55 protein-coding genes, 1 tRNA gene and 4 pseudogenes (2 of these 60 running past the window's edge) are annotated in these 55,556 nt (G+C 61.1%); 32 read left to right on the top strand and 28 right to left on the bottom strand.

Annotated features, from left to right (window positions below; translation table 11 throughout):
• From ABOC32_RS13300 to ABOC32_RS13290, 3 genes are all read right to left on the bottom strand, one after another.
• A protein-coding gene (locus ABOC32_RS13300; RefSeq protein WP_023047279.1) for an ABC transporter permease crosses the window boundary here: on the bottom strand, positions 1-223 show its 5' end (the start). Its footprint begins 815 nt before the window's first position; the window shows 223 of its 1,038 coding nt (coding positions 1-223); it begins with the start codon at positions 221-223; its stop codon lies beyond the left edge, outside the window.
• A 66-nt stretch (positions 224-289) separates the two neighbouring features.
• On the bottom strand, positions 290-1,900 hold the full coding sequence (locus ABOC32_RS13295; RefSeq protein ID WP_426811342.1) for an ABC transporter substrate-binding protein: 1,611 nt from the start codon (positions 1,898-1,900) through the stop codon (positions 290-292).
• 69 nt (positions 1,901-1,969) lie between these two features.
• Entirely contained in the window at positions 1,970-3,124 is a 1,155-nt protein-coding gene (locus ABOC32_RS13290; RefSeq protein WP_426811341.1) for a mandelate racemase family protein, read from the bottom strand.
• 339 nt (positions 3,125-3,463) lie between these two features.
• On the opposite strand from ABOC32_RS13290, the gene ABOC32_RS13285 reads away from it, so the two are divergent.
• The 3 genes from ABOC32_RS13285 to ABOC32_RS13275 all read left to right on the top strand — a co-directional run bounded on the left by ABOC32_RS13285 (position 3,464) and on the right by ABOC32_RS13275 (position 6,002).
• Positions 3,464-4,189, top strand: coding sequence for an oligogalacturonate-specific porin KdgM family protein (locus ABOC32_RS13285; RefSeq protein ID WP_043199517.1), 726 nt, complete (start codon positions 3,464-3,466; stop codon positions 4,187-4,189).
• A gap of 74 nt (positions 4,190-4,263) precedes the next feature.
• A complete protein-coding gene (locus ABOC32_RS13280) occupies positions 4,264-5,082 on the top strand; it encodes an NAD-dependent epimerase/dehydratase family protein (RefSeq protein WP_234226985.1) in 819 nt (272 codons plus the stop codon).
• Between the two features lie 26 nt (positions 5,083-5,108).
• Positions 5,109-6,002, top strand: coding sequence for an SMP-30/gluconolactonase/LRE family protein (locus ABOC32_RS13275; protein WP_426811340.1), 894 nt, complete (start codon positions 5,109-5,111; stop codon positions 6,000-6,002).
• A gap of 36 nt (positions 6,003-6,038) precedes the next feature.
• Here the strand turns inward: ABOC32_RS13275 and ABOC32_RS13270 are convergent, their stop codons facing one another.
• Complete coding sequence (locus ABOC32_RS13270) at positions 6,039-7,193, bottom strand: MFS transporter (protein ID WP_426811339.1); 1,155 nt, start codon at positions 7,191-7,193, stop codon at positions 6,039-6,041.
• 283 nt (positions 7,194-7,476) lie between these two features.
• Here ABOC32_RS13270 and ABOC32_RS13265 point away from each other — a divergent pair, with 283 nt between their 5' ends.
• From ABOC32_RS13265 to ABOC32_RS13255, 3 genes are all read left to right on the top strand, one after another.
• Positions 7,477-8,694 (top strand): amidohydrolase family protein, encoded by a 1,218-nt coding sequence (locus ABOC32_RS13265; protein ID WP_426811338.1) that lies wholly within the window; start codon positions 7,477-7,479, stop codon positions 8,692-8,694.
• 230 nt (positions 8,695-8,924) lie between these two features.
• Complete coding sequence (locus ABOC32_RS13260) at positions 8,925-9,140, top strand: hypothetical protein (RefSeq protein ID WP_426811337.1); 216 nt, start codon at positions 8,925-8,927, stop codon at positions 9,138-9,140.
• A gap of 9 nt (positions 9,141-9,149) precedes the next feature.
• On the top strand, positions 9,150-9,467 hold the full coding sequence (locus ABOC32_RS13255) for a hypothetical protein (protein WP_426811336.1): 318 nt from the start codon (positions 9,150-9,152) through the stop codon (positions 9,465-9,467).
• A 130-nt stretch (positions 9,468-9,597) separates the two neighbouring features.
• Here the strand turns inward: ABOC32_RS13255 and ABOC32_RS13250 are convergent, their stop codons facing one another.
• The 4 genes from ABOC32_RS13250 to ABOC32_RS13235 all read right to left on the bottom strand — a co-directional run bounded on the left by ABOC32_RS13250 (position 9,598) and on the right by ABOC32_RS13235 (position 13,466).
• On the bottom strand, positions 9,598-10,476 hold the full coding sequence (locus tag ABOC32_RS13250) for a LysR substrate-binding domain-containing protein (RefSeq protein ID WP_426811335.1): 879 nt from the start codon (positions 10,474-10,476) through the stop codon (positions 9,598-9,600).
• 133 nt (positions 10,477-10,609) lie between these two features.
• Positions 10,610-11,059 (bottom strand): GNAT family N-acetyltransferase, encoded by a 450-nt coding sequence (locus tag ABOC32_RS13245; RefSeq protein ID WP_426811334.1) that lies wholly within the window; start codon positions 11,057-11,059, stop codon positions 10,610-10,612.
• 35 nt (positions 11,060-11,094) lie between these two features.
• Positions 11,095-11,274, bottom strand: a complete 180-nt coding sequence (locus tag ABOC32_RS13240; protein WP_426811333.1) for a hypothetical protein — start codon at positions 11,272-11,274, stop codon at positions 11,095-11,097.
• Between the two features lie 17 nt (positions 11,275-11,291).
• Positions 11,292-13,466: a methyl-accepting chemotaxis protein gene (locus ABOC32_RS13235; protein WP_426811332.1), complete on the bottom strand. Its 2,175-nt coding sequence runs from the start codon at positions 13,464-13,466 to the stop codon at positions 11,292-11,294.
• 388 nt (positions 13,467-13,854) lie between these two features.
• Between ABOC32_RS13235 and ABOC32_RS13230 the strand changes: the two genes are divergently transcribed.
• From ABOC32_RS13230 to ABOC32_RS13215, 4 genes are all read left to right on the top strand, one after another.
• A complete protein-coding gene (locus ABOC32_RS13230; RefSeq protein WP_010954768.1) occupies positions 13,855-14,550 on the top strand; it encodes a 3-oxoacid CoA-transferase subunit A in 696 nt (231 codons plus the stop codon).
• An 8-nt stretch (positions 14,551-14,558) separates the two neighbouring features.
• Positions 14,559-15,200, top strand: a complete 642-nt coding sequence (locus ABOC32_RS13225) for a 3-oxoacid CoA-transferase subunit B (protein ID WP_426811331.1) — start codon at positions 14,559-14,561, stop codon at positions 15,198-15,200.
• A gap of 577 nt (positions 15,201-15,777) precedes the next feature.
• Positions 15,778-16,020: a hypothetical protein gene (locus tag ABOC32_RS13220; protein WP_043199501.1), complete on the top strand. Its 243-nt coding sequence runs from the start codon at positions 15,778-15,780 to the stop codon at positions 16,018-16,020.
• Between the two features lie 83 nt (positions 16,021-16,103).
• Positions 16,104-16,373 carry a DUF3077 domain-containing protein gene (locus ABOC32_RS13215; protein WP_264359994.1) on the top strand — a complete coding sequence of 90 codons (270 nt, stop codon included), beginning with the start codon at positions 16,104-16,106 and terminating at the stop codon, positions 16,371-16,373.
• A 32-nt stretch (positions 16,374-16,405) separates the two neighbouring features.
• Here the strand turns inward: ABOC32_RS13215 and arfB are convergent, their stop codons facing one another.
• Complete coding sequence (gene arfB / locus ABOC32_RS13210) at positions 16,406-16,819, bottom strand: alternative ribosome rescue aminoacyl-tRNA hydrolase ArfB (protein ID WP_234226978.1); 414 nt, start codon at positions 16,817-16,819, stop codon at positions 16,406-16,408.
• A gap of 188 nt (positions 16,820-17,007) precedes the next feature.
• Between arfB and ABOC32_RS13205 the strand changes: the two genes are divergently transcribed.
• A complete protein-coding gene (locus ABOC32_RS13205; RefSeq protein WP_426811330.1) occupies positions 17,008-19,098 on the top strand; it encodes a TonB-dependent siderophore receptor in 2,091 nt (696 codons plus the stop codon).
• A 64-nt stretch (positions 19,099-19,162) separates the two neighbouring features.
• Here ABOC32_RS13205 and nikR read toward each other — a convergent pair whose 3' ends face one another.
• On the bottom strand, positions 19,163-19,597 hold the full coding sequence (gene nikR / locus ABOC32_RS13200; protein WP_426811329.1) for a nickel-responsive transcriptional regulator NikR: 435 nt from the start codon (positions 19,595-19,597) through the stop codon (positions 19,163-19,165).
• Between the two features lie 195 nt (positions 19,598-19,792).
• Here nikR and nikA point away from each other — a divergent pair, with 195 nt between their 5' ends.
• Genes nikA through nikE form a run of 5 tightly spaced genes read left to right on the top strand, consistent with a single transcriptional unit; the run spans position 19,793 to position 24,627 of the window.
• Positions 19,793-21,259, top strand: a complete 1,467-nt coding sequence (gene nikA, locus ABOC32_RS13195; protein WP_426811328.1) for a nickel ABC transporter substrate-binding protein — start codon at positions 19,793-19,795, stop codon at positions 21,257-21,259.
• Between the two features lies 1 nt (position 21,260).
• The gene (gene nikB, locus ABOC32_RS13190) at positions 21,261-22,202 is read left to right on the top strand and encodes a nickel ABC transporter permease subunit NikB (RefSeq protein WP_426811327.1); all 942 of its coding nucleotides are present in this window, start codon (positions 21,261-21,263) and stop codon (positions 22,200-22,202) included.
• Positions 22,199-23,044 carry a nickel ABC transporter permease subunit NikC gene (gene nikC, locus ABOC32_RS13185; protein ID WP_426811326.1) on the top strand — a complete coding sequence of 282 codons (846 nt, stop codon included), beginning with the start codon at positions 22,199-22,201 and terminating at the stop codon, positions 23,042-23,044. The genes nikB and nikC overlap by 4 nt, the downstream gene beginning before the upstream one ends.
• Positions 23,045-23,815, top strand: a complete 771-nt coding sequence (gene nikD, locus ABOC32_RS13180; RefSeq protein WP_426811325.1) for a nickel import ATP-binding protein NikD — start codon at positions 23,045-23,047, stop codon at positions 23,813-23,815.
• Entirely contained in the window at positions 23,812-24,627 is an 816-nt protein-coding gene (gene nikE / locus ABOC32_RS13175; RefSeq protein ID WP_426811324.1) for a nickel import ATP-binding protein NikE, read from the top strand. The genes nikD and nikE overlap by 4 nt, the downstream gene beginning before the upstream one ends.
• Before the next feature lie 14 nt (positions 24,628-24,641).
• Here nikE and ABOC32_RS13170 read toward each other — a convergent pair whose 3' ends face one another.
• Positions 24,642-25,094 carry a four-helix bundle copper-binding protein gene (locus tag ABOC32_RS13170; protein WP_426811323.1) on the bottom strand — a complete coding sequence of 151 codons (453 nt, stop codon included), beginning with the start codon at positions 25,092-25,094 and terminating at the stop codon, positions 24,642-24,644.
• Positions 25,095-25,186: 92 nt separating this feature from the next.
• Here ABOC32_RS13170 and ABOC32_RS13165 point away from each other — a divergent pair.
• From ABOC32_RS13165 to ABOC32_RS13155, 3 genes and pseudogenes are all read left to right on the top strand, one after another.
• Positions 25,187-25,300: pseudogene (locus tag ABOC32_RS13165) on the top strand (3-oxoadipate CoA-transferase); the annotation flags it as partial.
• Between the two features lie 383 nt (positions 25,301-25,683).
• Complete coding sequence (locus tag ABOC32_RS13160) at positions 25,684-25,926, top strand: hypothetical protein (RefSeq protein WP_426811322.1); 243 nt, start codon at positions 25,684-25,686, stop codon at positions 25,924-25,926.
• A gap of 83 nt (positions 25,927-26,009) precedes the next feature.
• Complete coding sequence (locus ABOC32_RS13155) at positions 26,010-26,279, top strand: DUF3077 domain-containing protein (RefSeq protein ID WP_426811321.1); 270 nt, start codon at positions 26,010-26,012, stop codon at positions 26,277-26,279.
• 9 nt (positions 26,280-26,288) lie between these two features.
• On the opposite strand, the pseudogene ABOC32_RS13150 reads toward ABOC32_RS13155, so the two are convergent.
• A pseudogene (locus ABOC32_RS13150) lies at positions 26,289-26,474 on the bottom strand (hypothetical protein); the annotation flags it as partial.
• Between the two features lie 287 nt (positions 26,475-26,761).
• Here ABOC32_RS13150 and ABOC32_RS13145 point away from each other — a divergent pair.
• The gene (locus tag ABOC32_RS13145; protein WP_426811320.1) at positions 26,762-27,766 is read left to right on the top strand and encodes a hypothetical protein; all 1,005 of its coding nucleotides are present in this window, start codon (positions 26,762-26,764) and stop codon (positions 27,764-27,766) included.
• Between the two features lie 172 nt (positions 27,767-27,938).
• Here the strand turns inward: ABOC32_RS13145 and ABOC32_RS13140 are convergent, their stop codons facing one another.
• The 8 genes and pseudogenes from ABOC32_RS13140 to ABOC32_RS13105 form a co-directional block, all read right to left on the bottom strand.
• Positions 27,939-28,199 (bottom strand): DUF6429 family protein, encoded by a 261-nt coding sequence (locus ABOC32_RS13140; RefSeq protein ID WP_085665094.1) that lies wholly within the window; start codon positions 28,197-28,199, stop codon positions 27,939-27,941.
• A 67-nt stretch (positions 28,200-28,266) separates the two neighbouring features.
• The gene (gene tnpC, locus ABOC32_RS13135; RefSeq protein WP_426811598.1) at positions 28,267-29,673 is read right to left on the bottom strand and encodes an IS66 family transposase; all 1,407 of its coding nucleotides are present in this window, start codon (positions 29,671-29,673) and stop codon (positions 28,267-28,269) included.
• Positions 29,674-29,739: 66 nt separating this feature from the next.
• Positions 29,740-30,048 (bottom strand): annotated as a pseudogene (gene tnpB, locus ABOC32_RS13130) (IS66 family insertion sequence element accessory protein TnpB); the annotation flags it as partial.
• 88 nt (positions 30,049-30,136) lie between these two features.
• Positions 30,137-30,274, bottom strand: a pseudogene (locus tag ABOC32_RS13125) (IS3 family transposase); the annotation flags it as partial.
• 3 nt (positions 30,275-30,277) lie between these two features.
• Complete coding sequence (locus ABOC32_RS13120) at positions 30,278-31,540, bottom strand: YiiX/YebB-like N1pC/P60 family cysteine hydrolase (RefSeq protein WP_426811319.1); 1,263 nt, start codon at positions 31,538-31,540, stop codon at positions 30,278-30,280.
• A 91-nt stretch (positions 31,541-31,631) separates the two neighbouring features.
• The gene (locus ABOC32_RS13115) at positions 31,632-33,062 is read right to left on the bottom strand and encodes a UvrD-helicase domain-containing protein (protein ID WP_426811318.1); all 1,431 of its coding nucleotides are present in this window, start codon (positions 33,060-33,062) and stop codon (positions 31,632-31,634) included.
• Complete coding sequence (locus ABOC32_RS13110) at positions 33,055-34,761, bottom strand: ATP-dependent nuclease (RefSeq protein ID WP_426811317.1); 1,707 nt, start codon at positions 34,759-34,761, stop codon at positions 33,055-33,057. The genes ABOC32_RS13115 and ABOC32_RS13110 overlap by 8 nt, the downstream gene beginning before the upstream one ends.
• Before the next feature lie 1,347 nt (positions 34,762-36,108).
• Positions 36,109-36,196, bottom strand: a tRNA-Ser gene (locus ABOC32_RS13105).
• A gap of 134 nt (positions 36,197-36,330) precedes the next feature.
• Here ABOC32_RS13105 and ABOC32_RS13100 point away from each other — a divergent pair.
• The 8 genes from ABOC32_RS13100 to ABOC32_RS13065 all read left to right on the top strand — a co-directional run bounded on the left by ABOC32_RS13100 (position 36,331) and on the right by ABOC32_RS13065 (position 42,419).
• The gene (locus ABOC32_RS13100) at positions 36,331-37,002 is read left to right on the top strand and encodes a Bax inhibitor-1/YccA family protein (RefSeq protein WP_033696755.1); all 672 of its coding nucleotides are present in this window, start codon (positions 36,331-36,333) and stop codon (positions 37,000-37,002) included.
• Positions 37,003-37,437: 435 nt separating this feature from the next.
• Positions 37,438-38,817: a nucleobase:cation symporter-2 family protein gene (locus tag ABOC32_RS13095; RefSeq protein WP_426811316.1), complete on the top strand. Its 1,380-nt coding sequence runs from the start codon at positions 37,438-37,440 to the stop codon at positions 38,815-38,817.
• A 166-nt stretch (positions 38,818-38,983) separates the two neighbouring features.
• Entirely contained in the window at positions 38,984-39,376 is a 393-nt protein-coding gene (gene tusD, locus ABOC32_RS13090; RefSeq protein WP_426811315.1) for a sulfurtransferase complex subunit TusD, read from the top strand.
• Position 39,377: 1 nt separating this feature from the next.
• Complete coding sequence (gene tusC / locus ABOC32_RS13085; RefSeq protein ID WP_426811314.1) at positions 39,378-39,737, top strand: sulfurtransferase complex subunit TusC; 360 nt, start codon at positions 39,378-39,380, stop codon at positions 39,735-39,737.
• Positions 39,737-40,033, top strand: a complete 297-nt coding sequence (gene tusB, locus ABOC32_RS13080; RefSeq protein ID WP_426811313.1) for a sulfurtransferase complex subunit TusB — start codon at positions 39,737-39,739, stop codon at positions 40,031-40,033. The genes tusC and tusB overlap by 1 nt, the downstream gene beginning before the upstream one ends.
• On the top strand, positions 40,030-40,365 hold the full coding sequence (locus tag ABOC32_RS13075; protein WP_016488112.1) for a TusE/DsrC/DsvC family sulfur relay protein: 336 nt from the start codon (positions 40,030-40,032) through the stop codon (positions 40,363-40,365). The genes tusB and ABOC32_RS13075 overlap by 4 nt, the downstream gene beginning before the upstream one ends.
• Positions 40,362-41,363, top strand: a complete 1,002-nt coding sequence (locus tag ABOC32_RS13070) for a glycosyl transferase family protein (RefSeq protein WP_426811312.1) — start codon at positions 40,362-40,364, stop codon at positions 41,361-41,363. The genes ABOC32_RS13075 and ABOC32_RS13070 overlap by 4 nt, the downstream gene beginning before the upstream one ends.
• A 96-nt stretch (positions 41,364-41,459) precedes the next feature.
• Positions 41,460-42,419, top strand: coding sequence for a glutathione S-transferase family protein (locus ABOC32_RS13065; RefSeq protein ID WP_426811311.1), 960 nt, complete (start codon positions 41,460-41,462; stop codon positions 42,417-42,419).
• A gap of 134 nt (positions 42,420-42,553) precedes the next feature.
• Here the strand turns inward: ABOC32_RS13065 and cysG are convergent, their stop codons facing one another.
• From cysG to ABOC32_RS13035, 6 genes are all read right to left on the bottom strand, one after another.
• Entirely contained in the window at positions 42,554-43,945 is a 1,392-nt protein-coding gene (gene cysG / locus ABOC32_RS13060; RefSeq protein WP_426811310.1) for a siroheme synthase CysG, read from the bottom strand.
• Positions 43,946-45,226 carry a serine--tRNA ligase gene (serS, locus tag ABOC32_RS13055; protein ID WP_258653273.1) on the bottom strand — a complete coding sequence of 427 codons (1,281 nt, stop codon included), beginning with the start codon at positions 45,224-45,226 and terminating at the stop codon, positions 43,946-43,948.
• A 30-nt stretch (positions 45,227-45,256) separates the two neighbouring features.
• Positions 45,257-45,631 carry a fluoride efflux transporter CrcB gene (crcB, locus tag ABOC32_RS13050; protein WP_086978333.1) on the bottom strand — a complete coding sequence of 125 codons (375 nt, stop codon included), beginning with the start codon at positions 45,629-45,631 and terminating at the stop codon, positions 45,257-45,259.
• The gene (locus tag ABOC32_RS13045) at positions 45,628-46,953 is read right to left on the bottom strand and encodes a replication-associated recombination protein A (RefSeq protein WP_210668430.1); all 1,326 of its coding nucleotides are present in this window, start codon (positions 46,951-46,953) and stop codon (positions 45,628-45,630) included. Before ABOC32_RS13045 ends, crcB begins: the two co-directional genes overlap by 4 nt.
• Positions 46,954-46,965: 12 nt before the next feature.
• Positions 46,966-47,589 carry an outer membrane lipoprotein chaperone LolA gene (lolA, locus tag ABOC32_RS13040; RefSeq protein WP_426811309.1) on the bottom strand — a complete coding sequence of 208 codons (624 nt, stop codon included), beginning with the start codon at positions 47,587-47,589 and terminating at the stop codon, positions 46,966-46,968.
• Between the two features lie 62 nt (positions 47,590-47,651).
• Positions 47,652-50,198, bottom strand: a complete 2,547-nt coding sequence (locus tag ABOC32_RS13035) for a DNA translocase FtsK (RefSeq protein ID WP_426811308.1) — start codon at positions 50,196-50,198, stop codon at positions 47,652-47,654.
• A 420-nt stretch (positions 50,199-50,618) separates the two neighbouring features.
• On the opposite strand from ABOC32_RS13035, the gene aat reads away from it, so the two are divergent.
• From aat to infA, 3 genes are all read left to right on the top strand, one after another.
• Complete coding sequence (gene aat, locus ABOC32_RS13030; RefSeq protein ID WP_426811307.1) at positions 50,619-51,299, top strand: leucyl/phenylalanyl-tRNA--protein transferase; 681 nt, start codon at positions 50,619-50,621, stop codon at positions 51,297-51,299.
• 56 nt (positions 51,300-51,355) lie between these two features.
• Complete coding sequence (locus ABOC32_RS13025; protein ID WP_043199476.1) at positions 51,356-52,063, top strand: arginyltransferase; 708 nt, start codon at positions 51,356-51,358, stop codon at positions 52,061-52,063.
• 101 nt (positions 52,064-52,164) lie between these two features.
• Positions 52,165-52,383 carry a translation initiation factor IF-1 gene (gene infA, locus ABOC32_RS13020; RefSeq protein WP_002553999.1) on the top strand — a complete coding sequence of 73 codons (219 nt, stop codon included), beginning with the start codon at positions 52,165-52,167 and terminating at the stop codon, positions 52,381-52,383.
• Positions 52,384-52,539: 156 nt separating this feature from the next.
• Here infA and clpA read toward each other — a convergent pair whose 3' ends face one another.
• Positions 52,540-54,810 carry an ATP-dependent Clp protease ATP-binding subunit ClpA gene (gene clpA / locus ABOC32_RS13015; RefSeq protein WP_426811306.1) on the bottom strand — a complete coding sequence of 757 codons (2,271 nt, stop codon included), beginning with the start codon at positions 54,808-54,810 and terminating at the stop codon, positions 52,540-52,542.
• A 30-nt stretch (positions 54,811-54,840) separates the two neighbouring features.
• On the bottom strand, positions 54,841-55,203 hold the full coding sequence (gene clpS / locus ABOC32_RS13010; RefSeq protein ID WP_016488124.1) for an ATP-dependent Clp protease adapter ClpS: 363 nt from the start codon (positions 55,201-55,203) through the stop codon (positions 54,841-54,843).
• 230 nt (positions 55,204-55,433) lie between these two features.
• Between clpS and cspD the strand changes: the two genes are divergently transcribed.
• Positions 55,434-55,556, top strand: the start of a protein-coding gene (gene cspD, locus ABOC32_RS13005) for a cold shock domain-containing protein CspD (protein ID WP_426811305.1). Its footprint extends 138 nt past the window's final position; 123 of the gene's 261 nt are visible here — the first part of the coding sequence; it begins with the start codon at positions 55,434-55,436; its stop codon lies off the right edge, out of view.

Below are 55,556 nucleotides of genomic sequence, written 5' to 3'. Positions count from 1 at the left end.
GCACCCAGATCGGCTGGTCCAGGCCCATCGCCCGGTACACCTGGTCGTAGGTGGAGCTGTCGGCGTCCGGACCGACCACGGCCAGCACCGGGTCCAGCGGCATCACCCGACCAATGAAGAAGGTCAGCGCCAACAGACCGAGCAGGGTCACCAGGACCGTACTCGCCCGGCGGGCAGTGCCAGACACGCGCGTGCCCAGCACAGAGGCAGTCGAAACTAACATAACAGGCTCCTGAAAATGCGTTCAGCCAACACCGAGGCGTTCGGGGCGCGCACGCCCCGCTCCCGCTCATCGCGACTTGTAGACGTCTTTGTAGCGGGTGGTGGCCGCACTGTGGGTCTGGTAATCCTGGACATCGTGGTAGACCACCACGGTGTCGGTCATCTGCGACACCGGCAGGATCGCCCCCACCTGCGCGTCCAGGGTCTTCTGGATCTGCTGGTACTGGGCCAGTTGCCGGGCCTTGTCAGGCTCGATTTCGGCCTGCTCGATCAGCGCGTTCAGCTCAGGGCTGTAGAACGACGTGCGCCAGCCCTGGAAGTTGCTCAGCTTGGCTTCGTCGCGGTTGTCCGGGTTGTACACCAGGGTGCGCAGGCTCGAATGCGGATGACGCTCGGCCCCGCCACCGCCGCGGCCGACCAGGATGTCGAAGCTGCGTTCGCGCATGGCGCCGTAGACCTGGTTGCCGGTGCCGGTGACGATGGTCGCCTGGATGCCGGCCTGGGCCAGGGTCGCCTGCAGGCTGGAGGCGATGTTGATGAATGGCGGCTCGGTGAGCACGCGGATGGTGGTCTTGAAGCCATTCGGGTAACCGGCTTCGGTCAGCAGTTTTTTCGCCTCGGCGACGTTCAGGGTGTAGCCCGGATCGTCCAGCCGTGCCGGCAGGCCGAGCGGCAATGGGCGCTGGTTGAGCTGGCCGTAGTGCGGCATGACGGTCTGGTTGATGCCTTGGTAGTCGATCAGCGAACGTACCGCGCGGCGCACGCGGGCGTCATCGTACGGCTTGTTCCTGACGCTCAGGGCAACGTAGTAGAGGGTGCCGCGCTGCACGGTCTGGGTGCGCACCTTATCGGACTTCTCCAGGGCTTCGATGTCGGGTGCGGACATGCCCTTGGCCAGGTCCAGGTCACCGCGCTCGACCATCAGGCGCAGCGACTGCGACTCGGTCATGTTGCGCATGACGATGCGCTTGAGCTTGGCCGGGCCACCCCAGTAACCGTCGTAACGGCTCATCAGGATCACATCGTTGGCGCGCCAGTCATTGAGGATGAACGGGCCACTGCCGGCGGCGTGGGTGGTCAGCCAAGCGCCGCCCATGTCGTCGCCCTTCTGGTGTTGCTGGACCACTTTGCGGTCAAGGATAAAAGCGCTGGGCGAGGTCGCCAGGGTGTTGAGCACCAACATCGGGTCGGTTGGCCGCGGCAGCTCTAGGACAAAGGTGTGCTCGTCGGTCGCACGCAGGTACTGGGCGGCGTTGCCGGCGGTGAAGCCGTAGGCCTTCCAGGTCGAGGCCAAGGCCAGGTTGAGCTTGAGCACGCGCTGCAGCGACCAGGCGACGTCTTCGGCGGTCAGCGGGTTGCCCGACTGGAAGGTCACGCCGGGGCGCAGCGTGAAGGTGAGGGTCTTGCGGTCGTCTCTGACCTGCCAGCTTTGCGCCAGGGCCGGTACCAGTTGGTCCGGCTGCTTGACGTCCTGCACCAGCAGCATGTCATAGAGGTTGGCATTGACCTCGGAGACATCCAGGCCGGTGGCGGCGGCCGGGTCGAGCGACAGCAGGTTGATCATGCTCATGCCGACGATCAACTGGTCGGCGGGGGTCTTGGCGAAAGCGGCAGGTACCGACGTCATCGCCAGCGATGCGGCCAGGACCCCCGCCCAGAATTTGGGGAGAACGCTCATGTGAGATAGCCTTTTTATAGTTATTGGACTCTCGGGCGGCACGCATCGAGGCGTGCCGCCATGCACGAATCAGAAGCGCTGCAGCGTGTTGGTCTCGACGTAGTCGAAGTCGATCTCCTCCCCCAGGCCAGGCAGGTCGGAGAGGTGCACGAAGCCGTCTTCATCCATCGGGTCGACCAGGCGCTTGAGGTAGGCCGGTACTTCGTCATAGTCGAGGAACGGGTGCAGCAGGCCGCGCTCGTACCAGGTGCAGTTCTTGATCGCGCCGACCACCGCCAGGTTGGCCGCACCGTTGCCGTGGATCTCGCAATCCATGCCAAACGCCTCGGCCATGTGCGCGACCTTCAGGCACGGGGCGATGCCCCCCACCCCGGCAACGCCGGCGCGCAGGATGTCACAGACATCGTTCTTGACCCAACTGGCGCGGCTCAGGTGTTTGCCACCGAGGCTTTCCGGGCCCAGCACGGGGATGTCCAACTGGCCGGCCAGCCACGCGTAGGACTCGGCCGAGTCTTCCATCATCGGCTCTTCGAACCAGGCGAAATTCAGCTTCTCCAGGGCACGGCCGACGGTCAGCGCCTCGGTGCGGCTGTACCAGTGATAGCCGTCGATCATCAGCGCGATGTCCGGGCCGACCGCTTCACGTACGGCGGCGCAGGCCTTGATGTCCATGCTCACGCTGGGGGCGAACGACACCGGCGGCATCCAGGTGTGCAGCTTGATCGCCTTGTAGCCGCGCTTGACCAGGGTCTCGGCGAAGCGGCCGTACTCTTCAGGGGTCGACAGGCCGCCCGGCAGCTCGTCACCGCACATGGTCGAACCGTACGCCGGGACCTTGTCGCGGTAGCCACCGATAAGCTTGTGCACCGGCACCTTGAGCTTGCGCCCGGCCCAGTCCCACAGGGCCTGTTCGACCAGTGCCAGGGCGCGGTCGGTGAGCTGGCTTGCGCTGCCGCGCTGCCAGTGGGCGAGGTCGTGCCAGATTTTTTCGCGGTCGAAGGCATTGGCGCCGACCAGCACCTTGCGCACGAAGCCATCCAGCACATACGGGCGGATCAGCTCGGGAGCGCCGAAGGCGAAGCCTTCGTTGCCGCACTCAGTCCTGATTCGCAGCAAGGCCATCCTGGCCTGGGTCACGTCGCCCGGATGGGCATGGCCGGCGCTGTCTACAGCGCGGCGCGTGGGGTAGGAAAACACCTGGACGTTTACAGCAGTAATGATCATGGACGTCTGAGCCTTCTTATTGGATTTGTGGCGGGTGAGTCACGCTCTGGAGGCAATCCTACGTCATCATACAACATTTGAAAAGCACCTCTTCAAACCGACAAAATAGTCGAGAAGAACCTGCTAACCCCCACCCTGTGAAGCCCATCACAAAGCACACATCAAGCCAAAACTACCGACCCAGAGCCTTCAAGCAAAGTGATCAGACAACATTTCAAGAATTCGTAGACAGCCCCAGAGTCGTACGATAACTTATTTGAAAAATCACGGAGCGCCGCACCCACCTCACCCGGTAACACACCTCATCACGTCCTCAACAAAAACAAAAAAAGAGATCGCATGAACAACACACTTCGCCGCCTTATCGCCGCCAGTACCCTCGGCTTGTCGTTCTACGCCTGCGCGGACTCCGCCAGCATCAACTACCGGCATGGGTACACCGAAGACGACAGCAATCACTCCGACCGGATAAAGCTGAGCTACCGCAAGGACAGCGGCCTGGGGTTTGCCGCAGAAATCAAATACAAGACTGCCGGCGACCGCGAAGACGTCGCCTACGACAACATGGTCAACAACGGCCATGAGTTCACCGTGGACTACAACTACAAGATGAGCCCCAAGTCGACCTGGACCCCCGCCTTCCAGATGGACAGCTCCAAGGACGCAACCACCTACAAGTTCGGCTTGAAGTACAACTACAAGCTCAGCGACACCTGGTACGTCGCCACCCGCGTACGCCACGACGCACGCAGCCTCGACCGGGATCAGGTCGACCACAGCAAGGCTGACCGCGCCAAGGACGACCAGAACACCACCCGCCTTGAAGGCTGGCTCGGCTATACCCCCAGCGGCCCCTGGGCATTCGAGTACCAGTACATCCACTTCACCACCGACTACATCCGCTACGACAACAAGAAGCGCGACTACGAGCAGAACCTGATCATCAAGTACAAGCTCAACAAACAGTGGGCGCCGTTCATGGAAGTGGGTGACATCAAGGTCAACAGCTACACCGACGATCGCCAGGCCCGTTGGCGCCTGGGTATCCAGTACAACTTCCTGTAAGGGCAACCGCCCGACCATGCCGGTGTCGTTGCACCACGGCACCCACATGCAGTTTCAGTAAAAGGCATCCGACAATGACCACGACCACCCGCAAACCCTTCAATCGCCTACTGCTCACCGGCGCCGCCGGCGGGCTCGGGCAAGTGCTTCGCGAAGCACTGCAGGCACACGCCAACATCGTGCGCGTATCAGACATCAGCCCCATGGCAGCGGCTGCGGGCGAGCATGAGCAAGTCATCAACTGCGACCTGGCCGACAAGGCCGGCGTATTGGCCCTGGCCCAGGATGTGGACGCCATCGTGCACCTGGGCGGCATCTCCACCGAGCGTGCCTTCGAAGAGATTCTGCAAGCCAACATCGTCGGCACCTTCCACATTTATGAGGCCGCCCGTAAGCACGGCATCAAGCGCGTGGTGTTCGCCAGCTCGAACCATGTCACCGGCTTTTACCCCCAAGGCGAACAGGTAGATGCGCATTCGCCGCGCCGACCAGACTGCTACTACGGGCTGTCGAAGGCCTACGGCGAAGACCTGGCCACGTTCTACTTCCACCGCTACGGCATCGAAACCGTCAGCCTGCGCATCGGCTCTTCATTCCCCGAACCGCGCAATGTGCGCATGCTGTCCACTTGGTTGAGCTACGGCGATCTGGCGCATCTGGTAGCGCGCGCATTGCTTGCCGAAAACGTCGGCCATACCGTGGTGTACGGCGTCTCGGCCAACCGCGACCTCTGGTGGAACAACCGCCATGCCGCACACCTGGACTTCAATCCGAAGGACAGTGCCGAGCGCTTCCGCCCGGCCCTGGAGCAGCAGCCAAAGCCTGCTACAGATGACCCGACGGCCCACCTGCAAGGTGGCGCCTTCACCGCTGCCGGCCCTTTTGGCGACTAAACCCAGATGGAGTGCGCAATTTTTTTATGACAGCCGAACTGATTACCGACGCACGCAATGCCACAGGCGAAAGCCCGGTCTGGCACCCGCAGGAAAACGCCTTGTACTGGGTAGATATACCGGCAGGCCGCCTGCACCGCTGGCAACCCGACGGCCAGACCCATCACTGGGCCGCAGATGAAATGCTCGGCTGCATCGTCCGTAGCCAGCAAGGCCACTGGCTTGGCGCCATGGAGAGCGGGGTCTTCCACCTCACCCCCCAGGCTGACGGTCGCCTGCTTGCCGACAAGCGCGCCAGCGTCGAACACGCGAGGCCCGGCATGCGTTTCAATGACGGGCGTTGCGACCGCCAAGGGCGCTTCTGGGCCGGTACGATGCAAACAAACATGGGCGCCGAGCCGGTGGGTGCGCTTTACCGATATGACGCGACGGCGGACGCAACGGTAAAGCCATTGCAAGCACGACTGGACAAGCTGACCGTGCCCAACGGCATGGCGTTCAGCCCGGACGGCAAAACACTGTATGTCTCCGACTCGCACCCTAGCGTGCAGCTGATCTGGGCCTTCGACTACGACATCGACAGCGGCACACCGCACAACCGCCGAATATTCGTCGACATGCACCAGCACCCCGGCCGACCGGACGGGGCTGCAGTAGATGCCGAAGGTTGCTACTGGATCTGCGCGATCGATGCCGGCCAGGTACTGCGCTTTACCCCCGAAGGGCAACTGGACCGCGCCCTGGCGCTACCGGTAAAGAAACCGACCATGTGCGCCTTCGGCGGCCCGCAGCTGGATACGCTGTTCGTGACGTCGATTCGCCCACAAGGCATCGACCTGAGCGACCAGCCACTGGCCGGCGGCGTGTTCGCGCTCAACCCCGGCGTAAAAGGCTTGCCGGAGCCGATTGCCGGGGGCTGAAGCCTGGGCCGGCAATGGCTGCCACCAGGGGTATGTTCAGTAAGCAGCCTTGCTGGCCATCCCCCTGCGGCCTGCCCCAAGGCAAGTGACCGCAAAGGCAATCACCAACGCCCCGGTACCCAACAGGAAAATCAGTTGCTGGTTGGAGCCCTCCACCAGCATGGCAATCAGCGCAGGCGTCACCGCTGCAGCTCCCATCAACGTGATACTGACCAGCGGCGTGAGCTTGCCGGTCGGGTCGTTGGTGGTGATCAACGCCATGTAGTACGACAGCGACAGCACCCAACCAAAGTTGATCAGCAGCAACGCGACGAACAACTGCATCGGCGTGCGGGTATGGCCCGTGAGCATTGCGATGGAAATGAACACCGCCACCAGCCCCACGGCGATCATCAATTGGCGATTGACCCGCGCACCCAACAGGCTAGGCAGCCCCGCCCCCGGCAAACCACCCAGGGCTGACAGGCCGAACGCCCAGCCGATATCCACCCCGCTGATGCCCTGGTCTCGCGCCAACTGGTCGATGAAGCCCCACACGCAGTAGATGGCGATCTGCATGAACAGCATGCCCACCAACGCAGTGCGCCCCGTACGCGCCGAACCACCCTGGGCAGGCGAGGCTTCGCCATTGGCCAGCAACGCCGCCGGGCGCCGCGGCAGCACCAGGCTGGCGCCGCAAATCAGCAAGTACCACAGGCCGAACGCGCACAAGGCGGTCACCGTGCCACTCTGCGCGGCCAGCAACGGCAACGCTGCGGAAAACAGCGAGTACTCGGGCGTTTGCAGCAACAGCATCAACCCGAACGAGCGGTCCTGGTTGGGCAAGCGGCCCAGCGTGGACACCGCGTAGGCATACACCAGCCCCGCACAGGTGCCGGCCGCCAGGCGCACGATCAGCAGCATGTTATTGCTGGTGGCAAAGGCGGTCGCGATGCTCAGCGCCACGCACAGCGCGCCCACGAACAGGCACAGGCTGCGCCCGCCATGGCGCTTCATCAGCACCGGGCACAGCAAGGTGCCCAGGGTCATGCCGATCATCTCGACCGACACCACCCAGCCCTGCTGGTCGAGTGACAGGCTCAGTTGCTCCGTGACCAACCCCATGAAGATGGGTTGCACGCCACAGACGATGAAGGAAGTACAGGCAATGAAAATCAGCGCGGCACGCAGCAGCTTGGAATCTTGCGTCATGGGGACTCCGACACGGCATTTGTTTTTATTGTGTGTGGCGACCTGCCCTGAAAGGCGCCGCAGCGGGCGGCTGGGCGGGTCTCGTGGGCAATCGTGGGCCGAGATCGAAGGCTTTGAAAGTTAATTATCGGAATCGACTTCAGTGGGCTTTTTAATGCAGGCCAAACTGCCTTGGCCTGCATCCAGAAATGCACTGCACCCGATCCTGATAATTAATTGGAGACCTGTCGGCATCCCCCCTACCGTGGTACGTCACCCAAGCCTCAGTAAAAAAGGCCCAGCCATGAACGACCGTGAGTTCATCAACGCCATCGACGCCGATGGCCTGCCCCTGCACATTGCCGTAACCAACGGGCGCATCACCCACATCGGCCCGCAACGCGCCAGCACAGCCGCCCGCGAAACCATCGACCTAGAAGGCCTGTTGGTGCTGCCAGGCTTTGTCGATGGCCACATCCACCTGGACAAAAGCTTCGTCGGCGACCGCTGGCGCCCGCACCAACCGGTGGCCAGCCTGCGCGAACGCTTGGCCGTGGAAAAGCGCGAACTCGCCAGCGCCCCGCCCATCGCCGAACGCGCCGATGCGCTGATCCGCCAGGCCGCCTCATTCGGCACCCTGGCCATGCGCTGCCATGTGGACGTGGACGCCACCACCGGCCTGACCAACCTGCACGCCATTCTCGAAGCCCGGGACACCTGGAAAGACCTGGTCGACATCGAGCTGGTGGCCTTCCCCCAGGCCGGCGTGGTGAGCTGCCCCGGCACCGCTGAAGTAATGGAAGCAGCCATCCGCGAAGGCGTGCAGGTGGTCGGCGGCATCGACCCGACCACCCTGGACGGCGACCCCGAGGCCCAGCTGGACATCGTATTCGGCATCGCCGAACGGCATGGCGTAAAGGTCGACATTCACCTGCACGAACCCGGCGATATCTGCATCGCCCAGCTCGACCGCATCGCCGCGCGCACCCAGGCACTGGGCATGCAAGGCCTGGTGGCGGTCAGCCACGCCTATGGCCTGGGCGACGTCTCCGATGCCGTAGTCGACCGCACCGCCGAAGTACTGGCGGGCGCCGGCATATCCATCATGACCAACGCCCCCGGCGAACACGCCTTCCCACCCTTGCTGCGCCTGCGTAACGGCGGCGTGCGGGTATTCACCGGCAACGACAACATCCAGGACGCCTGGTGGCCCTATGGCAATGGCGACATGCTGCAGCGGGCCATGCTGGTCAGCTACCGCTCGGGCTTCAACACCGATGAGGAACTGCGGGTAGCGCTGCACATGGCGACCGAAGCCAGTGCCGGGGTGATGGGCAAACAGGATTACGGCTTGAAGGTGGGTAACGAAGCCAGCTTCGTGCTGTTCAAGGCACCGAATGCTGCGGCGGCGGTAGCGGCGGCCATTCATGAACGGGTGATCGTGCGCCACGGCGCGTTCTGGGGCGGGCCTGCGCAGTTGCAGCTGAAGGCCGCGCAGTTTGCTACGGAAGTGCGCCGGTAAACCACAGGCAAACACAGACCTCAAGCCCTGCACGGCCTGGTGGGAGCGGATCGCAAGGCACTGCTCGACACGAAACGAAACACCCCTGCTCGCTCATCTGCTCATCCAGGTGCAAAGGTTGCGGTATGCTAGCCTCCGCACCCGGATTGGCAGCCTATGGCAGCCTTCAGTAAGTGCGTTGCTATGCTTGAAGTACGTGTTCAGGCAATGCATGGAAGAGGAGTGATTGCATGAGCCACAAAAACATCTGGGAAACCCTGCTGCAATGGGTTTCCCCTCCGTCGGAAGAATCCCTGGCAATCGCCAGGCGGCTCAATGCGGTCGCTGAGCAAGTGCAGGTCAGCGACCATGGCGCCGTCTCGATTTCGGCATCGACCATCCTGCAAGACGCTGATTTTGCACGCGCCTGCGAGGCAGCCAGGCAAGCGATTTCGAAGACGCGCTAGGCATCGACAATGGGTTTTCTCCTCGTTCTTCCCATCCTGATCTGCGGCTTCATCTACTGTAAATACAACTTCTACGACAAGACCCTCATCGCCAAATATGAGGGGCAGTCACTGTATCTGCATATCGCGATGAGGGGGCTCGTCCTCGCGTTGCCATGGCTGGGGTTGGCGTTTTTCATCGAGTGGTTTACCGAGGGTTTCTTTGGCTTGGCCGCCCTTTTCGAGAACCGGGGCTTTACCACCTCTACGGAACAGCATCTGTTTTCGACGATGCTTGTCGCCATTCTCACAGCACCGCTTTACGCCTATCTGGCTGCGTTTCAATGACGTTCTTCAAAGGTGCGTATTGGCAGGAATTCAAAAAGAATGAGCTTAAGCCGGAGAAGGACGCCATCAGGGCTTGAATGTCCACCTGCCCTGATTCCATAACAGCGGTAGTCTGCTCGCCGCGAAAAGCTTATTCCTCCTCAGCCCGCAAAATCCCAATCAGGATCTCTGCCAGCTCCATAACCATCGGATCCGCCGTAGGCCGGTGAAAGATCGCCGCCTCAAACACCCGGATCGGCTTGAACCCCTCCTCCACGCCCAACACGCGATGCCCCGCCGTCACCACCCGCGAGGGCAACAGGCTCACCCCCAGCCCGTTGGCCACCGCTTCCTGAATCCCCGCCAGGCTCGAACTGGTAAAAGCAATACGCCAACTGCGCCCCATGGCCTCGACCGCGCTGATCATGTCATCCCGGTACAAACCGCGTGGCGGAAAGGTCACCAGCGGAATCGGGTCCTGGGCAAAACACGGGTACTGCGCACTGTCGATCCACTCGATGCGCTCCGGCTGGCAGGCATTCGCCTCGCGGCTGTGGCGCCGCTGCTTGATCAACACCAAGTCCAGTTCACCACGGTCGTAGGTGCTCATCAAATCGCGGCTCAACCCACCGGTAATCTCCAGCTTTACCGTCGGGTTGCGCCGGTTGAACGCTGCCAACGCCTGCATCGTCTTGCCCGCGACAAAATCGTCCGGCAGGCCAATGCGCACGGTCACCGTCACCCCGCCCGACATGGCCTCGGTCAGCTGATTGCTCACCGCCAGCAAATGCCGTGCGTAACGCAGCAGGGTTTCACCGGCATCGGTCGGGTGCACTTCGCGGTTGCTGCGGTCTAGCAGTTGCTGGCCGACCAGTTCCTCCAGCCGGCGCACCTTCTGGCTGACCGTGGACTGGGTGGAGTGCAGGCGGGCAGCGGCGGTGGTGAAACTGCCGCAGTCGGCCACCATGACCACGGTGCGGAGCATGTCCAGGTCGTAGATGGCTCGATTGGGGTTGGTGGATTCTGACATTTGGCGGGTTCAGCTTTTGCAATGGGGCTTGCTGCATGATGCCTGAAGCAGGCGTGCATTACGCATTGCCCTGGTGCGGGATGCGCTTTGTACGCGTGCAAAAGTGACGCCTATTGACCGCGAACACGGGCTATCAGGGTACGAGGGCTTTCTCGAAGTACACGCGCTTGAAACCGTCTTCCGTGCGCTGCCCCACCTTTACATAACCGAGCCTGGGGTAAATCGCGAGGTTCTCGGTCATCATCTCGTTGGTGTAGAGGTGCACGGCGTTTATCCCCCGCTGCCGGGCGGCATTTTCACAGAAGCCGATCAGCGCCTTGCCTACACCACGCCCGGCTGCGCTGGGCAAGACTGCCACGTTTTCCAGCAGCATATGCCCCTGTTCGGCATAGAACACGATAAAGCCCTGGAAGGTCGACTGGTCATCGCTCGCAACGTAGACCACCCCTTGTGCAATCTGCTGGGCGAAGTCTGCGGTCATCGCGGCGGGCTTTCGCCCGATGAAGGGCACATAGCGGGCGTACGCCTGCTCGGCGCAGTTTCTGACCTCGGGCTCATCAGTGGCTATGGCCAGCCGGATCATGGTGGTCTCCTTGGCTTGCAGGGCGCAGCGCAGGCTTACGATTGGGCGTTTTTGCGGGGTGCGCGCTGAAAGCGCGTAACCGCGATTTGCACAGCACCTGCCACCAGGCACAGCATGCCTATTTTCCAGCCCCCTTCAAGGCCGAAGTGTTCGGATACCTTCCCAGCGGCAATTACGCTTACGAAGATGGCGGCAGGGAGGATCAGTTTGTTCATTGCGGCTTCCAGGTCTGCTAAGCGGAGGTCGGGACAGCGCCCCGTGCGCCATCATCGCTGACTTCGAACTGCCCCACCAGCTTCTGCAACTTGCCGGCATCCACTTTCACCTTCTGCGCACTGCTCTGCAGCACCACTGCTGTCTGGCGCATCTCGCTGGAGGACTGGTTGACCTGGTCGATGGTCTTGCCGTATTCCGCGCTACGCCGGTTGAGCTGCTGGATGATGGCAAACATGCCCTCCACCGCCTGGTGCAGCTGCACATTCTCCGATGAAGCATCCTCGGCCAGGCGCAGGCTGTCATCGACGTTCTGCACCCCCTCCTGCATGAAGCTGACCGCCTGCTGCGTTTCGTTCTGCAGGCCTTCAACCATATGCCGGATGTCGTCCGCCGCGCGCGAGGTGCGGGCGGCCAGGCTGCGCACCTCATCGGCCACCACTGCAAAACCGCGGCCGTGTTCGCCCGCCCGCGCTGCTTCGATGGCGGCATTGAGCGCCAGCAGGTTGGTCTGGTTGGTGATGTCGCTGATCAACCCGGTGATATTGCCAATCTGCGCCATGCGGCTGTCGAGCAACTGCACGCTGGAGGACGAACGTGCCACCACATCGCGAATCGACTGGGTGCCGGCCTGCACCGCCAGATACTGTTCACGGGCACGGCTGACCACCTCGTCCATGGCCTGCTTCATCTGTTCGGCGCTGACCGAGGCCTGCTGCAACTCGCCCAGCTGCTCTTCCATGATGATCATCATCTGGTGCACGGCGTCCGCCACGTCGGCGGAGCTCACACTGGCCGCCTGGCTGCGCCCGAGCATCATCTGGTTGGTGCTGCCGACCGTACGGCTGGCCTTGACCACCTGGCCCACCACCGCGTCCAGGCGGTCGATGAAACTGTTGATCCAGCGCGCCATGTCGCCACTCTCGTCATTACCCAGGCTGCTGATGTCCAGGCGCTGACGCAGGTTGCCTTCCCCCTCGGCGATGGTACGCAGCACATTGCTCATGCCATCCAGCCTCGCCGCCAGGCGCTTGGGCCCGAACACGCCGAACAACAGCGTGGCACCGAGCATGCTCAAGGCCTGGATGACGTCGTTCAGCCCTTGCGGCAAACCGGCATGGTGCTGCACCAGGTAGTTGCAGCCGAACACCCCGGCCATGGTCGCCACATAGGCTTTCATCAACCCGTAGCTCAGCGAACGGCGTCGGTAGACCTCCTCCAGGTCGGCCTCACACATCATGCCCCAGCGGTCGGGCGAGCCCGGCAACTGAAACGTCACACCCTTGCCGACCACCGGCACGTGGCGATAGTCCGAATAGCCGGGGTAGGTCACGAACAGATTGGCACCGCGCCTGATGGTTTCCCGCACCCCAGGGTGCAGTTCGCGCGTGGAGGGGTCGGTGAAGCGCAGTTCCAGCTCTGTATGGCGCTGGACCTGCACCGTGGTCCAGGGCGTGTGCACCCCACTTTTGAGGTTCTCGCCATGGGTAAAGGTGCCGTCCTCGAAGCGTGAACGCGACAAGGCCGTACCGGGCTGGATCGCCGGGTCGAAGCGCGACTGCGCCATGAACAGGTAGTTGTCGCCCGAGTCGGCGAAGATATGCCCGGCCTCGCGCTGGATAAGGTCGCCCAGCACGTCGTTGGGCACCCGGCCGCACAGGCAGCCGAAGACTTTGCCCGCGACGACCAAGGGTTGGTAGAACATCAGCGTCACTTCATCGTGGAAACGCGAAGACGACGGGCCGATGCTCAGGGTCAGCGGGTCGCTGTAGGGGCCGTGCAGAAACGGCGCTTTCAGGCCTTGTGCCAGTGCCGCAGGGTGCTCGATACGCGGTGTACCACGTTGTGGCCAGGTCGAGGCGATGACGTTGCCGGCAGCACTGACGACAAACAACTCGGAAAAGTCGTCGGCCTGCACCCGTTTATCGCGAAGCAGGATGCTGTTGGGCTGGCCGAACTCCGGCGCCAGCTGTTCTGCCAGTTCCGCCAAATGCTCCCATTGTTCGCGCGCCCAGTCATGCAGCAACTGCACGCGGGTCTGGGCAATGGCTTCGAAGGTTTGCTCGATCTGCGGGTAGCTCGCCCGGTTCAGGCGGCAGGCCCAGCCCATGCTGAACTTACCGGTTTTACCGAACCAGGGCAGCCAGCCCTTCTCACTCGATGACAACTGCATCGAACTACTGGAAAGCGACATTATCTTCACCATACGCGACATCGAATGGCAATTTGATAGCAAATCGCGCGCCAACGGCGAAAAGGTGATTAACGGGAAATTTCAGGCTTTGAATGCACGGCACTTGTGCAGAGACGCAGCGGGCAAGTGCTGAGCGCACCAAGGAGGGGCAAAATCGATGAAGTCACGGTCTCAAGCGACATATGACAAATAGGCGCCGCAACTGCTCGCACATCGCACAACAGTTCGATAATCGCACAAATTCCGCTAAACCCCCTCTACTGTTGCCCTATCTTGCGGCACGCTATAGCGAATGTCAGCAAACAATTTTAAGCGCTGATTGGCCCCATCGCTTCACACGCGCCGGCCAGCCCGACAACCATACTCCAGGAACAACCAGGAGCTCGCCTTGATCAATAAAACGTACGAGTCCATCGCCAGCGCGGTGGAAGGGATCACCGACGGTTCGACCATCATGGTCGGTGGCTTTGGCACTGCCGGCATGCCGTCCGAGCTGATCGATGGCCTGATCGCAACCGGTGCCCGCGACCTGACCATCATCAGCAACAACGCCGGCAACGGCGAAATCGGCCTGGCCGCCCTGCTTATGGCGGGCAGCGTGCGCAAGGTGGTCTGCTCGTTCCCGCGCCAGTCCGACTCCTACGTGTTCGACGAACTGTACCGCGCCGGCAAGATCGAGCTGGAAGTTGTACCACAAGGTAACCTGGCCGAGCGCATCCGCGCAGCGGGTTCGGGCATCGGTGCGTTCTTCTCGCCGACCGGCTACGGCACCCTGTTGGCTGAAGGCAAGGAAACCCGTGAAATCGACGGCCGCATGTACGTGCTGGAAATGCCGCTGCACGCCGACTTCGCGCTGATCAAGGCGCACAAGGGTGACCGTTGGGGCAACCTGACCTACCGCAAGGCCGCCCGTAACTTCGGCCCGATCATGGCCATGGCCGCCAAGACTGCCATCGCCCAGGTCGACCAGGTTGTCGAACTCGGTGAACTGGACCCGGAGCACATCATCACCCCGGGTATCTTCGTCCAGCGTGTGGTTGCCGTCACCGGCGCTGCCGCTTCTTCGATCGCCAAAGCTGTCTGAGGCCTGCCATGACCATCACCAAAAAGCTCTCCCGCACCGAGATGGCCCAGCGCGTGGCCGCAGACATCCAGGAAGGCGCCTACGTAAACCTGGGCATTGGCGCACCTACCCTGGTGGCCAACTACCTGGGCGACAAGGAAGTGTTCCTGCACAGCGAAAACGGCCTGCTGGGCATGGGCCCAAGCCCTGCGCCGGGCGAGGAAGACGATGACCTGATCAACGCCGGCAAACAGCACGTCACCCTGCTGACCGGTGGTGCCTTCTTCCACCATGCCGACTCGTTCTCGATGATGCGTGGCGGCCACCTGGACATCGCCGTACTGGGCGCCTTCCAGGTGTCGGTCAAAGGCGACCTGGCCAACTGGCACACCGGCGCCGAAGGCTCTATCCCGGCCGTAGGCGGCGCGATGGACCTGGCCACCGGCGCCCGCCAGGTGTTCGTGATGATGGACCACCTGACCAAGACCGGCGAAAGCAAGCTGGTGCCCGAGTGCACCTACCCGCTGACCGGCATTGCTTGCGTCAGCCGCATCTACACCGACCTGGCCGTGCTGGAAGTAACGCCTGAAGGGCTGAAAGTGGTCGAGATCTGCGCGGACATCGATTTTGATGAGTTGCAGAAGCTGAGCGGCGTGCCGCTGCTCAAATAATCCGCGGAACCTATCTCCCTGTGGGAGCGGGTTCACCCGCGAACACCGGCGCAGCCGGTGCCATGCACCGCGTTGGATTCTTCGCGGGTGAACCCGCTCCCACAGGTCCCGCGCCGGGCTATAGGCCTGCGCCGTACCTGTAGGAGCTGGCTTGCCTGCGATGGGCTGCAAAGCAGCCCCCATGGCCCTGAGCAAAAGCCACAACCCCAAGCCTCACCCCATTTCAGCCGCGCGACCACAGCAGGCTACCCCATCCAAAATGATGTCCATTTGCTTCGAAAAATCAGAATTTTTCGCTTTCTTGTAGGGCATTTCCCAAAGATACTGTTGCCGCCTATTTTCCGTTGCGGGTGCCCGGTTGGGGCTCTAGTCTCGGCCTGTCGCTGCTCATCAGCGATCCGGCTTTGACAGGCCGTAACGGTTTAAGCATTACAGCTTTCCTTCTATGGTGGCTGTGCGTGGGGCACGCTTGCGTGCGCCGGAACTTGCTTATTCCGCCGGTCTGTCAACCCACGTACAGCTACCACCCTTCTGTTTGACAGCAGTCAGGTAGTGGCATCCATAGAGGTAATAAGCAATGTTAAAGATGGTCCCCGACCCACCCCACACCCTCCACTCCCTCGAAGACACCCTCATCCAAGCCGCGGAACACGCCGTCTGCGCGCTAGCCATTTCGCAACAGGCGATGCTGATGCAGCCCAAATCACCAGCAGCGGTGCTGATGATGGCGACGACACATGAACTTGAGTCCCTACGCTCATTGATTGAATTCGCACTGATTCAGGCACAGGCGCCGAACGAGCCGCGAACGCCGCACTAAGCCGAACGCTGTGTGTTACCTGGGCTGGGCCATTGCCAGCGAAGGTGCTCGCCCGGGTTTTAGATGATCAGGGAGATGGACCCATGACGACTGACGAATCCAACGAGAAAACGACCGTAGGCAAGACCACGTTCTACCAGGGTGAAAACCAGACCCACCCACTGTTTCGCATCGAAGCCGGCATCCCGTGCCAAAACGCCCGCGAACAGGCCTCGGAGTTGATGGGCTATGTGCGGGAACTGACGATTGCCGGATTGATGGATGAGAAGCCGATGATGATCTGGGCTGCGCATTACCTGAGTGCACTGGCCAAGGCGCTGATGGATGATGCCGAGCTGGGCATGATGCGCTGATGGGGTGACTAGCGGCGCTGGCACTAACAGCACTAGAAATCCACCTTGCCCCTACCCGCCTTGACAGTGCCCCGCCTGGCTTTTCCATCGAGGCGGCGGGTTTTCGAGCCAAGGGTCGGCTTGGTGGGGCGGCGTTTCTTCTCGGTCTTGCCGGCAGCAATGATCAATTCGGCAAGACGCGCCAGTGCGTCAGCTCGGTTCTGCTCCTGGGTGCGGTACTGCTGGGCCTTGAGTATCAACACGCCGTCGCCGGTGATGCGACTATCACGCAGCGCCAGCAGCCGCTCCTTGTAGAACTCGGGCAACGACGAGGCCGGGATGTCGAAACGCAGGTGCACGGCGCTGGACACCTTGTTGACATTCTGCCCACCCGCGCCTTGCGCGCGGATGTACGTGAGTTCGATTTCGGCATCCGGCAGATGCACGTTATTGGAGATGGTCAGCATGGTATGGCCCTTGTCATTGCCCCCATTATCACCGGATGCGCCGCTCAGCCATAGAACAACACACAATTCCCTGAATCAGCGCGCAAGTCGCGCGTTGCTGACCTGTGCACGCAGCAACGTAACTGTCGGGGCTGGATTTCTTCAAAACTCAAATGTTATGTTATTACATCTACCTTGGAGATTTCACCTTGAAATATCGTGCACCGCTGCTGGCAGGCTTCACCCTGGGACTTATCGGGCAACCGGTCTCGGCGGCGCAACCCCTGACGCTGGACGAACTTTCGATCACCGATTCCTACCTCGAGGAGCGCGCCGATGGCCCGGTACAGGGCTACCGCGCGACACGCTCGGCCACTGCAACGCGTACCGACACCGACATCCGCGACACCCCGCAGAGCATCGACGTGGTGCCCGCCCAGGTGCTCAAGGACCTCAACACCACGCGCATCGACCGCGCGCTGGATTTCGCCGGCGGCGTTTCGCGGCAGAACAATTTCGGTGGCCTGACGTTTCTCAACTACAGCGTGCGCGGCTTCACCACCGGCGAGTTGTACAAGAACGGCTTCGCCATCAACCGTGGCAGCTACAGCGCGCCCGACGCTGCAAGCATCGAACGCATCGAGGTGCTCAAGGGCCCTGCGGCCAGCCTGTACGGGCGCGGCGACCCGGGCGGCCTGGTCAACATCGTGAGCAAGCGCCCCGAGGCCGAGGCGTTCAGCAACCTGAGCGTCAGCGCCGGCACCTGGGACCGCTACCGCAGCAGCCTCGACGTCAACTCGCCGCTCGACAGCCAAGGCAACCTGCTGGGGCGGGTGAACATGGCCGTCGAGGACAACGGCAGTTTTCGCGACCATGTCAACAGCCAGCGGCGCATCATCAGCCCGTCGTTGAGCTGGCAGCTCTCGCCCGATACCCGGCTGTTACTCGACACCGAATTTTCCCGCACCGAAACGGTGTTCGACCGCGGCATCCCGGCAGTCAATGGCGAGTTGGGCTCGGTCAAGCGCTCGACGTTCATGGGCGAGCCGAACGACGGGCAGATCCGCAACGATAACCAGACCATCGACCTGGCACTCGAGCATTACCTGAACGACGCCTGGAAACTGCGCCTGGCCAACCACTACACCCAAGGCACGCTCAAGGGCGCAAGCTCCGAGCCCCAGGCCCTGATCGGCACCACCATTACCCGCTTCTACCGCGAGCGCGATTTCGAATGGAACGACAGCATTACCCAGGCCGAACTGCACGGCAGCTTCGACTGGGCCGGCTGGCATCACCAGACCCTCGCGGGCCTGGAATACGAGAACTACCGCAACAGCCAGAAGTACCCGCAAAGCGCGACGCTGCAGGAGTATGGGCTGGATATCTACAACCCTGTGTACGGCCAGCCCAAGCCGGCGCTGACCCGGGCCAACGACTTCCACGAGCATACCGAAAGCTATGCCCTCAACCTGCAGGACCAGATCGCCTTCACAGAACGCCTGCGCGGCCTGCTCGGCGTGCGCCTTGAACGGTTCGAGCAGACCGCGCTGAACCGCGCTACGGGTGTCAGCAACAGCCAGCAAAAAGATGTCGCCACTGCGCGCACTGGCGTGCTCTACCAACTGACCCCGCAGGTGGGCGTGTTTGCCAACGCCTCAACCTCGTTCAAGCCCAACACCATCGGCACGCAGGGCCAGGTGTACAAGCCGGAGAAAGGCCTGGGCTATGAAACCGGCCTGAAGCTCGACCTGTTCGACAGCCGTATCGGCGCCACCGTCGCCCTGTTCCACATCGACAAGGAAAACGTCGTCACCACCGACGCGCTCGGTGACAGCGTGGCCGCCGGCAAGGCACGAAGCCAGGGCCTGGACCTGCAATTCAGCGGCCAGGCCAGCGACGCCCTGCGCATCATCGGCACGTATGCCTACATCGATGCTGAAGTGACCAAGGGCGATGCCGCCGTGCCCGCAGGCAGCGACCTGCTTGGTATCGCGCGCCACAGCGGCAGCCTGTTGGGCGTGTACGAGTTCCAGAAAGGCGCACTGCGCGGGTCAGATGTGGGTGCCGCGTTCAACTATGTGGGTGAACGCTCCGGGCAGTCTGGCAGCCGCTTCACCCTGCCCGCCTACAGCACCGTCGACCTGCTTGCCCATTACAAAGCCAGCGAACAGTTAACCCTCGGGTTGAACCTGAACAACCTGTTCGACCGCAAATATTACGAGCGCGCCTACAACAGCGCCTGGGTGATGCCCGGTGAGCCGCGCAACCTCAGTGTCAGCCTTACCCTGAACCTCTGAAAAAGGGCCACGTATGCACCTGTCACTGAAGCACTGCGCAGCCCCGGTGCTGCATGCTGAAACTTTATTTGTGCTGCGTACTCGCCGCCAAACAGGCCGAAACCGGTGAAGGCATGATCTGGACGTGACCGTGCTCCACGCCACGCTCGACCATCAACTGACGGGCCAGCTCGCCAACAGGGCCGCTTTCCCCCTGCAACACCGACACTTCCAGGCAATGGCCCGCGTCCAGATGCACATGCAGCGTGGAGCGGGTCAGGTCATGGTGAGCGTGCAGGGTCTGGTTCAGCCGTTTGGGCAACTCTCGGGTGGCGTGGTCGTACAGGTAACTGACCACTGCTACGCAAGGCATATCGTCCGGCTGGGTCTCGGCTTCACGCAGGCCATTGCGCAGCAGATCACGAATCGCCTCCGAGCGCCCCTGATAGCCTTGAGTCCCCACCCGCCGGTCGATGAGATCGAGCAGCTCTTCGTCAAGCGTGATGGTGATCCGTTGCATTTTGTAACTTCCAGTAAGATGATTTTGCATAGACATCATACCCACCGCTCTTTAGCCTACGGCCTCCATTGAAGTGGGGACCGCAGTGTGATGCAGCAGCCTGGTAAAAAAAAGCCCGCCCTATGGGGCATCCTTTTCCTCGCAGTGAGCGCTTTCGCTCACGCCGCTGACACCACGCCGCCAGGCCGGACACTGGTGTACTCCTGGCCCGTCAACGCCGGCCCCCTTGACCCGCGCGGTTACTCGCCCAATCAGATGTACGCCCAGGCCATGGTTTACGAGCCCCTGGTGCGCTACACCCACGCAGGCACTGTTGAGCCGTGGCTGGCTACCCGGTGGCACGTCTCCGAAGATGGCAAGACCTACACCTTCACCCTGCGCGACGGGGTGCGCTTCAGCGATGGCACGCCGTTCGACTCCACAGCTGCCAAGGCCAACCTGGACGCGGTCCTGGCCAACAGGCAACGCCATCGCTGGATGGAGCTGGTCAGCACCCTCGAGCATGTCGAGGCCCCCGATCGCCTGACCTTGCGCCTGGTGCTCAAGCACCCTTACTACCCAACCCTGATGGAGCTGGCACAGGTTCGCCCGCTGCGCTTCGGCGCCATTGATGCCAAGCCTGGCCAGCCAGTCGGTACCGGGCCCTGGATGCGCGCCGAATCACGCCTGGGCGAATTCGACCGCTTCGTGCGCAACCCCCTGTACTGGGGGCCGAAACCGGCCTTCGGCGAAGTCATGGTGAAGGTCATTCCCGACCCCAACAGCCGTGCCCTGGCCCTGCAGGCCGGTGAAGTCGAGCTGATCCAGGGTGCCGCTGGCGAGATCACCGCCGGCACCTTCGTCCGCCTGCGCGACCAGGGCTACGCCACTGCCCTTTCCGCACCGCTGGCCACGCGTACACTGGCCATGAATACCGGCCGTGGCGCCACCCGCGACCTGGCAGTGCGCCAGGCGATCAATGAAGCCGTGAACAAGCAGGCCATCATCGACAAGATCCTCTACGGCCTGGAGCCACGGGCGGACACGCTGTTCGCCAGCAACATGCCCTATGCAGACATCGGCCTGAAACCTTATCCGTACGACCCCGCCCAGGCGAAGCAAGCCCTGGAGTCTGCCGGCTGGGCACTCGCGCCCGGCGCCACTGTGCGCAGCAAGGGCGGGGAGCCGCTTTCGATCGAACTGGTGTTCCTCGGTACCAGTGCCTTGCAAAAAAGCCTCGCAGAAGTGCTGCAAGGTGAACTGGCCAAGGTCGGCATCCACATCGAGCTGCGTGCCGTTGAGGAAGGTGCGCTGGTACGCCGGCAGCGCGACGGTGATTTCGGCATGATCTTCGCCGACACTTGGGGCGCGCCCTACGATCCGCACTCGTTCGTCAGCTCCATGCGCTATGCCGGCCACGCCGACTACATGGCCCAGCGCGGCCTGGCGATCAAGAACGAGCTGGATCAACGCATCGGCAAAGTGCTGGCAAGCACCGACGAGAAACAGCGCGCCGAGCAGTACCGCTTCATCCTGACCACCCTGCATGAACAAGCGGTGTACCTGCCCATCTCACACCTCACCGCCATCAGCGTGCGCAGTAATTCGGTTGAACACGTCGAGTTCGGCAGCACATTGTTCGATGTGCCGTTCGAGGCCATGACGCCGAAGCAGGAACACTGACATGCTGCGCTACATTCTGCTACGCCTGGTGTTGCTGCTGCCGGCCATGTTCGGTGTGTCGCTGCTGGTGTTCGTACTGCTGCACCTGGGCAGCACGGACCCTGCCCTGGATTATCTGCGGCTGTCGCATATCCCGCCGACCGACGCGGCCATCGCCGAGGTGCGCCACGCCTTGGGCCTGGATCGCCCCTTGTACGAGCAGTACCTGACCTGGCTCTGGAAAGCCTTGCACCTGGACTTCGGTATTTCCTACCTGACCGGTCGGCCGGTACTCGATGACCTGTTGTACTACCTGCCCGCGACCCTGCAACTGGGCGGCCTGGCATTGGCCTGCACGCTGTTGCTGTCGATTCCGCTTGGGCTCATGGCCGCGCGCTGGCAAGGGCGCTGGCCCGACCATGCGGTGAGAGCGGTCACCTTTCTTGGCGTGTCGATGCCCAATTTCTGGCTGGCATTCCTGTTGATTGCCCTGTTCTCGCTGTGGCTGGGCTGGCTGCCGCCGCTGGGCCGGGGCACGGCCGGGCAGCTGGTGATGCCGGTGCTGGCCATTGCCCTGATGTCGATGTCGATCAACGCCCGCCTGCTACGTGCCAGCCTGCTAGAAGCCAGCGGCCAACGCCATGTGACCTACGCCCGCGCCCGCGGCCTGCCCGAGCGCCAGGTGTGGCGCGACCATGTGCTGCGCAACGCCTGGCTGCCATTTGTCACGGCCACCGGCATGCACGTGGGCGAACTGATCGGCGGTGCACTGGTGATCGAGACCATCTTCGCCTGGCCCGGGGTGGGTCGTTTCGCCGTCTCGGCGGTGCTCAACCGCGACTTCCCGGTGATGCAATGCTTCACCCTGCTGCTGACCGGCCTGCTGATGGTGTGCAACCTGTTGGTAGACGTGTGCTACGCCTGGCTCGACCCCCGCAGCCGGCTGGAGGGCGCAAGCGCATGAGCGTTCTCTCTGCAATCCGTCGGCCGGCACTGGCGGGGCATACTGGCCTGGTGCTCGGTATGGTCTTGGTGGGCCTGCTGGTGGTACTGGCCCTGTTTGGCCAGTGGCTGGCCCCGCATGATCCCGACCTGGTCGACCTCAGTCAGCGCCTGCTGCCACCGGACGCCAGTCACTGGCTGGGCACCGATCACCTGGGCCGCGACCTGCTGTCGCGCCTGATCGTCGGCACCCGGCTGTCGCTGGGCAGCGTGATGCTGACACTGGCGCTGGTACTGGCGCTCGGGCTGGCCGTGGGTGGCGTGGCCGGCTTCGTCGGCGGGCGCACCGACCTGCTGCTGATGCGCCTGTGCGACATGTTCATGACCTTCCCGACCCTGGTGCTGGCGTTCTTCTTCGTCACCTTGCTGGGCACCGGCCTGACCAACGTGATCATCGCCATCGCCTTGTCCCATTGGGCCTGGTATGCGCGCATGGTACGCGGCATGGTGATTGCCCAGCGCGGCCGCGAATACGTGCTGGCCTCGCGGCTGGCCGGTGCCTCACGTTTGACCCGTCTGCGCCAGCACGTGCTGCCGAACATCGCCGGCCCCTTGCTGGTACTGGCGACCATGGACATCGGCCACATGATGCTGCACGTCTCGGGCCTGTCCTTCCTCGGCCTGGGCGTGACCCCACCGACCGCCGAATGGGGCGTGATGATCAACGATGCCAAGGAGTTCATCTGGACTCACCCACAGCTGCTGCTGTTGCCGGGGCTGATAATTTTCTTCTCGGTGATGGCCTTCAACCTGCTGGGCGATGCGCTGCGCGACCGCCTGGACCCGACCCGGGAGCACCATTAGATGACCCCATCTACCCTCGAAGTCCGTGACCTGCGCATTGAGGCCCAGGCCGGCACGCTGGTACATGGCGTCGACCTGCAGTTGCAGCGCGGTGAAGTGTGTGCACTGGTCGGGGCCAGTGGTTCGGGCAAGTCGCTGAGCTGCCTGGGCATGCTCGACCTGCTGCCTGCCGGGGTAATGCGCACCCAGGGCCAGTTGCTGCTCGACGGCCAACCGGTGAGCGCCACCCAGGCGCGCGGCCGCCTGGCCAGCCTGGTGCTGCAAAACCCACGCAGTGCGTTCAACCCGGTACGCAACATGGCCAGCCACGGCCTGGAAACCCTTCGCCAACGCGGCACCACCGGCGCACACGCCCGTGAGCGCATGGCCCATTGCCTTGCAGCCGTCGGCCTGGCAGATCACGCTCGCGTATTGCAATCGTTCGCCTTTCAACTCAGCGGTGGCATGCTACAGCGCATGATGATCGCCCTGGCACTGATGGCCGAAACCCCGTTTCTGCTGGCCGACGAACCCACCAGCGACCTCGACGCCGTAAGCCAGGCGCGGTTTCTCGACTTGCTGATGGAGCTGGTTGAATTGCATGGCCTCGGGGTGTTGCTGGTGACCCATGACATGGGTGTGGTCGCTCGCTGCGCCGATCAGGTCGCAGTGATGGACGCTGGCCGCATCGTCGAGCGCCAACCCGTGCACGCACTGTTCACCCGCCCTGCCAGCGACACCGCGCGCACCTTACTCGAAGCCCATCGAATTCTCTGCGGGAGCCAGCCATGAGCCTTTTGCATGTCCACCAACTCAGTCACCGCTACCGCACAGGCGGACTGCTGCGCAAACGTGACTGGCTGCAGGTACTCGACGACATCGACCTTCAGCTTCACCCGGGCGAATCGATCGGTTTACTGGGCAGCAGCGGCAGTGGCAAAAGCACCCTCGCCCGCCTGCTGCTCGGGCTGGAAACACCCAGCCAGGGCCAGGTAACCTTCGCCGGACAAGCCGTCGACCAACTGCGCGGCGAACAGGCACGGGCCTTCCAGCGCAACGTGCAGCTGGTGTTCCAGGACGCCCCCGGCGCATTCAACCCACAGCGCAGCATCGGCTGGAGCATTGCCGAACCGTTGCGTCACCTGAGCGATCTGGGTGAGGCAGCCCGGCGCACCCGCACCGTCGAGTTACTGGAACACATGGGCCTGCGCGCAGAGCATGCCGAACGCTTGCCGCAACAGCTCAGCGGTGGGCAGCTGCAGCGTGCCAACCTCGCCCGGGCGCTGGCGATCTCACCAAAGCTGGTGGTACTCGACGAGGCACTGTCGAACCTGGACCGTGTGCTGCAGCTGCAACTGCTGCAACGGCTGAATGCACTGCGTCGCGACAAGGGTACTGCCTTCCTGCTGATTAGCCATGACCTCAGCCTGGTGCGGTACTTCTGCCAGCGGGTTGTAGTGCTTGACGGAGGGCGCATCGTCGAGGACCGGGTGGTAAACGCCGACCTTTCGTTCGACCACCCCGCAGGGCAACAGCTGCAAGCCGCAGTACTGCCTGAGCGCCCGGCAAAGACCAGCGCTCGAGTCAGTACATCATTGGCGTAGTCGCCAGGGTCAGCTCACGCCGCTACAGCCTTGCACGCGTCGAGGCATGCCGCACAGGAATCGGCGCAAGCCTTGCACTCGGCGTGTTCTGTTTCATGCTTGCGGCATTGCGTCTCGCAACTGCTGCAAACATCGGCGGCGACCTTTGCCATGGCGGGGGTAAACCTGGAACCCTGCAGGGCCAGTTTCATCAAGGCATTGCAGGTAGCCAACAACTCACTGACAGACTGGGCACAGGCGGCCATGTCCTTGTCGCCCTGGCTCAGCAGGACCAGGCAATGAGCTAGGCACGCTTCCCCCGTCTTCTGGCAATCACTGCTGCTGTCGACAAGACGCCCGTACTTTTTATCTCCCCCGGCACCGTGCTCGTGGTGGTGCTCATGCTTTTGTTCAGCAGCCATCACAGGAACAGCCATCGCTACAGCCACGGCCCCCGCAACCGTCTTGAGTACGTCGCGTCGTTGCATGAATCATTCCTTTGATTGATGTCAGTGGTGGCTTCAATGGTAGGCAGGGGGCAGGTTACTGTCGACTCAGGTAAAGCTGTTTGAGGCCTGCCATGACCGTCACCAAAAAGCTCTCCCGCACCGAAATGGCCCAGCGCGTGGCCGCAGACATTCAGGAAAGCGCCTACATAAACCTGGGCATGTGCGCACCGACCCTAGTTGGCAACTAGCAACCGCACTCCCAAGACTTCCCCCATCTCAGGCCGCAATCTGCCGCAGGCTACCCCATCCAAAATGATGTCTATTTGGTTCGAAAAATCAGAATTTTTCGCTTTCTTGTAGGGCATTTCCCAAAGATACTGTTGCCGCCTATTTTCCGTTGCGGGTGCCCTATTGGGGCTCTAGTCTCGGCCTGTCGCTGCTCATCAGCGACACGGCTTTGACGGGCCGCGATGGTTTTGAGTTATGGCGCCTCTTTATGGTGGCTGTACGTGCGGGCACGCTTGCGTGCGCCGGAGCTTCTCAATTCCGCCGGTCCGTCAACCCACGTACAGCTGCCACCCTTCTGCTTGACGGCTGACAGGTGGCAGCACCAACAGGGAATTGAACGATGTTAAAGATGGTCCCCGATCCACCCCACACCCTCCACTCCCTCGAAGACTCCCTCATCCAAGCCGCGGAACATGCCGTCTGTGCACTAGCCATTTCGCAACAAGCGATGCTGATGCAGCCCAAGTCACCTGCAGCGGTGCTGATGATGGCGACGACACATGAACTTGAGTCCCTGCGCTCGTTGATTGAATTCGCATTGATTCAGGCACAGGCACCGAACGGGCCGCGAACGCCGCACTAAGCCGAACGCTGTGTGTTACCTGGGCTGGGCCATTGCCAGCGAAGGGGCTCGCCCAGGTTTTAGATGATCAGGGAGATGGACCCATGACGACTGACGAATCGAGCGAGAAAACGACCGTAGGCAAGACCACGTTCTATCAGGGTGAAAACCAGACCCACCCACTGTTTCGCATCGAAGCCGGCATCCCGTGCCAAAACGCCCGCGAGCAGGCTTCGGAGTTGATGGGCTATGTGCGGGAGTTGACGATTGCCGGGTTGATGGATGAGAAGCCGATGATGATCTGGGCTGCGCATTACTTGAGCGCGTTGGCCAAGGCACTGATGGATGATGCCGAGTTGGGCATGATGCGCTGATTGGGTTGACTAGCGGCGCTGGCAATACCAGCGCTGGAAATCCACCTTGCCCCGACCCGCCTTGGCAGTGCAGCGCCTGGCTTTTCCGTCGAGGCGGCGGGTCTTCGAGCCAAGGGTCGGCTTGGTGGGCCGGCGTTTCTTCTCGGTGTTACCGGCAGCGATGATCAACTCGGCAAGACGCGCCAGTGCGTCTGCCAGCGGGACAACACAAGATGCACCCCATCTTGCCTGCAACAGCCAGTCGAGTTCGTCTAGGAAATCAGGTGCGACTCACTCACACCCCGAAAAACGAGGCGACCAGCCATCCTCTGGTCTCTTCTGTACCATTAATGTACCAATGCCGCTTTTCAGTTAAGCACCGATCAGCTGCCTTTGTCAGCCGCTAGAAATTCAGCTGCTTTTGGAACAGCGCTTGGATTCAGGTTTTGTTTTTGCCATTCTGAATGATGGCATTTAGACACATATCAACCACAGGGACAGTAATGAGCTATATCACCCGCGTCTGTCAAAATGACTCCAATTGGCAATTCCCAACCAGAAGCGCAGTTGAAGCATCGGATACCTTTTCCTCACAGCATGGCTATGGCCATGAGGAGTGGCTTTTTCGATTCGAATGGCAGATTGGCGGCTGGCAATATGGCTTTCTTCAAGGCGTAAACAAAGGCAGGGAGTCACGGCTCGCTCGTGGTGAGCGCGCAGGAGATGTTGTGCTCTTCACCCTGACTCCCGATGGACGCCGTTATGTGGCCCGTATTTGCCATATCGAGTTCCTAGATGATGCCCAAGGAACTGCAGCCTTGGATCACTTCAAGCGACTTGGGTGGTATGACCGCATGCTGGAAGAAATAGACGCTGTAGGTGGCGATAGAAGTGGCTTAGGGAACGGTGAATGGGCCCCTTACGTGTTGAATGTTCGTTTTCGCCCAGTAGATGTTGAGTGGTATCCGCCCAACACATTTGCCGAGGCCGGTGACCCTGTGCAGCGCTACAACCGTTATCAGCTCGTTGAGCTTAATCACGAGGCCTCACTGCCGGAAACGTTGAACACACCCCGCCCTGCTCGGAAAGGACAAAGCCTTCCTCCCATTCAAGACCGCTATTTCAGAAGCGGCGGCTCGGGACGTGAGTGTTCGCCGGAGCATGGGATAATGCAGGCTGTCCTGCATGAGGAACTGAAGATCGAATACCCTGGGGCGAATATTGTCTTCGAAGAAAATTTTGTAGATATCACCGTAACAACGGAAATAGAGAAAATCCTGTTCGAGGTTAAGTCAGATCTCTGCACCCGCAGGGTTCTGCGCTTGGCGATTGGTCAGCTACTCGAGTACGCGTACTACTGGGGGCATCTGCCAGAAAAAGCAGTTAGGCTGGTTGCGGTTGGTCGGACTGCACTGAGCCCTGAGGACGAAAAATATCTCAGATACCTAAAGGAAAAATTGAAATTTCCACTTGAGTATCGCCAGGTCAAGCTTCCGTCTGAAGCGTAGAATTACCTCTAAATCAGTGCCGATTTTCCAACCTATCGGCACAGCTCAAGGCTTTCCCGCTACCTGATGATGAATGGGGCATACTTACGACAAAGCCCCTTAAAACAAGGGCTTACAACAATACACCGTAAGCGATCCATAAACCCCACCCGTTACATGAAGGACGGGGAAATCAGGTATTCGAATCGGGCACCTGCCCCGCTTGAGTCTTTAGCCCGAACAACTGGTCAGCTAGCTGTCGGCCTCGCTCCAGCCCCTCCGCCGTCAACCAGATGGATTTGTTTCTATTAACTGGATCACTGATGAAACCCCGTTCATGCAGTCGATTCATGATCTCGAAGTCAAATCCTTTCCACGCGTTACCTTTGTCGGAGCTATAGGCTGCCAACAAGGCAAGCACTGCGTCTTCAATCAGTTTTTCGTCGTATTCCATGGTCGTTACCCCGCTCTTGTCCTTCAAGCGCTTCGTAGGCCCCATCTGACCCACGATGGGGGAGCACCTAACTATGTATTTTAGGCGTGCAATTCCACGACAGCAGCGCTTCGTAGTCTTCCACGGAGGACGCCTGCGGCAGGCGTTCCAGTGCGTGGCGCAGCCACGCATAGGGCTCTTGGCCGTTGGCTTTGGCCGTCTCGACTAGGCTGTAAAGTTGCGCACTGGCCGTCGCCCCTCTGGGCGTGTCACTAAACAACCAGTTCTTTCTGCCGATGACAAACGGGCGGATCGCACACTCGGCTGCGTTGTTGTCGATCGGTAAGCAGCCGTGCTCGATGTAGCGTTCCAACTTGCTCCAGTTGCTGGCCAAGTAGCCGATGGCCTTGCCCAAGGCACTCTGCGTCGTGACCTGAGGTTGCGTTTTCTCTACCCAGCTTTTCAGCTGAGCCAGCAATGGCAGGCTGCGCTCCATGCGGGCAGCCTTACGATCTTCATCGCTGCCGTCCTTAAGGTCGCGCTCGATGCCATACAGCTTGTTGATCAAATTCAGGGCGATGTCTGCGCGCCCGGTTTTACCCTTGGGCTGCACTTTCTGCGCTTCGACGAACTTGCGGCGTGCGTGCGCCCAGCAGCCCAACCGCTCCACGCCGTCCTGTGCAGCTAGCGCGTTGTAACCGGCGTAGTCGTCGGTCATGACATAGCCGCGATAGCCATCCAACAGGCGCGTCGGCACCTCCTGCGCTCGGCTGGTGGCGTAGTCGAAAAGGATCACTGGCCGCTCAGGTGGGCCGCCGGTTTGCACCCACATCCAGGATTGGCTGCTGGGCTCACGACCCGGCTCTTTCAACACCTGCACACGCGTTTCATCACAGTGGATGATCCGACTGCTCAACAGGCTTTCACGCATCAGATTCAGCAGCGGTTGGAAGTGCTCGCTGCATTGAATCACCCAGCGTGCCAGGGTTTGGCGCGAAATATCGATACCGTGGCGCCCCAACACTTTTTCGAAGCGATGAAGCGGTAGGCCGTCTACGTATTCGGTGGTGAGCAGCATGGCCAGCACACTCGGGCTAGCCGTGCCCTTCTCGATCACCTGGGCAGGCTTGTCCGCCGTTACGGGCGCTGACTCGCAGTCGCGGCAGCCATACACCTTGCGAACATGTTTGATGACGTCAGCCGGCAGTGGTTTGCGTTTACCACGGCGCTTGGTCGGTGCAACGACTTCTTCGTCGCCGGCCTCATCCAAGGGTTCTGCCAGGCTTTCCGCTTCGTCGAAGAGCGGCAACTGTGGCGTCGCCGCATCGCCTGTCTGCTCGGTCTTTCGCCCGAACAGGCGCTGGCGCAACAGCGTAACTTCCTCTTCGAGATGAACGATCTTGCCCTTGTCGGACGCCCGCTCGTTGATCATCTGCTCAAGCAGTTGCTTGAGCAGAACAGGATCGTCAGGGAGGTCTTCGGGCATGGAAATCATGCCGCGGATTATACCGAATAAGGCGACGTATCGAGGCGTCAAAACCTGATGTGGACGGTTGCGCCAGAGGTCGAAGCCGTCGAGTAGCCAGTTCAGTTCCTGAACGGTCAGTACGATGGCCACGTCAGTCTGATCGGGTGAGGTTTTGAACCGTTCGGAGTCCAGGCGTTTGAGCCAGAGGCAGAAGCCGTAGCGTTCCCAATACAAGATCTTCACGCGGTTGCGCGGCTTGTTGAGGAAGACGAAAAGCACCGGGTCGAACACCGCCACTTTGATATCGAGTTCGACCAGCGCAGCCAGGCCATCGATGGACTTTCGGAAGTCGACGGGCTTGGGGTAGAGGTACACTTTTTCGACTTTGGCGTCGGGTCGCATCATGGTCGGCGAACTCCAGAAAGAAATCGGGAGCACAGCATCGGGGATCAGGTAAGCGCTTTGAGTGTGGGGTTCATGGAGCGCTTACCAAGAAGCTTTGCCAATCTGAACTACTGAGCTGCCTGCCTTGGCCTGAGTGAATCATCACTTGTTGCTGTGGCTTGGGTCTCCACACGGCCATCAGCATGGCGCCAATTGCTATGTCGCTGCTCATCTGGGGCTCCATTGGCTAGAAAGTCTTCATCGGTTCGTCACAGGAGCGGATGCGGAAGCAGTCGTCGCAAAGTCGATATGTCCCAGGTCCAGCCGGTGGGACACTCAAGAGGACATAGTCGCAGACTGGCTCGTCTGCACAGACACTGCACACATCCAACCTTCCAGCTACCTGGATGGCCGCTTCCGTCATCGCAGCCTGCTTTGGGTCCCACTCGCGCAACGAAGCGAACCATTCCGGCGTGTGAGGACGAAGCAGAGTACGGGGCTCTGGCTCAAGCAGCCCCTTACGCTCAAGCCAAGTAGTTGCCGCCTTAATGCGCCGAGCATGTAGCTGTGTCAAAAGCTCGTACAGCTCTATCTTCAAAGCGAAATATTGGCGCGGATGCAATGCGTTCACATTCACGTAGCCCGCATGGTTCAGGACAAAACGGTTTTGCCCTAACTTCTCGCTTGCCACCAGCTCTTCACAGTATCTCTGCTTGTACTCCGTCGAGCTTTCGGAGACCTCCATCAAGGCGACGTGATACTGCCAAGCACTCCTTGCAAACACACCCTTCCATAGTTCCAGATACTTTGAAGCCCTCAGAGCTCTTACTAAATGACCATCTGCCTCCGGATGGTCCACCAGGTACGCATCAATGTCGTTAAGTGATTCAATCTCAGAGGACAGCTTTCGTGCTTCTCGAAGCAAGGCATTGGTTGAATCCCGCATAGCCTGAACGTGGTCAATATCCCCACGCCAGCGAGCCTCTTCCTCCGCATTGAGATTTCGCAGCACATTAGGAACCTTAAAAAGCGCTGCGCTATTTAGTAACTCCCCTGGATGGCAAAAGTCAGCATCCGGCACTAGGTTTGCACCGGCCCTATGATAAGCCTGCGCGACCAATCGCGAGCAGAACTGTCTCCGACCGGCCACTAAACCAGCCAACACGCTCTTGGCGGCGCCGATCTTGGTGTATCGAGTACCAACCGCAGCTCTGGCGAAGGTGATAACAGACTGCAGTTGGTCAGTAGTCAGGGGCACAATCGGCCGAAGAACGTGCGCAGCGCAGCCTGGCTCAATTATCAGCCGCTCGAGATTGCGTGCATGAACACCGTCACCAGTGGAATCGATCACACTCGACTTCCCCACACAAATCATAGCGTGAGAGATGTCCGCGCCAATAACCTTACGGATCGTTTTGCTCATGGGGTCGGGCGTGGTTGTCAGTACAATATCGCCGAGCTGGATGAAGTCGGAGACGAACACCTGAGGCCTCAGTTCCAATTCATTCATCGCGCCGTCCATAATGAAAATTGCTCCTGTGAAGGTACTGAACGATTGGACATTGGTGACCGTTCCAAAATCCTCGAAACTGAAAAGACATTCAAGCAGGTATATGCCGGGCTGTCCCGATGATGGTGAGGGATTTCGCTCCCCGGGTCATCGCGACGTACAAATCCTTTGCATCAAGCGAATCGGCATCAAGAATGACGGCGTGATCATACTCAAGACCTTTGACCAGCAATGTGGTTCCAATCAGCTTACGATGGCTGATCGGCCGCCCCGAATGCCTCATCTCGCGCTGGTAAAGAATGCCGGCCTCCACGAGCGTCGCGGCTTGGCCATCAACATGAATCTTGAGCACGCTCAAGAAACGATAAAGTAAGTCACGGCGATAGGCTGACGTTTCAGGGTTGCTCTTCAATGTCTGGAAGAATGCCTTGAGATAGCTGCTTGACGGGTCAGACAAATAGTCATTCGCGGCTTGAAGCACTAGTGGGTACTTCGTTGTCTTGCGAAGCTTGGTAACCTCACCACGTTTGGTGCCAGCAGTTAACGTGCGAGCTACACCTGTGAAACACTTCGTTGCGAACTTCAGGGCAAGGAGAAAACCCGCCTGAGTAGTCTTTGCAGCCGCAAGCTTTTTGATAAACGAATGCAGATCCTTCCCTTCGATTTCCTCGATTGAGGAAAAGCGACCCGCCAAGCGACTGGCCAAACGGTGAGTTTTGTTCTTGGACTGTTGATCGCCGCCATGGAGTGCAATAACGCTCTCATCATGATTTAACAAGCAACAAAGCGCCGTATACTGTTTAGCAGCGAGATAGTCGGGCTGGGTGTAGGCACGAATTACGCTCGATGGAAGATGGACTGACAGATCAATCTTTTGGCCTAGCTCGATCTTTCGCCTTACATCTTTAAGCCATTCCCCAAGTTCCGGACTTTTCGCCTTTACCCACCGCCAAGGTACCTCCAGCTGTCCTAAGCAATCAAATTTGGGATAGACGCTGGCTTCCCAATCAACGAGCTTGCCCTCGTCAAAACCAAATATGGCTTGGAGGGGATCTCCCAAGAGTCGGCTTGGAAGAAATTCTGCCAGGTTGCAGACCAGATCATGCTGCACGTCTGAGCAGTCCTGGTACTCGTCGACGTAGAGGCCTATATAGCTGGAAGACACGGCCTCTCGAATGAACCTTTTTCCGAGCAAACGTGAGCAGCACTCATACAACTTATTCCACTGCTTGCTGGTCGGGCTTTCAATTTTCCACCCAGACGCCTTCGGGTACGCCAGACAGAGTCGAAGTGCCCAGCTAGCGATCGTATCAACTTGAAACTGGGAAGCGCGAACGCCCAAGTCCGCCATTTTGTTTTTTATGGAATTCACGCCGGCAAAAGTGTGCGTCAGGATAAGCTGCCGGCCACCGGACGCTCGCACCGCCATTGCGATGAGATGAGTCTTCCCAAACCCCGCAGGCGCGATTACATAGCCCTTGGAGGTACAGTCGTTGAGCTTGATAGCGAGGTCTTCAGACACGCTTGGCCCACTCCCAAAGCCTTCCCAACTCTACGGCGAGATTTGTTTTACCGAACACGGGATCGTTGAAAGCGGCACTCACAGCCTTGAACCACAGGTCACCTCTAGTGGTGTCCTTGAACCACCCCGCGCTCTTTGCCGCAGCACCAATTGCAGTGCGCAGCTTGGTACTATCCCGCCACTCACTGATGTCAGGTTCCAACACGTCCTGATACTGCGACCGCACTTGATCGTATACCGGGTAGAAGAGCTCGACTTGGGCAAGCGTCAAACTAACAAGTACGGAAGCCCAGGGAAGATCTGCAAAAGCGCGTTCCTCAAGCGAAAGTTTATCGCTCCAGACGTAGGTGGGAATTCCTAACGCCACAAGCCCAGCAGCATCAGCGGCTGAGAACTGCTTCTCGGCATCCCCATCAGCTAACACCGAGACGTCATAGCCAAGCTTCTTGAAGGCAATGGCCATGCCCTTCACTTTGCTGGCGCCCTTGGCGTCCAGCAACGCCACACCGTGATACGACAATGGATCTTGCCCATTCTCGAGCTGGTGATCGTCAAAGCCCCTAATGAAACCTACCTCAGTAGCGCCTTCACACACGACCACCTTTTTGGCCAGGAATGCTTCAGCACTGGAGCGAATCTTCCCCTGAACCTCATGCTCTTCGAGGTCCTTTTCGGCAGCAGAGACGATCGTAACTACACCGCCCTTGCTGTGGACGATATGAAGGTCCTGCACCGTGAGTTCGCGAAGCACCATCGGCGAATGGGTGGTTAGGAGATACTGCCCACGCTTGTCCTCCCTGATGTGCTTGATGAGTCGAGTTATGCGATGGGGCTCGAGGCCGAACTCCAACTCATCGAACAAGGTGATATGGCCTTCCTCCAGACCCGCTTTCTGGATCCCACACTGAAGCATCCGGCGAGAACCCAGACCCAACTGGCGCAACGGGATTTCGCCATCATGCAGGGCAAGACCGCCAACTTTCAGGTTGATGGACGCCAAGTCGAGATGGGCCTTATAGGCATCAAGTACAGGGACACCCAAGAGCTTCGCAATCTCTTGTGATTTGGTTGCTGCAGTGTCGAAGTTTGTCAGGGTGACAGCCCGGTCGACATCGAGTGAACTCCTCGCGGTCCTCGATGCATTGGCCAATAGCTCGCTCAAACTCTGCGCCGCAGTAAGCTTGGCAAGAGCCGTTCCGTTTGCCCAGGAAAGCTCTCGTTCGCTAAACGCTCCGATGAGTCCCACGCCTACCTTGTTTCTGTCTGCCTGTTTGAACGGAACTCCGTCAGGATTGCGATCGCACACGACTGTCCACTTCGGCTCCAGGTCCTTTTCGACGGTAAGCCGTGCAGTCAATACGCTTTCAAAATGATCGTCTGGCTCGTCATGAAGCTTCTGAGCTGCCGCGTCCCAGCCCCGTAGGTGAAGCCCGTACTTATTGAGTGCACAGAAGTCCGCTGCCAAATGCCCGATTGTGATCTCAATGATGATGGGATCCGCGATCTTGCATTGGTAAAAATCTGAGTCGCTGAGAGCCAGATTCCACTGGGGGTGGAACGTGTACCGGATGGCTTCCAGGATTGTGGATTTTGAGGAGTCGCCTTTGCCTATAAGGCAAAAAATGTCGGCTGTTGGCACGCTCCAATCAAGCGCTTTCACCCCTCGAAAGTTCTTGATCACGATCTTTCTGATTTTCACCGACCGGTATCCTCTGAACGTCATCTATGAGTAATGCGAAATCCGTTTGTAGCGCCTCAATTAGCTCTCAAGGAGCACAGCGGGAGTGGCCATTCGCCTTACGCATCATAGATACTTCCAGCGGGCCGGGGAACTGGCCGTTCGAATCCGTAGGAGATCTCAATTATCGCCCCTAGCTTTTCCTAGATACCTCGGAATCACTATCGGCTTAGTGTCCTCTAGAAAATCAGGGGCGATTCAGACCTGTGCTCGACCCAGCTTCTGCTTATATTGCCTTTACCTACCGAGCCGCCAGCATGGCCCCCACTCTTCCCCGAGGACGGTAATCGTGAGTCTCAACGCTAAGACCTTCGCTGTTGGGCTGCTCCTGCAAATCACTACCTCGGCGCTTGCCCAAGACGGCATCTGGGACAACCGGACCGACTGGCATCGCGTGAATGTAAGCACTGGGCGCCCCCCTCGTTACCCCCTTCAATCCTAGTGACGACATCTTCCAGTCGTTCGATAATTTCGCAGAGCGTCCACTCATGTTTCTCACTCGGGACGAAGTTCTGGTCGGAAAACCTGAGCGATTAACTGCCCCAGATGCTGGCTCCTTGATCACGCGCCAAGACCACCGCTCGATCACCTTCAAGGTACCGTCGACCTCAACCGAGGCCAACTTGAGGGCTACCGCATTCTATGAAGAGCAGAAGATCGCTGGTATTGAGGTCAGACCAGATCGTTAACCGGGTTCATCCTCTTCAGAAGTAGCCGTCCACAGCAGCCGGTCTTCTCAAAGGGCGCTGCCTGCCTGACGCATAGAGGAGTGGACTACAGCAAACCAGTTTTCGTCGTAGATATGGCCCGGACGGTTCCAGCTGACTACGTCGCTCAGTGCCTCAGGGAAAATGCTCGAGCTAACTACCAGGATGTCACTCCGATTGCAGAGATCTGGATGGGGAAAAAATGGGAGAAGGCGCCTGAGGAGGCCCTTGAAAGCGATCAATACGGAGCTGCAGTCTGGTACGACGGCAGAATCCACGATGCACGCCCGATTAAGCGAGGCCGAGTTGGAGAGGGAAGAGCCTGCAGGGTGTTCAACGCGATCGCTGTGGCTGACATCACGGCATACTACGCGAAGCTGAATGCCGTCGGTATGGGCGGAATCCGGTAGACCAGCCGGGAGGATGCTTGTGCTTGCTACGGCGACCGTGCCGCTGGCGCGCTCAGAGTTTCGGGACCGTTGAGCAGAAAATTCCAGGGGAGCACACTGAAAGCCAGCGTCCAAAGTATGGGCTAGGGTGTGGGCTGAAACCGATCAGACACAAAAAAGCCCTGAAAAATCAGGGCTTTAATGAGAATTAGTGGCGGAAGCGTAGAGATTCGAACTCTAGGATAGTTGCCCATCGACGGTTTTCAAGACCGTTGCCTTAAACCACTCGGCCACGCTTCCAGCTCGTTTTGCGGCCGCCATAATACCGTAATGAAACACGCTGTCAAACTCTCTGTGTCGCGGGTTGCAGGAGCTCTGATAGACTCCTAGCATCTGAACGTCTGAAACCACAGGTTTTACCAAGGAGTGTCGCCATGCGCGAACAGGATTACGCCGTCCACCACGGCCAGCAGGTCGAGCAGCAGGAGATCAGCAAGGTCCTGCGCAACACGTACAGCCTGCTGGCGCTTACCCTCGCCTTCAGCGGTGTCATGGCTTTCGTTGCCCAACAGATGCGCGTCGGCTACCCGAACATATTCGTGGTGCTGATCGGCTTCTACGGGCTGTTCTTCCTTACGAACAAGCTGCGTGATTCGGCCTGGGGCATTGTGTCCACCTTCGCCCTCACCGGCTTCATGGGCTTTATCCTCGGCCCGATCCTCAACCGTTACCTGGGCATGGCCGGCGGCGCTGAAGTGGTCAGCTCGGCGTTTGCCATGACGGCGCTGGTGTTTGGTGGTCTGTCGGCTTACGTGCTGATCACCCGCAAGGACATGAGCTTCCTCAGTGGCTTCATCACTGCTGGCTTCTTCGTGTTGCTGGGTGCTGTCGTTGCCAGCTTCTTCTTCCAGATCAGCGGCCTGCAACTGGCGATCAGCGCTGGCTTCGTGCTGTTCTCGTCGGTCTGTATCCTGTTCCAGACCAGCGCGATCATTCATGGTGGCGAGCGTAACTACATCATGGCGACCATCAGCCTGTATGTGTCGATCTACAACCTGTTTGTCAGCCTGCTGCAGCTGTTTGGCATCATGGGCCGTGATGACTGATTGATTGCTGTGTGAGAAAGCCCGCTTCGGCGGGCTTTTTTGTGGGCGTTGGGAATTGGGGGCGCTTGGTCGCGAACACCGGTGTAGCCGTTCATGCTCCGCGCTGGATTCTTCGCGGGCTTGCCCGCTCCCACACGTATCGGGCAAATTCCAGGCTATGGCTGTACGTGTGGGAGCGGCTTCAGCCGCGAACACCGGCGCAGCCGGTGCCATGCACCGCGTCGCATTCTTCGCGGGTGAACCCGCTCCCACAGAGGGCGGCGGTGCAGGTTCTGGCTTTAGTTTCCCTTATAAGCCAGCAGCAAATAATTGACTAAAAAGTCAGATAACGAGGCGAATGGTCGCCGATCATGCCGCCATCGTGCTTTTCTCTACCGCAATCTCTCTTCACCCCGTAGAATGCGCTCCTTTTTTCTTCCGGGGCAGCTTTCAGCGATGAGCTCACAAGAACACAGCCCAGGCGCGGCGGCGCCTGCCAATGAACTGGTGCTTGGCCTAGAGGACAAGCCACGGCTGTTGATCGGCCTGCTGGCAGCCCTGCAGCACTTGCTGGCGATCATCGTGCCGATCGTTACACCTGGCCTGCTGATCTGCCAGGCGCTGGGCGTTTCGGCGCGTGATACCAACCTGATCGTTTCCATGTCGCTGGTGATCTCGGGTATCGCCACCTTCGTCCAGTGCAAGCGCTTTGGCCCATTCGGCGCCGGGCTGTTGATCGTGCAGGGCACCAGCTTCAACTTCGTCGGCCCGCTGATTGCCGGTGGTGCACTGATGGTCAAGCAAGGCACGCCGGTTGAAGGCGTGATGGCGGCCATTTTCGGCGTGGTGATCGCGGGCTCGTTCGTGGAGATGGGCGTGTCGCGCATCCTGCCGTTCGTCAAACGCCTGATCACCCCGCTGGTGACCGGTATCGTGGTGCTGATGATTGGCCTTACGCTGATCAAGGTCGGCCTGATCAGCATGGGCGGTGGCTTCGGCGCCATGGCCAATGGCACCTTCGCCAATGGCGAAAACCTGCTGCTGTCGGGCGTGGTGCTGGCGATCATCGTAATCCTCAACCGCGTCCCGGTGGTGTGGATGCGCAGCTGCGCCATCGTCATCGCCCTGGCGGTCGGCTATGCGCTGGCCGGCTACATGGGCCGCCTGGACTTCACCGGCATGCACGAGGCTGCGCTGTTCCAGGTACCGACCCCGCTGCACTTCGGCCTGGGCTTCTCGTGGGCGCTGTTCATTCCGATGCTGGTGATTTACCTGGTGACTTCGCTGGAAGCCATTGGTGACGTGACGGCCACCAGCAAGGTGTCGCGCCAGCCGGTCGAAGGGCCGGTGTGGATGCAGCGGATCAAGGGTGGTGTGCTGGTCAACGGTGCCAACTCGCTGCTGGCCGGTTTGTTCAACACCTTCCCCAGCTCGATCTTTGCCCAGAACAACGGGGTGATTCAGCTGACCGGCATTGCCAGCCGCCATATCGGTATCTGGATTGCCGTGATGCTGGTGGTGCTGGGGCTGTTCCCTAGCGTTGCCGGGGTAATCCAGGCAGTGCCGGAGCCGGTACTGGGTGGCGCGGCCATGGTGATGTTCGGTGCGGTTGCGGCTTCGGGTATCAATATTCTGGCCAGCACTCGCCTGGACCGCCGTGCGCTGCTGATCATTGCCGTGTCGCTGGCGCTGGGCCTGGGCGTGGCGCAGGTTCCGGAGTTCCTGGCGCATATGCCGGCGGCGATTCGTAATGTGCTGGAGTCGGGTGTGGCTACCGGGGGGATCTGTGCCCTGGTGTTGAACTGGTTCTTGCCTGAGAGCAAGGAACAGGGTTGAGTCTGGTGCCTGCCTGTTAGGGCCATGGGGCTGCTTTGCAGCCCATCGCGACACAAGGCCGCTCCTACAGGGGGCGTGCAGATACGTAGAAAGCCCGCGCCGCTTGCACAAGCGGGCGCGGGCTTTTTTGCTTTATCATGGCGGCATTCCTTTGCATGAGTTATCCATGAAATTCGCTATCGCGGTGTTCTCCCCGGCCCATGCGCCCTCCTCGCGGCGCGCCTTGCGCTACGCCGAGGCGGTGCTGGCCGGCGGGCATGAGATTGCCCGGCTGTTCTTCTATCAGGACGGGGTGCACAGTGCCTCGGCCAACGTGGTTGCGCCCCAGGACGAACTGGACGTGGCCGGCCAGTGGCGTGCCTTTATCGAGACCCACCAGCTGGACGCCGTGGTGTGCATCGCCGCGGCCCTGCGCCGTGGCGTACTCGATGAAGCCGAAGCCAACCGTTACCAGCGCTCGGCTGTGAACCTGCCCAAGCCTTGGGAACTGTCGGGGCTGGGTCAGCTGCATGAAGCGGCGCAGGTTGCCGACCGCCTTGTCTGCTTCGGAGGCGACTGAAATGGCCAAATCCTTGTTGATCATCAGCCGTCAGGCTCCGTGGAACGGCCCATCGGCCCGCGAAGCGCTGGACATCGCCCTGGCCGGTGGGGCGTTCGACCTGCCGCTGGGCATGCTGTTTATGGACGATGGCGTGTTCCAGCTCGCGCCCGGCCAGCAACCTACCGCCGTGCAGCAGAAGAACCTGGCCGCCAACCTGCAGGCGCTGCCGATGTTCGGTGTCGAGGAGCTGTTCGCCTGCAACCACAGCCTCACCCGCCGCGGCCTGGCAGCCGATACCCTGGCGCTGCCGGTGCAAGTGCTGGATGACGCGGCCCTTGCCGCGCTGATCGCCCGTTTCGACCAGGTGGTAACGCTCTGATGACTACCCTGCACGTAATTGCCCACTCCCCGTTTGGCGACGAGCGCCTGGCCAGCTGCCTGCGCCTGCTCGGCACCGACGACGCGTTGCTGCTGTGCGGCGATGCGGTGTATGCCCTGCGCAGCGGCAGCGAGCCGCACCGCCAGTTGCAAGCCGCCGGCCTGGCCCAGCGCCTGTTCGCCCTGGACGAGGATGTGCAAGCCCGCGCGGTCGGCAACGACCTGGCCAAGGCCCTGGACTACGCCGGGTTCGTCGAACTGTCGCTGCATTACGACAAGGTCAACAGCTGGCTATGAGTACGCTCAACGTTGGCGATCAGGCGATCGCCCTTGACAAGGACGGCTTTCTGGTCGACCTGCAAGACTGGTCCCGCGCCGCCGCCGAAGCTTTGGCCGAGCGGGAGGGTATCCCGTTGACGGCGGACCATTGGGAAATCCTGGAACTGCTGCGTCAGTTCTACCAGGAATACCAGTTGTCTCCGGCCACGCGCCCGCTGATCAAGTACACGGCCCTGAAACTGGGCCCGGAAAAGGGCAACAGCCCGCACCTGAACCGCCTGTTCAATGGCACTCCCGCCAAACTCGCCGCCAAGCTGGCGGGCCTGCCCAAGCCGACCAACTGCATATGACCCAACCTCGCCCTTTGACACTGGAAACCCCCGCCGAACACCCGTTCGCCGAATTCGTGCGCATTCTCGGCAAAGGCAAGCGCGGCGCGCGCGGCCTGACCCGTGAAGAAGCCCGCGCAGCCATGACCCTGCTGCTGGAAGGCAAGGTCGAAGACACCCAGCTGGGGGCCTTCCTCATGCTGCTGCGCCACAAGGAAGAAAGCGCCGAAGAGCTGGCCGGCTTCACCGAGGCCCTGCGCGCCCACCTGCAGGCACCGAGCATTGCGGTGGACCTGGACTGGCCCACCTACGCCGGCAAAAAGCGCCACCTGCCCTGGTACCTGCTGGCGGCCAAGTGCCTGGCCGGCAATGGCGTGCGCATCCTGATGCACGGCGGCGGCGCACACACCGCCGGGCGCATGTACAGCGAGCAACTGCTCGACCTGCTGCAGATCCCGCTGTGCCGCGACTGGGCCGCCGTCGGCAACGCCCTCGACCAGCACCAGTTGGCGTTCTTCCCGCTGCACGACTGGGCGCCGCGTTTGCAGCGCATGATCGACCTGCGCAACACCTTGGGCCTGCGCTCGCCCATCCACTCGCTGGCCCGGGTGCTTAACCCGCTGGGCGCACGCTGTGGCCTGCAAAGCATCTTCCACCCTGGCTACCAGGCCGTGCACCGTGAGGCCAGCCGCCTGCTGGGCGACCATGCCGTGGTGATCAAGGGTGATGGCGGCGAGATCGAGGTCAACCCCGATGTCATCAGCCACCTTTACGGCACCACGGCGGGCGAGGCGTGGGATGAAGAGTGGCCAGCGCTGAGCGAGCGCCGCCATGTCAAACCACCCAGCCTGCAAACCGAACAGTTGCTGGCGTTCTGGTGTGGCGAGGTTGAAGACAGCTATGGCGAGAAGGCCGTCATCGCCACCATGGCCCTGGCATTGCGCGGTTTGGGGCAAGACCGCGAACAGGCATTTGCGACAGCCCAAGGCTATTGGAATACGCGCAACCGATCGATTTAACCGATCATAGCACCCCGATCTTTGCGCTATTTGTTCGAACGATTTGGCCTAGACTGGGCTCCAACGACAAACAACTTTGTTCCGAGGAGCTCACTCATGGGCCTTTTGATCGACGGCCGCTGGCATGACCAGTGGTATGAAAACGGCAAGGACGGCACGTTCAAGCGCGAAAACGCCCAGCGCCGCAATCAACTCCCCGCCCCCGAGGCCGGCCGTTACCACCTGTACGTCTCGCTGGCCTGCCCATGGGCCCACCGCACCCTGATCTTGCGTGCACTTAAAGGCCTTGAGCCCTTGATCGACGTGTCGGTGGTGAGCTGGCTGATGCAAGACCATGGCTGGACCTTCGACCAGCAGCAAGGCTCCAGCGGTGACCACCTCGACGCCCTGCAGTACCTGCACCAGCGCTATACCCAGGATGACCCGCACTACACCGGCCGCGTCACCGTGCCTGTGCTGTGGGACAAGAAAGAGAAGCGCATCGTCAACAACGAGTCGTCGGAGATCATCCGTATCTTCAACAGCGCGTTCAACGAGCTGACCGGCAATACGCTGGACCTCTACCCCGAGCCACTGCGGCCGACCATCGAGGCACTGAACGAGCGCATTTACCCGGCGGTGAACAACGGCGTGTACCGCGCAGGCTTTGCCACTACGCAAGACGCCTACGAGGCGGCGTTCGACGATGTGTTCAACGAGCTGGATCATCTGGAGGACTTGCTGAGCCGCAATCGCTACCTGGCCGGTGAGTACCTGACCGAGGCTGACGTACGCCTGTTTACCACGCTGGTGCGCTTCGATGCGGTGTACCACGGGCACTTCAAGTGCAACCTGCGGCGCCTGAGCGACTACCACAACCTGTCGAACTGGCTGCGTGAGCTGTACCAGTGGCCGGGGGTGGCAGGGACGGTGGATATGGAGCATATCCAGAAGCATTACTACATGAGCCACAAGACCATCAACCCGACCGGGATCGTGCCCAAGGGGCCGTTGCAGGACTTTGGCTTGCCGCATGATCGGGAGCGATTGGCGGGCAAGGGGATTTGGCAGGGTTGAGAAAGCCGGGGCTGCTTTGCAGCCCATTCGCAGCACAAGGCTGCTCCTACAACGACCGCGTAAGCCTGAGGCTGGTGCAGCCCCTGTAGGAGCGGCCTTGTGTCGCGATGGGGCGCGAAGCGGCCCCAACAATGTCAGCCGTTCTGCGAACCTTCGAACCAGGCCAGCTTTTCACGCAGTTGCACCACTTCCCCCACAATCACCAGGGTCGGCGCATGCACTTCATGCCGGGCCACCAGGTCTGGCAAGTCTGCCAGGGTACCGGTAAACACCCGCTGGTTACGCGTAGTCCCCTGCTGCACAAGCGCCGCCGGGGTACTTGCCGCCCGCCCATGGCGAATCAGCTCGGCACAGATGGTCGGCAAACCGACCAAGCCCATGTAGAACACCAAGGTCTGCGCCGGCGCCACCAGGTCATTCCACGGCAGGTTGCTGGTGCCATCCTTCAGGTGCCCGGTGACGAAGCGCACCGACTGGGCGTAGTCGCGGTGGGTCAGCGGAATACCGCCATAGGCGGAGCAACCACTGGCCGCGGTAATGCCCGGCACCACCTGGAACGGGATGCCATGCTCGGCCAGCTCTTCGATCTCTTCGCCGCCCCGGCCGAAGATGAACGGGTCGCCACCCTTAAGCCGCAACACACGCTTGCCCTGCTGGGCCAGATCAACCAGCAGGCGGTTGATCTGGTCCTGCGGCACGGAGTGATCGGCGCGGCGCTTGCCCACGTAGATGCGCTCGGCATCACGCCGGCACATCTCGATGATGGCAGGTGCCACCAGGCGGTCGTACAGCACCACGTCGGCCTGCTGCATCAGGCGCAAGGCGCGGAAGGTGAGCAAGTCCGGGTCGCCCGGGCCAGCACCTACCAGGTACACCTCACCCCCCTGCTGCACCGGCGCGCCGTCTACCATCGCCTGCAACAGGCGTTCGGCTTCAGCGCCCTGCCCGGCCAGCTGGCGCTCGGCAATCGGCCCCTGGAATACGGTTTCCCAGAAGCCGCGGCGCTGGTTGACGTCCGGGTACAAGGTTTTGACCTTGTGCCGGAAACGCGCAGCCAGCCCGGCCAGCTCACCATAGGCCGACGGGATCCAGGCCTCCAGCTTGGCGCGAATCAAACGCGCCAGAACCGGGGCGTCACCGCCACTGGATACCGCAATCACCAGCGGTGAACGGTCGACAATCGCCGGGAAGATCACCGTGCACAGGGCCGGCGCATCGACCACGTTGACCGGCAGGCTGAGGGCCTGCGCATCCGCCGACACCTGGGCGTTCAGCCCAGGGTCGTCGGTAGCCGCAATCACCAGCCGGCAACCGACCAGGTCGGCGGCCTGATAGCCACGCACCAGCACCTCACCGCCACCTTCCCGGGCCAACGCAGCCAACTGGCCGTCGACGTCCGGCGCCACCACGCGCAGCTCGCTACCGGCATCCGCCAGCAGGCGCGCCTTGCGCAAGGCGATCTCACCGCCACCGACGACCAGCACGCGGCCGCCCTGCAGCTTGTGGAACAGCGGCAGGTAATCCATTTAGCGGATGACCTCGACGCCGCCCATGTACGGCTTCAGCACGTCCGGCACACGGATCGATCCGTCGGCCTGCTGGTAGTTTTCCAGCACGGCAACCAGGGTACGGCCTACGGCCAGGCCGGAGCCGTTGAGGGTGTGCACCAGCTCTGGCTTGCCGGTTTCCGGGTTGCGCCAGCGGGCTTGCATGCGGCGTGCCTGGAAGTCGCCACAGTTGGAGCACGAGCTGATTTCGCGGTACTTGTCCTGGCTCGGTACCCATACTTCGAGGTCGTAGGTTTTCACGGCGCCAAAGCCCATGTCGCCGGTGCACAGGGCCAGCACGCGGTACGGCAGCTCCAGCAACTGCAGTACGCGCTCGGCATTGGCGGTCAGGCCTTCCAGGGCTTCCATCGACTTGGCCGGCTCTACCACCTGCACCATCTCGACCTTGTCGAACTGGTGCTGGCGGATCATGCCGCGGGTGTCACGGCCAGAAGCACCGGCTTCGCTGCGGAAGCACGGGGTGTGGGCAACCAGTTTCAGCGGCAGCTGTTTGGCGTCGAGGATTTCACCGGCAACCAGGTTGGTCAGCGACACTTCGGCAGTGGGGATCAGGTAGAAGTCAGCTTCACCTTCGCGGGTGATCTTGAACAGGTCTTCCTCGAACTTCGGCAGCTGGCCAGTGCCCTGCAGTGCAGGCGCCTGCACCAGGTACGGGGTGTAGTGCTCCTCGTAGCCGTGCTCGCCGGTGTGCAGGTTGATCATGAACTGCGCCAGGGCGCGGTGCAGGCGGGCAATTGGGCCACGCAGCACGGCAAAGCGGGCGCCAGACAGCTTGGCCGCGGCCTCGAAGTCCAGGCCACCGCTGACTTCACCGAGGGCGACGTGGTCCTTGATTTCGAAATCGAAGGCGGTCGGGGTGCCCCAACGGCGCACTTCGACGTTGTCGTCTTCGCTGGCACCAACCGGTACGCTGGCGTCCGGCAGGTTGGGGATGGTCAGCAGGATACCGTCCAGTTCGGCCTGAATGCCGTCCAGTTCGGTCTTGCCGGCAGCCAGCTCGTTAGCCATGCGCTCGACGTCGGCCATCAGTGGCGCGATGTCTTCGCCCTTGGCCTTGGCCTGGCCGATGGACTTGGAACGCGCGTTACGCTCAGCCTGCAGCTGCTCGGTGCGGGTCTGCACCGCCTTGCGGCGCTCTTCCAGTGATTCGATGCGCGCGACATCCAGGCTAAAGCCACGGGAGGCCAGGCGTTCCGCCACTTCCTGAAGTTGGCCGCGTAACAGTTTGGAATCGAGCATATCGTTCTCTCGTTATAGGTAGGTGTTGGTTCAGAATCGGGTCAGGGACAGGCCGGCCCAGGTCGCGAGCAGCCCGCCCACCACGCTGATACTGGTATAGCCCAAGGCAAGGGGCACTTGCCCGCTTTCCATCAGGCGCACGGTATCGAGCGAGAAAGAGGAAAAGGTTGTAAGGCCACCGAGGAAGCCGACAATCAGGCCAGCGCGCAGCTCCACCGGCGCCATCGGCTTGTGCAAGAACAAGCCATAGAGCAGGCCGATCAGCAGGCAACCAACCAGGTTGACCGCCAGCGTACCGGCATAGAAGTGCCGTGGCCAGTGGGCTGCTACCCAGTTGGCGGTAGCAAAGCGCAACAAAGTACCGGCAATACCGCCCGCGCTGACGGCGGCAATGAGTGCAATCACGGTTTTCTCCGCTGGCGGGGGCTGTTGCGATCGAGGTCGGCCAGGTGGCGCAGCTTCTCGCCAATCTTCAGTTCCAGGCCACGGGGCACCGGCTGGTAGTACTGGCGTGGCTCCAGCGCATCGGGGAAGTAATCTTCACCGGCGGCGTAGGCATCGGGTTCATCGTGGGCATAGCGGTACTCGTCGCCATAGCCCAGTTGTTTCATCAATTTGGTCGGGGCGTTGCGCAGGTGCAACGGCACCTCCAGCGAGCCATGCTCGGCCGCTTCGCGCAGGGCGGTCTTGAAGCCCATGTACACCGCGTTGCTCTTCGGCGCACAGGCCAGGTAGGTAATGGCCTGGGCCACCGCCAGTTCACCCTCGGGGCTGCCGAGGCGCTCCTGCACGTCCCACGCAGCCAGGCACAGGCTGAGCGCGCGCGGGTCGGCGTTGCCGATGTCCTCGCTGGCCATGCGCACCACGCGACGGGCGATGTACAGCGGGTCGCAGCCGCCGTCGAGCATGCGGGCAAACCAGTACAGGGCGCCATCGGGGTTGGAGCCACGCACCGACTTGTGCAGCGCGGAAATCTGGTCGTAGAACGCCTCGCCGCCCTTGTCGAAGCGGCGACGGCTGTCGCCCAGCAGGCTCTGCAGCATCTCCACGTCGATTTCGCTGCCGTCTTCAGCCAGGTCCGAAGCGTTCTCAAGGAAGTTGAGCATGCGCCGGCCATCGCCGTCGGCGGCGGCCATCAGCATCTTGAAGGCGTCGTCGCCCACCCGCAGGTTGCGCTTGCCCAGACCACGCTCTTCGGTCAGCGCACGGTTGACCAGCTTGCGCAGGGCCGCCTCGTCCAGGCTCTTGAGCACATACACCCGCGCCCGCGACAGCAGCGCGTTGTTCAACTCGAACGACGGGTTTTCGGTAGTGGCGCCGATGAACAGCAGGGTGCCGTCTTCCACATAGGGCAAAAAGGCGTCCTGCTGCGATTTGTTGAAGCGGTGCACTTCGTCAACGAACAGGATGGTGCGCCGGCCATACTGGCCAGCCTGCTGCTTGGCCACCTCCACCGCCTGGCGGATCTCTTTCACCCCGGCCAGCACCGCCGAAACGGTTTCGAAGTGCGCATCGCAGAACTGCGCCAGCAGCCGCGCCAGGGTGGTTTTGCCCACCCCAGGCGGCCCCCAGAAGATCATCGAGTGCAGCGCACCCTGCTCCAGCGCCTCGCGCAGCGGTTTGCCGCGCGCCAGCAGGTGCTCCTGGCCGACGTATTCGTCCAGGTTGGACGGGCGCAGGCGGGCGGCCAGGGGCTGGGCGACGGGTTCGCTTCGAAACAGGTCCATGACGAGCTCCGGTTACTCCTTGATCACGTCCGCGCCTTTGGGGATGTCGAACCTGAACTTGCTGTCCGACACCGCCTGGTTGGCCTTGACGCCATTGAACAGGATGTTGGTGCGCTGGCCGACGCTGTCGATCAGTTGCATGTCATTGATCAGGCCCTTGCGGAACGACACGCGCAGCGAGTCGAACAAGGTGTCCTTGGTCTTCGGCTTGAGGGTGAAGTCCATCACTTCGCCCTGCTCTTTCGAGGCGATGTCGAAACTCTGGCTGATCTTCGACACGTCGCCGGACAGCAGCAGTGCCGGGGTCTGGTTCAGACGCACGTCGAGCTTTTTGACGGTGGCCTGTTCCAGGTCCGGGTCCCACAGGGTAACCATCTTGCCATCAGACACGACCACCTGTTCCTGTGGTGCATCGGTGTGCCAGTAGAACAGGCCCGGGCGCTTGACCGTCATCTTGCCCGAAGTTTCCTGCAGGCTGGTGCCATCGGCACCCAAAGTCAGCTGGGAGAAGTTGGCCTCGATGGTCTGCGACTTTTCCAGCAGCTGGGTCAGGCGTTGTACATCTTGCTCACCGGCAAAAGCCGAAGCGCTGCCCAGAGCAAGGGCAGAAACCAACAGCATGCGAATCGCGCGCATGGTAATCCTCATTGAGCATTGAAAAGGCCGGGCGCCATCGTTGGCGCCCGGCAAGGTGTTCATCAGTCGCGCGGGCCGCCCGGGGCAATCACTTCCCGCGAGCCGTTGCTGTTCATCGGGGTGACCACGCCGGCCATTTCCATGGCTTCGATCATGCGGGCGGCGCGGTTGTAGCCGATCTTCAGCTTGCGCTGCACGGCCGAGATCGAGGCACGGCGGCTTTCCAGCACGAACTGCACGGCCTCATCATACAGGGCGTCGCTTTCCGAATCATCGCCATCGCCACCACCGCCGCCGCCTTCGAAGCCGCTGCCGGCCTCTTCCACGCCGTTGAGGATGTCGTCGTTGTAATCCGGCGCGCCGCGCAGCTTCCACGCTTCCACCACGCGGTGCACTTCGTCGTCGGAAACGAACGCACCGTGCACGCGGATCGGCAGGCTGGTACCCGGCGGCATGTACAGCATGTCACCGTGGCCCAGCAACTGCTCGGCGCCACCTTGGTCGATGATGGTGCGCGAGTCGATCTTGCTCGACACCTGGAACGCCATGCGGGTCGGGATGTTGGCCTTGATCAGGCCGGTGATCACGTCCACCGACGGGCGCTGGGTAGCAAGAATCAGGTGGATACCGGCCGCCCGCGCCTTCTGGGCGATACGGGCGATCAGCTCTTCGACCTTCTTGCCGACGATCATCATCATGTCGGCGAATTCGTCGACCACCACCACGATGGTCGGCAGGGTTTTCAGCGCAGGCGGCACGTCGTCCATGCTCTCGCGGCGGAACAGCGGGTCATGGATGACCTCGCCGGCTTCCTCGGCATCCTTGATCTTGCGGTTGAAGCCGCCAAGGTTACGCACACCCATGGCCGCCATCAGCTTGTAGCGCCGCTCCATCTCGGCCACGCTCCAGCGCAGGGCGTTGGCGGCGTCCTTCATATCGGTGACCACCGGGCACAGCAGATGCGGGATGCCTTCGTAGATCGACAGTTCGAGCATTTTCGGGTCGATCATGATCAACCGGGCGTCTTCCGGGCCGGACTTGAACAAAATCGACAGGATCATCGCGTTCACACCCACCGACTTACCGGAGCCAGTGGTACCGGCTACCAGCAGGTGCGGCATCTTGGCCAGGTCGGTGATGACCGGCTTGCCGCCGATGTCGTGGCCCAGGGCCAGGGTGACCGGCGATTTCTGCTCGTCGAACTGCGGCGTGGCCAGCACTTCGGAGAAGCGCACCATCTGCCGGTTTTCGTTGGGGATCTCGATACCCACGGTGGTCTTGCCAGGGATGACCTCAACCACCCGTACGCTGGTCACGGCCAGCGAACGCGCCAGGTCCTTGGCCAGGTTGGCGATGCGGCTTACCTTCACGCCAGCGGCAGGCTGGATTTCATAGCGGGTAATCACCGGGCCTGGGTGGATCGAGTCCACCGCCACTTCCACGCCGAATTCCTTGAGCTTGATTTCCAGCAGCTGGCCCACACTGGCCAGGGATTCTGGCGAGTACTCGATCTTTTTCTGCTCGGCCGGGTCGAGAATCGAGATCGACGGCAGGGTGCCTTCGATGGCGCTGTCGACGAACAGCGGCGCCTGCTTCTCTTTCATCACCCGCTTGCTCGGCTCAGGCGCCCTGGCCGCTGCCGGTGGCACGATGGTCGGGCCCGCAGGCTGCTCGCGGGGCACCACGGCTTCACGCGCCACTGCCGGCTCGCGCGGCACCACGGGCTCACGGGCAAGGGTCGGTTCGCGTTGCACAACAGGCTGGGCGGGCGCTTCTTCACGCTTGAAGATACGTTCGCGCAACGCCGGTTTGGCCGGCTCGCGCTTGTCGGCGGCCGTAGGCGGCGCCTTGAACACCGGCTCGTCCTCACGCAGCTTCGCCTCCAGGCGTTTGCGCTCGTTGCGCGCCTCCCACCAGCGGTTGGCGGCGCCCTGCACCAACTCGAACAGGTCGAGGGTGATCTTGCCGGTCAGGTCCATCACCTTGAACCACGACAAATCAGTGAACACGGTCAGGCCGAACAGGAACAGGGCAATGAACATCAGCGTGCTGCCCTGCACGTTCAGCAGGTTGCGCGCCAGCTCGCCAAGGCTTTCGCCCAGCGCGCCACCGGCGGAAAACGGCATGGTCGCCGGTGGATGGAAGTGGATATGCGCCAGCGCTGCACCGGACAGCACCAGGAACACCAGGCCGATCAACCGCCAAGAGAACAGCCAGCCGCTCCAGTCCCAAGGCTGATGGCGCTCGCGGAAGATCTGCCAGGTTTTCACCGCCAGCAGCAGCGGGAAGATGTAGGCGAAGTAACCCAGCACCATGAACAGGATGTCGGCGAAGTAGGCACCGGCTCGCCCGGCGGCGTTCTGCACCTGGTCGGCATTGCTGGTGTGGCTGAAGCCCGGGTCGGAGGTGTCGTAGGTCAGCAGCGCCATCCACAGGTACAGGCACAGGGCGCCGATCGCGATCAACGCACCTTCCTTGAGGCGGTAATGCAGCTGCTGCCGCCACAGGGGCACAGGCAAGGGAGCTGGGGTTGCGGTGGATTTCTTCAAAACGCGTCTATTCCTGCGCGTGGTGCGCGTCCAATAGTGATCGGCCGGCTGTGCGGCCAATGAACCACTACTTTTAACATTACTGCCCGCCAGCCGCCATGGCGGCACGCCGTATGGGGGTTTGCCGGGGGCGACTTTCACATGGCTGCAATTTGAGCATGCATTTTCTTTTGTGACAAAGGCTTATGCTGTGTTTTTGCACAGGTGTGACAGCAAATGTAGCGGATGGTGCCTGCGGTTTCATGAATGTGCAGGAAATTGCCCAGAATTGCCGAAACTGCACTGCCTCTCTGTAGGAGCAGCCTTGTGCTGCGAAGAGGCCGGTAAGGCCATGACATCTGCTGTGGCAGCACCGGCCTCTTCGCAGCACAAGGCTGCTCCTACAAATCGCACCGCTGGCCTTGAGGTACCCAAAGAGATTGACCCTGCTTTTCACCCGCGCCATGCTGCCCGCTCCCCTCCCCCACCGCACGATAGACCATGCTCACCTGGCTGACCCGCGACTCGCTGACCTTCCCGCCCCTGGAAAAGGCCCTGCACGACCCCAACGGCCTGCTCGCCGCCGGCGGCGACCTGAGCCCCGAGCGCCTGGTGCAGGCCTATCGCCATGGCTGCTTCCCATGGTACCAGGACGGCCAGCCGATCCTGTGGTGGTCACCCGACCCGCGCACGGTGCTGCTGCCCGACCAGCTGCACGTGTCGCGCTCGCTGGCCAAGCTGATGCGCCAAGGCCGCTACCAGGTCAGCTTCGACACCGACTTTGCCGCCGTCATCGCTGCCTGCGCCGCACCCCGCGACTACGCCGACGGCACCTGGATCACCGATACCATGCGCAACGCCTACTGCGAGCTGCACCGCCGTGGCATCGCCCATTCGGTGGAGGTACGCGAGGACGGCGAGCTGGTCGGCGGCCTGTACGGCCTGGCCATGGGCCAGCTGTTCTTCGGCGAATCGATGTTCAGCCGCGCCGACAACGCCTCCAAGGTCGGCTTCGTGACCCTGGTCAACCACCTGCGCGAGGCCGGCTTCGTGCTGATCGACTGCCAGATGCCCACCAACCACCTGCACAGCCTGGGCGCGCATGCCATCAGCCGCGCCGAGTTTGCCGGCTACCTGGCACGCCACCTCGACCAGCCCAACAGCGCTACGTGGGTTGCCTAGGCGAGTTGCCATAGCTGGCTTACACTTAAAACAAAGTCTCACCGAAGGGGTTGATCATGACAGAGTTGGCGCGATTGAAGTTTTATGCCACTCAGCCCCACTCCTGCAGCTACCTGCCTGACGAGCAGGCGACCACGCTGTTCCTCGACCCCAGCCAGCCGATGGACGTGAACGTGTACGCCGACCTGTCGGAAATGGGCTTCCGGCGCAGCGGCGACCACCTGTACCGGCCCCACTGCCAGAACTGCAATGCCTGCGTGCCGGCACGCATCCCGGCGGCGCGCTTCATCCCCAACCGCCAGCAGCGGCGCATTCTCAAGCGCAACGCCGACCTGACCGTGAGCGCGGCGCGCCCGACGTTCAAGGAAGAGTACTTCGAGCTGTACCGGCGCTACATCGAAACCCGCCACGCCGACGGTGACATGTACCCGCCCAGCCGCGACCAGTTTTCCACCTTCCTGGTGCGTGACCTGCCGTTCTGCTGGTTCTACGAGTTCCGCCTGCAAGGCCGGCTGATGGCAGTGGCGGTGTGCGACCTGCTGCCCAATGGCCTGTCCGCGGTGTACACCTTCTACGAGCCTGACGAGGAGCGGCGCAGCCTTGGCCGCTTTGCCATCCTCTGGCAGATCACCGAAGCCGTGCGCCAGGACCTGGAAGCGGTTTACCTGGGCTACTGGATCAAGAACTGCAAGAAAATGAACTACAAGACGCAGTACCGACCTATCGAGCTGCTGATAAACCAGCGCTGGGTCACCCTCAACTGAAAGCATTGGCTTGACACGCAGATTTCCGGCATAATCGGCGCCACTTTTTTGCCCGGTGCGGATATGCGTCGGGCTAACACTGGATCCGAGGGCTCAACTGCATGTCGAAAGAAGACAGCTTCGAAATGGAAGGTACTGTCGTCGACACCCTGCCCAACACCATGTTCCGCGTGGAGTTGGAAAACGGGCACGTCGTAACCGCGCACATCTCCGGAAAGATGCGCAAAAACTACATCCGTATTCTCACTGGCGACAAGGTCCGCGTCGAGCTGACGCCTTATGACCTGAGCAAGGGCCGCATCACTTACCGTGCGCGCTAAGCTCCAGCCATGAAAAAGCCCGGCCATGTGCCGGGCTTTTTTGTGCCTGCTGGAACCGCGTCACGGCCATCGCGAGCTACGCTCGCTCCTACATGGGTTCGCGATACCCCGTAGGAGCGAGCGCAGCTCGCGATAGGCCGCAAAGCGGCCCTAATATCACGCAACCTCAGCCGTGGTCTCGAAGTCGAACACCAGTTCGTCATCGCGCAGGTCGATGTGCACCACACCGCCATGCTCGGCCAGCTCACCAAACAGGATCTCCTCGGCCAATGGCCGTTTGATCTTTTCCTGGATCAGCCGCGCCATCGGCCGCGCACCCATCTGCACGTCGTAGCCCGACGCCGCCAGCCAGCCGCGCGCTTCATCGCTGACTTCCAGCAGCACACGCTTGTCTTCCAGCTGCGCCTGCAGTTCGATAAGGAACTTGTCGACGATGCTTTTGATCGTTTCATGGCTCAGGCGGCCGAACTGGATGATGGTGTCCAGGCGGTTGCGGAACTCTGGCGTGAAGCTTTTGCGGATGACTTCCATGGCATCGGACGCATGGTCCTGATGGGTGAAGCCGATCGAGGCCCGTGCCGCGGTTTCCGCGCCAGCGTTGGTGGTCATGATCAGGATCACGTTACGGAAGTCGGCCTTGCGCCCGTTGTTGTCGGTCAGGGTACCGTGGTCCATCACCTGCAGCAGCAGGTTGAAGACTTCCGGGTGGGCCTTCTCGATTTCATCGAGCAGCAATACGCAGTGCGGTTGCTTGGTGATCGCCTCGGTCAGCAAACCACCCTGGTCAAAACCAACATAACCAGGAGGCGCACCAATCAGGCGCGACACGGTGTGGCGCTCCATGTACTCGGACATGTCGAAACGCACCAGCTCCACGCCCAGCGCCTTGGCCAGCTGCCGCGCCGCTTCGGTCTTGCCGACGCCGGTAGGGCCGGCAAACAGGAACGAACCGACAGGCTTGTCTGGCGCCTTCAGGCCAGCACGGGACAGCTTGATGGCGGTAGACAGCGAATCGATCGCCGGGTCTTGGCCGAACACGGTCAGTTTCAGGTCACGCTCAAGGTTACGCAGCAACTCCTTGTCGGAACTGCTGACATGTTTCGGCGGAATCCGCGCGATCTTGGCGACGATGTCCTCGACCTGCGGCACGTCGATGCGCTTGACGCGGTTAGCCTCCGGTTGCAGGCGCTGGTAGGCACCGGCCTCGTCGATCACGTCGATGGCCTTGTCCGGCATGTGCCGGTCATTGATGTAGCGTGAGGCCAGTTCGGCGGCGGCGCGCAGGGCTTCGTCGCTGTACTCGATGTTGTGGTGGCTCTCGAAGCGACCTTTCAGGCCGCGCAGGATGCCCACGGTGTCTTCGACCGACGGCTCGCTGACATCCACCTTCTGGAAGCGCCGTGCCAGGGCACGATCCTTCTCGAAGATGCCGCGAAACTCCTGGAAGGTGGTGGAGCCGATGCAACGAATCTCACCCGACGACAGCAACGGCTTGAGCAGGTTGGAGGCATCCATCACCCCGCCTGACGCTGCACCGGCACCGATGATGGTGTGGATTTCGTCGATGAACAGGATCGCCTGCGGGCGTTTGCGCAGCTCACCGAGCAGCGCCTTGAAGCGCTTCTCGAAGTCGCCGCGGTACTTGGTACCGGCCAGCAGTGCGCCAAGGTCGAGGGAGTACACGACACTCTGCGCCAGCAGGTCGGGCACCTGGCCATCGACAATGCGCTTGGCCAGGCCTTCGGCGATGGCCGTCTTGCCCACGCCAGCCTCACCCACCAGCAGCGGGTTGTTCTTGCGCCGACGGGCAAGGATTTGCGCCACGCGCTCAACTTCCTGCTCGCGGCCTACCAGCGGGTCGATACGGCCAGCACGGGCCAGCTCGTTCAGGTTGCTGGCATAGGCGTCCAGCGGGTTGCTCGAAGAGGAGGTTTCCCCGCCCTCTTCGTCCTGCATTTCCTGGTCGCTATCCGACTGCGAGCCGTGCCCCGGCACCTTGGAGATGCCATGGGCGATGTAATTGACCACGTCGATACGGGCCACGCTCTGCTGCTTGAGCAGGAACACGGCCTGGCTTTCCTGTTCGCTGAAGATCGCCACCAGCACGTTGGCGCCGGTCACTTCGCGCTTGCCAGAGCTTTGCACGTGGAACACGGCACGCTGCAGTACACGCTGGAAGCCCAGGGTCGGCTGGGTTTCACGGTCTTCGTCGTTGACAGGGATCAACGGGGTGGTGGAATCGATGAACTCTTGCAGGTCGTGCTTGAGCTTGTCGAGATTGGCGCCACAGGCGCGCAGAACGGTCGCGGCAGCCTCATTGTCAAGGAGTGCCAGCAGCAGATGTTCGACGGTCATGAACTCATGACGTTTCGAACGGGCCTCCTTGAAGGCCAGATTGAGGGTGACTTCGAGCTCGCGGTTTAACATAGCTTCACCTCATACCCAAGTGGTCGGCGATTAACCGTCCTTCTCGATTTCACAGAGTAGCGGATGCTGGCTTTCCCTGGCGTATTGGTTGACCTGCATAGCCTTTGTTTCGGCGATGTCACGGGTAAACAATCCGCACACTGCCCGCCCTTCTGTATGGACGGTCAGCATGATCTTGGTCGCCAGCTCGCGGTTCAGACTGAAGAACGTCTCGAGCACTTCGACGACGAAATCCATTGGCGTGTAGTCATCGTTGAACAAAACCACCTTGTACATCGGTGGCGCCTGCAGGATCGGCTTGGCTTCCTGGACTGCAAGACCCGAGCCGTCGTCCTCATTCGTTTGCGGGCGATCCTGATTGAATGTTAGTCGAATCTCACTAGGTGCATGCATGGAAAGAATTTCATCATGAGCGTCAGGTTAAGGTTGTGGGTTGACGGCATAGGCCCCGGCCGGCGCAGGCGCCGGGCGACCTTGACTATCGGCAAAACGGTGTTACAACCAATAAGAACCCACCGTGGGCGATAAAGATCCGCGCAGTCAACCAGATTTTTCGCAAGGTTCGTATGCGGATGAAGTGGATGATACTCCAGTGATGGAGTCCTTTGCAGAGGGACATAGGGATGGCAAGCGGTAAAGTCAAGTGGTTCAACAATGCCAAGGGCTATGGGTTCATCAATGAAGAGGGCAAGGATGAAGACTTGTTCGCTCATTACTCAGCCATCCAGATGGACGGATACAAGACG

The organism is Pseudomonas sp. WOUb67, assembly GCF_050058005.1.
Taxonomy (GTDB): Bacteria; Pseudomonadota; Gammaproteobacteria; order Pseudomonadales; family Pseudomonadaceae; genus Aquipseudomonas; species Aquipseudomonas putida_R.
The sequence above is the reverse complement of the archived record's forward strand: the minus strand, read 5'-3'. Positions and strand labels throughout refer to the sequence as shown.

What these genes read in the sequence shown, in the direction of transcription:
- nikD (WP_426811325.1), top strand. Translation starts at nt 23,045, where the DNA reads ATGACCCCATCTACCCTCGAAGTCCGTGACCTGCGCATTGAGGCCCAG.
- arfB (WP_234226978.1), bottom strand. Translation starts at nt 16,819, where the DNA reads ATGCTGACCATCTCCAATAACGTGCATCTGCCGGATGCCGAAATCGAA.
- ABOC32_RS13140 (WP_085665094.1), bottom strand. Translation starts at nt 28,199, where the DNA reads ATGGAATACGACGAAAAACTGATTGAAGACGCAGTGCTTGCCTTGTTG.
- ABOC32_RS13120 (WP_426811319.1), bottom strand. Translation starts at nt 31,540, where the DNA reads ATGAATGAATTGGAACTGAGGCCTCAGGTGTTCGTCTCCGACTTCATC.
- ABOC32_RS13290 (WP_426811341.1), bottom strand. Translation starts at nt 3,124, where the DNA reads ATGATCATTACTGCTGTAAACGTCCAGGTGTTTTCCTACCCCACGCGC.
- ABOC32_RS13225 (WP_426811331.1), top strand. Translation starts at nt 14,559, where the DNA reads ATGACCATCACCAAAAAGCTCTCCCGCACCGAGATGGCCCAGCGCGTG.
- ABOC32_RS13170 (WP_426811323.1), bottom strand. Translation starts at nt 25,094, where the DNA reads ATGCAACGACGCGACGTACTCAAGACGGTTGCGGGGGCCGTGGCTGTA.
- ABOC32_RS13215 (WP_264359994.1), top strand. Translation starts at nt 16,104, where the DNA reads ATGACGACTGACGAATCCAACGAGAAAACGACCGTAGGCAAGACCACG.
- ABOC32_RS13220 (WP_043199501.1), top strand. Translation starts at nt 15,778, where the DNA reads ATGTTAAAGATGGTCCCCGACCCACCCCACACCCTCCACTCCCTCGAA.
- ABOC32_RS13045 (WP_210668430.1), bottom strand. Translation starts at nt 46,953, where the DNA reads ATGGACCTGTTTCGAAGCGAACCCGTCGCCCAGCCCCTGGCCGCCCGC.
- ABOC32_RS13255 (WP_426811336.1), top strand. Translation starts at nt 9,150, where the DNA reads ATGGGTTTTCTCCTCGTTCTTCCCATCCTGATCTGCGGCTTCATCTAC.
- ABOC32_RS13295 (WP_426811342.1), bottom strand. Translation starts at nt 1,900, where the DNA reads ATGAGCGTTCTCCCCAAATTCTGGGCGGGGGTCCTGGCCGCATCGCTG.
- clpS (WP_016488124.1), bottom strand. Translation starts at nt 55,203, where the DNA reads ATGCATGCACCTAGTGAGATTCGACTAACATTCAATCAGGATCGCCCG.
- ABOC32_RS13075 (WP_016488112.1), top strand. Translation starts at nt 40,030, where the DNA reads ATGAGTACGCTCAACGTTGGCGATCAGGCGATCGCCCTTGACAAGGAC.
- ABOC32_RS13245 (WP_426811334.1), bottom strand. Translation starts at nt 11,059, where the DNA reads ATGATCCGGCTGGCCATAGCCACTGATGAGCCCGAGGTCAGAAACTGC.
- ABOC32_RS13160 (WP_426811322.1), top strand. Translation starts at nt 25,684, where the DNA reads ATGTTAAAGATGGTCCCCGATCCACCCCACACCCTCCACTCCCTCGAA.
- tusB (WP_426811313.1), top strand. Translation starts at nt 39,737, where the DNA reads ATGACTACCCTGCACGTAATTGCCCACTCCCCGTTTGGCGACGAGCGC.
- ABOC32_RS13065 (WP_426811311.1), top strand. Translation starts at nt 41,460, where the DNA reads ATGGGCCTTTTGATCGACGGCCGCTGGCATGACCAGTGGTATGAAAAC.
- ABOC32_RS13270 (WP_426811339.1), bottom strand. Translation starts at nt 7,193, where the DNA reads ATGACGCAAGATTCCAAGCTGCTGCGTGCCGCGCTGATTTTCATTGCC.
- ABOC32_RS13070 (WP_426811312.1), top strand. Translation starts at nt 40,362, where the DNA reads ATGACCCAACCTCGCCCTTTGACACTGGAAACCCCCGCCGAACACCCG.
- ABOC32_RS13155 (WP_426811321.1), top strand. Translation starts at nt 26,010, where the DNA reads ATGACGACTGACGAATCGAGCGAGAAAACGACCGTAGGCAAGACCACG.
- ABOC32_RS13285 (WP_043199517.1), top strand. Translation starts at nt 3,464, where the DNA reads ATGAACAACACACTTCGCCGCCTTATCGCCGCCAGTACCCTCGGCTTG.
- nikE (WP_426811324.1), top strand. Translation starts at nt 23,812, where the DNA reads ATGAGCCTTTTGCATGTCCACCAACTCAGTCACCGCTACCGCACAGGC.
- ABOC32_RS13260 (WP_426811337.1), top strand. Translation starts at nt 8,925, where the DNA reads ATGAGCCACAAAAACATCTGGGAAACCCTGCTGCAATGGGTTTCCCCT.
- ABOC32_RS13280 (WP_234226985.1), top strand. Translation starts at nt 4,264, where the DNA reads ATGACCACGACCACCCGCAAACCCTTCAATCGCCTACTGCTCACCGGC.
- infA (WP_002553999.1), top strand. Translation starts at nt 52,165, where the DNA reads ATGTCGAAAGAAGACAGCTTCGAAATGGAAGGTACTGTCGTCGACACC.
- ABOC32_RS13100 (WP_033696755.1), top strand. Translation starts at nt 36,331, where the DNA reads ATGCGCGAACAGGATTACGCCGTCCACCACGGCCAGCAGGTCGAGCAG.
- lolA (WP_426811309.1), bottom strand. Translation starts at nt 47,589, where the DNA reads ATGCGCGCGATTCGCATGCTGTTGGTTTCTGCCCTTGCTCTGGGCAGC.
- ABOC32_RS13265 (WP_426811338.1), top strand. Translation starts at nt 7,477, where the DNA reads ATGAACGACCGTGAGTTCATCAACGCCATCGACGCCGATGGCCTGCCC.
- ABOC32_RS13145 (WP_426811320.1), top strand. Translation starts at nt 26,762, where the DNA reads ATGAGCTATATCACCCGCGTCTGTCAAAATGACTCCAATTGGCAATTC.
- ABOC32_RS13235 (WP_426811332.1), bottom strand. Translation starts at nt 13,466, where the DNA reads ATGTCGCTTTCCAGTAGTTCGATGCAGTTGTCATCGAGTGAGAAGGGC.
- tusD (WP_426811315.1), top strand. Translation starts at nt 38,984, where the DNA reads ATGAAATTCGCTATCGCGGTGTTCTCCCCGGCCCATGCGCCCTCCTCG.
- clpA (WP_426811306.1), bottom strand. Translation starts at nt 54,810, where the DNA reads ATGTTAAACCGCGAGCTCGAAGTCACCCTCAATCTGGCCTTCAAGGAG.
- nikC (WP_426811326.1), top strand. Translation starts at nt 22,199, where the DNA reads ATGAGCGTTCTCTCTGCAATCCGTCGGCCGGCACTGGCGGGGCATACT.
- tusC (WP_426811314.1), top strand. Translation starts at nt 39,378, where the DNA reads ATGGCCAAATCCTTGTTGATCATCAGCCGTCAGGCTCCGTGGAACGGC.
- ABOC32_RS13025 (WP_043199476.1), top strand. Translation starts at nt 51,356, where the DNA reads ATGACAGAGTTGGCGCGATTGAAGTTTTATGCCACTCAGCCCCACTCC.
- ABOC32_RS13275 (WP_426811340.1), top strand. Translation starts at nt 5,109, where the DNA reads ATGACAGCCGAACTGATTACCGACGCACGCAATGCCACAGGCGAAAGC.
- ABOC32_RS13240 (WP_426811333.1), bottom strand. Translation starts at nt 11,274, where the DNA reads ATGAACAAACTGATCCTCCCTGCCGCCATCTTCGTAAGCGTAATTGCC.
- nikR (WP_426811329.1), bottom strand. Translation starts at nt 19,597, where the DNA reads ATGCAACGGATCACCATCACGCTTGACGAAGAGCTGCTCGATCTCATC.
- ABOC32_RS13250 (WP_426811335.1), bottom strand. Translation starts at nt 10,476, where the DNA reads ATGTCAGAATCCACCAACCCCAATCGAGCCATCTACGACCTGGACATG.
- nikB (WP_426811327.1), top strand. Translation starts at nt 21,261, where the DNA reads ATGCTGCGCTACATTCTGCTACGCCTGGTGTTGCTGCTGCCGGCCATG.
- ABOC32_RS13095 (WP_426811316.1), top strand. Translation starts at nt 37,438, where the DNA reads ATGAGCTCACAAGAACACAGCCCAGGCGCGGCGGCGCCTGCCAATGAA.
- cysG (WP_426811310.1), bottom strand. Translation starts at nt 43,945, where the DNA reads ATGGATTACCTGCCGCTGTTCCACAAGCTGCAGGGCGGCCGCGTGCTG.
- tnpC (WP_426811598.1), bottom strand. Translation starts at nt 29,673, where the DNA reads ATGATTTCCATGCCCGAAGACCTCCCTGACGATCCTGTTCTGCTCAAG.
- aat (WP_426811307.1), top strand. Translation starts at nt 50,619, where the DNA reads ATGCTCACCTGGCTGACCCGCGACTCGCTGACCTTCCCGCCCCTGGAA.
- serS (WP_258653273.1), bottom strand. Translation starts at nt 45,226, where the DNA reads ATGCTCGATTCCAAACTGTTACGCGGCCAACTTCAGGAAGTGGCGGAA.